Annotated in this window: 55 protein-coding genes, 2 tRNA genes and 1 pseudogene (2 of these 58 only partly in view); 24 read left to right on the forward strand and 34 right to left on the reverse strand. The window is 66.7% G+C overall.

The genetic code is table 11. The features are described 5' to 3' along the window. Together AC5FRZ_RS00625 and AC5FRZ_RS00630 are read right to left on the reverse strand one after the other, a co-directional pair. On the reverse strand, positions 1-770 hold the 5' portion of the coding sequence (locus AC5FRZ_RS00625) for an MATE family efflux transporter (RefSeq protein WP_493563603.1). Its footprint begins 727 nt before the window's first position; the window shows 770 of its 1,497 coding nt (coding positions 1-770); it begins with the start codon at positions 768-770; its stop codon lies beyond the left edge, outside the window. Positions 771-857: 87 nt separating this feature from the next. Further along, positions 858-2,246, reverse strand: a complete 1,389-nt coding sequence (locus tag AC5FRZ_RS00630; RefSeq protein WP_170092945.1) for an FAD-dependent oxidoreductase — start codon at positions 2,244-2,246, stop codon at positions 858-860. 426 nt (positions 2,247-2,672) lie between these two features. Between AC5FRZ_RS00630 and AC5FRZ_RS00635 the strand changes: the two genes are divergently transcribed. Continuing rightward, positions 2,673-3,044: a hypothetical protein gene (locus AC5FRZ_RS00635; protein WP_493563604.1), complete on the forward strand. Its 372-nt coding sequence runs from the start codon at positions 2,673-2,675 to the stop codon at positions 3,042-3,044. A 122-nt stretch (positions 3,045-3,166) separates the two neighbouring features. On the opposite strand, the gene AC5FRZ_RS00640 is transcribed toward AC5FRZ_RS00635, so the two are convergent. Then, positions 3,167-3,412 (reverse strand): ferredoxin, encoded by a 246-nt coding sequence (locus AC5FRZ_RS00640; RefSeq protein WP_170092947.1) that lies wholly within the window; start codon positions 3,410-3,412, stop codon positions 3,167-3,169. 425 nt (positions 3,413-3,837) lie between these two features. Between AC5FRZ_RS00640 and AC5FRZ_RS00645 the strand changes: the two genes are divergently transcribed. The 3 genes from AC5FRZ_RS00645 to AC5FRZ_RS00655 all read left to right on the forward strand — a co-directional run bounded on the left by AC5FRZ_RS00645 (position 3,838) and on the right by AC5FRZ_RS00655 (position 7,781). Next, complete coding sequence (locus AC5FRZ_RS00645; protein WP_493563605.1) at positions 3,838-6,270, forward strand: ATP-dependent DNA helicase; 2,433 nt, start codon at positions 3,838-3,840, stop codon at positions 6,268-6,270. Beyond that, positions 6,270-6,770 carry a KEOPS complex subunit Cgi121 gene (gene cgi121, locus AC5FRZ_RS00650; RefSeq protein WP_493563606.1) on the forward strand — a complete coding sequence of 167 codons (501 nt, stop codon included), beginning with the start codon at positions 6,270-6,272 and terminating at the stop codon, positions 6,768-6,770. Before AC5FRZ_RS00645 ends, cgi121 begins: the two co-directional genes overlap by 1 nt. Positions 6,771-6,890: 120 nt before the next feature. Next, entirely contained in the window at positions 6,891-7,781 is an 891-nt protein-coding gene (locus AC5FRZ_RS00655; RefSeq protein ID WP_493563607.1) for a hypothetical protein, read from the forward strand. 33 nt (positions 7,782-7,814) lie between these two features. Here the strand turns inward: AC5FRZ_RS00655 and AC5FRZ_RS00660 are convergent, their stop codons facing one another. The 3 genes from AC5FRZ_RS00660 to AC5FRZ_RS00670 form a co-directional block, all read right to left on the reverse strand. Beyond that, a complete protein-coding gene (locus tag AC5FRZ_RS00660) occupies positions 7,815-9,218 on the reverse strand; it encodes an adenylosuccinate synthase (RefSeq protein ID WP_493563608.1) in 1,404 nt (467 codons plus the stop codon). Between the two features lie 68 nt (positions 9,219-9,286). Further along, positions 9,287-9,829, reverse strand: coding sequence for a DUF1684 domain-containing protein (locus AC5FRZ_RS00665; protein WP_493563609.1), 543 nt, complete (start codon positions 9,827-9,829; stop codon positions 9,287-9,289). A 90-nt stretch (positions 9,830-9,919) separates the two neighbouring features. Beyond that, positions 9,920-9,990 (reverse strand) — tRNA-Gly (locus AC5FRZ_RS00670). Between the two features lie 252 nt (positions 9,991-10,242). On the opposite strand from AC5FRZ_RS00670, the gene AC5FRZ_RS00675 reads away from it, so the two are divergent. Further along, positions 10,243-10,695 (forward strand): reverse transcriptase-like protein, encoded by a 453-nt coding sequence (locus AC5FRZ_RS00675; protein WP_170092953.1) that lies wholly within the window; start codon positions 10,243-10,245, stop codon positions 10,693-10,695. A 6-nt stretch (positions 10,696-10,701) separates the two neighbouring features. Here AC5FRZ_RS00675 and AC5FRZ_RS00680 read toward each other — a convergent pair whose 3' ends face one another. From AC5FRZ_RS00680 to AC5FRZ_RS00690, 3 genes are all read right to left on the reverse strand, one after another. Further along, positions 10,702-11,370: a cell surface protein gene (locus AC5FRZ_RS00680; RefSeq protein ID WP_493563610.1), complete on the reverse strand. Its 669-nt coding sequence runs from the start codon at positions 11,368-11,370 to the stop codon at positions 10,702-10,704. A 10-nt stretch (positions 11,371-11,380) separates the two neighbouring features. After that, a complete protein-coding gene (locus tag AC5FRZ_RS00685) occupies positions 11,381-14,071 on the reverse strand; it encodes an alkaline phosphatase PhoX (RefSeq protein WP_493563611.1) in 2,691 nt (896 codons plus the stop codon). A 239-nt stretch (positions 14,072-14,310) separates the two neighbouring features. After that, complete coding sequence (locus AC5FRZ_RS00690) at positions 14,311-14,718, reverse strand: hypothetical protein (RefSeq protein WP_153554776.1); 408 nt, start codon at positions 14,716-14,718, stop codon at positions 14,311-14,313. Between the two features lie 206 nt (positions 14,719-14,924). On the opposite strand from AC5FRZ_RS00690, the gene AC5FRZ_RS00695 reads away from it, so the two are divergent. Further along, positions 14,925-15,245 (forward strand): cupin domain-containing protein, encoded by a 321-nt coding sequence (locus AC5FRZ_RS00695; RefSeq protein ID WP_372480007.1) that lies wholly within the window; start codon positions 14,925-14,927, stop codon positions 15,243-15,245. Positions 15,246-15,452: 207 nt separating this feature from the next. Here the strand turns inward: AC5FRZ_RS00695 and thsB are convergent, their stop codons facing one another. From thsB to AC5FRZ_RS00720, 5 genes are all read right to left on the reverse strand, one after another. Continuing rightward, a complete protein-coding gene (gene thsB / locus AC5FRZ_RS00700) occupies positions 15,453-17,126 on the reverse strand; it encodes a thermosome subunit beta (protein ID WP_493563612.1) in 1,674 nt (557 codons plus the stop codon). Between the two features lie 177 nt (positions 17,127-17,303). Beyond that, positions 17,304-17,696, reverse strand: coding sequence for a DUF7383 domain-containing protein (locus tag AC5FRZ_RS00705; RefSeq protein WP_153552214.1), 393 nt, complete (start codon positions 17,694-17,696; stop codon positions 17,304-17,306). A gap of 84 nt (positions 17,697-17,780) precedes the next feature. Beyond that, complete coding sequence (locus tag AC5FRZ_RS00710; protein ID WP_153552215.1) at positions 17,781-18,059, reverse strand: hypothetical protein; 279 nt, start codon at positions 18,057-18,059, stop codon at positions 17,781-17,783. Between the two features lie 75 nt (positions 18,060-18,134). Then, positions 18,135-18,893, reverse strand: coding sequence for a creatininase family protein (locus AC5FRZ_RS00715; RefSeq protein ID WP_170092960.1), 759 nt, complete (start codon positions 18,891-18,893; stop codon positions 18,135-18,137). A gap of 245 nt (positions 18,894-19,138) precedes the next feature. Further along, positions 19,139-20,773 (reverse strand): potassium channel family protein, encoded by a 1,635-nt coding sequence (locus tag AC5FRZ_RS00720; protein WP_170092961.1) that lies wholly within the window; start codon positions 20,771-20,773, stop codon positions 19,139-19,141. A gap of 269 nt (positions 20,774-21,042) precedes the next feature. Here AC5FRZ_RS00720 and ilvA point away from each other — a divergent pair, with 269 nt between their 5' ends. The 4 genes from ilvA to AC5FRZ_RS00740 all read left to right on the forward strand — a co-directional run bounded on the left by ilvA (position 21,043) and on the right by AC5FRZ_RS00740 (position 23,031). Next, positions 21,043-22,254: a threonine ammonia-lyase gene (gene ilvA, locus AC5FRZ_RS00725; RefSeq protein ID WP_208627420.1), complete on the forward strand. Its 1,212-nt coding sequence runs from the start codon at positions 21,043-21,045 to the stop codon at positions 22,252-22,254. 39 nt (positions 22,255-22,293) lie between these two features. Continuing rightward, positions 22,294-22,671, forward strand: a complete 378-nt coding sequence (locus tag AC5FRZ_RS00730; RefSeq protein ID WP_015761814.1) for a Rid family detoxifying hydrolase — start codon at positions 22,294-22,296, stop codon at positions 22,669-22,671. A 25-nt stretch (positions 22,672-22,696) separates the two neighbouring features. After that, positions 22,697-22,921: a DUF7981 family protein gene (locus tag AC5FRZ_RS00735; RefSeq protein WP_153552218.1), complete on the forward strand. Its 225-nt coding sequence runs from the start codon at positions 22,697-22,699 to the stop codon at positions 22,919-22,921. Positions 22,922-22,949: 28 nt separating this feature from the next. Next, positions 22,950-23,031: transfer RNA gene (locus AC5FRZ_RS00740), tRNA-Ser, on the forward strand. Between the two features lie 236 nt (positions 23,032-23,267). Here the strand turns inward: AC5FRZ_RS00740 and citZ are convergent. Continuing rightward, positions 23,268-24,404: a citrate synthase gene (gene citZ / locus AC5FRZ_RS00745; RefSeq protein ID WP_372480004.1), complete on the reverse strand. Its 1,137-nt coding sequence runs from the start codon at positions 24,402-24,404 to the stop codon at positions 23,268-23,270. A gap of 229 nt (positions 24,405-24,633) precedes the next feature. Here citZ and AC5FRZ_RS00750 point away from each other — a divergent pair, with 229 nt between their 5' ends. Next, positions 24,634-25,845: a potassium channel family protein gene (locus AC5FRZ_RS00750; protein ID WP_170092964.1), complete on the forward strand. Its 1,212-nt coding sequence runs from the start codon at positions 24,634-24,636 to the stop codon at positions 25,843-25,845. On the opposite strand, the gene AC5FRZ_RS00755 is transcribed toward AC5FRZ_RS00750, so the two are convergent. Then, positions 25,842-26,099, reverse strand: coding sequence for a DUF7536 family protein (locus AC5FRZ_RS00755; protein WP_153552221.1), 258 nt, complete (start codon positions 26,097-26,099; stop codon positions 25,842-25,844). The two genes, AC5FRZ_RS00750 and AC5FRZ_RS00755, sit on opposite strands and share 4 nt — an antisense overlap. A gap of 122 nt (positions 26,100-26,221) precedes the next feature. Between AC5FRZ_RS00755 and AC5FRZ_RS00760 the strand changes: the two genes are divergently transcribed. Together AC5FRZ_RS00760 and AC5FRZ_RS00765 are read left to right on the forward strand one after the other, a co-directional pair. After that, positions 26,222-27,178, forward strand: a complete 957-nt coding sequence (locus AC5FRZ_RS00760) for a succinylglutamate desuccinylase/aspartoacylase family protein (protein ID WP_493563613.1) — start codon at positions 26,222-26,224, stop codon at positions 27,176-27,178. A gap of 42 nt (positions 27,179-27,220) precedes the next feature. Then, positions 27,221-28,300: a threonine synthase gene (locus tag AC5FRZ_RS00765; protein WP_493563614.1), complete on the forward strand. Its 1,080-nt coding sequence runs from the start codon at positions 27,221-27,223 to the stop codon at positions 28,298-28,300. On the opposite strand, the gene AC5FRZ_RS00770 is transcribed toward AC5FRZ_RS00765, so the two are convergent. Continuing rightward, positions 28,297-28,518 carry a DUF7511 domain-containing protein gene (locus AC5FRZ_RS00770; RefSeq protein WP_170092967.1) on the reverse strand — a complete coding sequence of 74 codons (222 nt, stop codon included), beginning with the start codon at positions 28,516-28,518 and terminating at the stop codon, positions 28,297-28,299. The genes AC5FRZ_RS00765 and AC5FRZ_RS00770 overlap by 4 nt on opposite strands. 218 nt (positions 28,519-28,736) lie before the next feature. Here AC5FRZ_RS00770 and AC5FRZ_RS00775 point away from each other — a divergent pair, with 218 nt between their 5' ends. Further along, on the forward strand, positions 28,737-30,416 hold the full coding sequence (locus AC5FRZ_RS00775; RefSeq protein WP_493563615.1) for a glycoside hydrolase family 9 protein: 1,680 nt from the start codon (positions 28,737-28,739) through the stop codon (positions 30,414-30,416). Positions 30,417-30,502: 86 nt separating this feature from the next. Continuing rightward, entirely contained in the window at positions 30,503-31,285 is a 783-nt protein-coding gene (locus tag AC5FRZ_RS00780; RefSeq protein WP_493563616.1) for a DUF7260 family protein, read from the forward strand. A 36-nt stretch (positions 31,286-31,321) separates the two neighbouring features. On the opposite strand, the gene AC5FRZ_RS00785 is transcribed toward AC5FRZ_RS00780, so the two are convergent. Beyond that, entirely contained in the window at positions 31,322-32,584 is a 1,263-nt protein-coding gene (locus AC5FRZ_RS00785; protein ID WP_493563617.1) for a TiaS agmantine-binding domain-containing protein, read from the reverse strand. 166 nt (positions 32,585-32,750) lie between these two features. Here AC5FRZ_RS00785 and AC5FRZ_RS00790 point away from each other — a divergent pair, with 166 nt between their 5' ends. Next, positions 32,751-33,719 carry a transcriptional regulator gene (locus AC5FRZ_RS00790; protein WP_170092971.1) on the forward strand — a complete coding sequence of 323 codons (969 nt, stop codon included), beginning with the start codon at positions 32,751-32,753 and terminating at the stop codon, positions 33,717-33,719. A 155-nt stretch (positions 33,720-33,874) separates the two neighbouring features. On the opposite strand, the gene AC5FRZ_RS00795 is transcribed toward AC5FRZ_RS00790, so the two are convergent. The 5 genes from AC5FRZ_RS00795 to AC5FRZ_RS00815 form a co-directional block, all read right to left on the reverse strand. Next, positions 33,875-34,129 carry a glutathione S-transferase N-terminal domain-containing protein gene (locus AC5FRZ_RS00795; RefSeq protein WP_153552230.1) on the reverse strand — a complete coding sequence of 85 codons (255 nt, stop codon included), beginning with the start codon at positions 34,127-34,129 and terminating at the stop codon, positions 33,875-33,877. A 103-nt stretch (positions 34,130-34,232) separates the two neighbouring features. After that, a complete protein-coding gene (locus tag AC5FRZ_RS00800; RefSeq protein WP_372479995.1) occupies positions 34,233-35,669 on the reverse strand; it encodes an NCS2 family permease in 1,437 nt (478 codons plus the stop codon). A gap of 78 nt (positions 35,670-35,747) precedes the next feature. Then, positions 35,748-36,308, reverse strand: coding sequence for an orotate phosphoribosyltransferase (gene pyrE / locus AC5FRZ_RS00805; RefSeq protein WP_493563618.1), 561 nt, complete (start codon positions 36,306-36,308; stop codon positions 35,748-35,750). Between the two features lie 157 nt (positions 36,309-36,465). Beyond that, entirely contained in the window at positions 36,466-37,158 is a 693-nt protein-coding gene (locus tag AC5FRZ_RS00810) for a phosphoribosyltransferase (protein WP_170092973.1), read from the reverse strand. 65 nt (positions 37,159-37,223) lie between these two features. Further along, entirely contained in the window at positions 37,224-38,633 is a 1,410-nt protein-coding gene (locus AC5FRZ_RS00815; protein ID WP_493563619.1) for a PAS domain S-box protein, read from the reverse strand. 123 nt (positions 38,634-38,756) lie between these two features. On the opposite strand from AC5FRZ_RS00815, the gene glmM reads away from it, so the two are divergent. Further along, positions 38,757-40,121, forward strand: a complete 1,365-nt coding sequence (gene glmM / locus AC5FRZ_RS00820) for a phosphoglucosamine mutase (RefSeq protein WP_493563620.1) — start codon at positions 38,757-38,759, stop codon at positions 40,119-40,121. A gap of 4 nt (positions 40,122-40,125) precedes the next feature. On the opposite strand, the gene AC5FRZ_RS00825 is transcribed toward glmM, so the two are convergent. From AC5FRZ_RS00825 to AC5FRZ_RS00850, 6 genes are all read right to left on the reverse strand, one after another. Then, positions 40,126-41,244 carry a DUF7118 family protein gene (locus AC5FRZ_RS00825; protein WP_493563621.1) on the reverse strand — a complete coding sequence of 373 codons (1,119 nt, stop codon included), beginning with the start codon at positions 41,242-41,244 and terminating at the stop codon, positions 40,126-40,128. Next, on the reverse strand, positions 41,245-41,610 hold the full coding sequence (gene hisI, locus AC5FRZ_RS00830; protein WP_153552239.1) for a phosphoribosyl-AMP cyclohydrolase: 366 nt from the start codon (positions 41,608-41,610) through the stop codon (positions 41,245-41,247). 37 nt (positions 41,611-41,647) lie between these two features. Further along, on the reverse strand, positions 41,648-42,652 hold the full coding sequence (locus AC5FRZ_RS00835; RefSeq protein WP_372479989.1) for a prepilin peptidase: 1,005 nt from the start codon (positions 42,650-42,652) through the stop codon (positions 41,648-41,650). A gap of 92 nt (positions 42,653-42,744) precedes the next feature. Next, positions 42,745-43,134, reverse strand: coding sequence for a ferredoxin Fer (fer, locus tag AC5FRZ_RS00840; RefSeq protein WP_170092977.1), 390 nt, complete (start codon positions 43,132-43,134; stop codon positions 42,745-42,747). Positions 43,135-43,202: 68 nt separating this feature from the next. Then, positions 43,203-44,405 (reverse strand): inorganic phosphate transporter, encoded by a 1,203-nt coding sequence (locus AC5FRZ_RS00845; RefSeq protein WP_170092978.1) that lies wholly within the window; start codon positions 44,403-44,405, stop codon positions 43,203-43,205. A 78-nt stretch (positions 44,406-44,483) separates the two neighbouring features. Further along, the gene (locus AC5FRZ_RS00850; RefSeq protein ID WP_372479986.1) at positions 44,484-45,188 is read right to left on the reverse strand and encodes a hypothetical protein; all 705 of its coding nucleotides are present in this window, start codon (positions 45,186-45,188) and stop codon (positions 44,484-44,486) included. 93 nt (positions 45,189-45,281) lie between these two features. Between AC5FRZ_RS00850 and hisA the strand changes: the two genes are divergently transcribed. Then, the gene (hisA, locus tag AC5FRZ_RS00855; RefSeq protein ID WP_170092980.1) at positions 45,282-46,004 is read left to right on the forward strand and encodes a 1-(5-phosphoribosyl)-5-[(5-phosphoribosylamino)methylideneamino]imidazole-4-carboxamide isomerase; all 723 of its coding nucleotides are present in this window, start codon (positions 45,282-45,284) and stop codon (positions 46,002-46,004) included. 18 nt (positions 46,005-46,022) lie between these two features. Here the strand turns inward: hisA and AC5FRZ_RS00860 are convergent, their stop codons facing one another. Continuing rightward, positions 46,023-47,096, reverse strand: a complete 1,074-nt coding sequence (locus AC5FRZ_RS00860) for a TrmB family transcriptional regulator (protein WP_170092981.1) — start codon at positions 47,094-47,096, stop codon at positions 46,023-46,025. Between the two features lie 122 nt (positions 47,097-47,218). Between AC5FRZ_RS00860 and AC5FRZ_RS00865 the strand changes: the two genes are divergently transcribed. After that, positions 47,219-48,430, forward strand: coding sequence for an MFS transporter (locus AC5FRZ_RS00865; protein WP_493563622.1), 1,212 nt, complete (start codon positions 47,219-47,221; stop codon positions 48,428-48,430). A 481-nt stretch (positions 48,431-48,911) separates the two neighbouring features. Here the strand turns inward: AC5FRZ_RS00865 and AC5FRZ_RS00870 are convergent, their stop codons facing one another. Further along, a complete protein-coding gene (locus AC5FRZ_RS00870) occupies positions 48,912-49,271 on the reverse strand; it encodes a hypothetical protein (RefSeq protein ID WP_493563623.1) in 360 nt (119 codons plus the stop codon). A gap of 98 nt (positions 49,272-49,369) precedes the next feature. On the opposite strand from AC5FRZ_RS00870, the pseudogene AC5FRZ_RS00875 reads away from it, so the two are divergent. Next, positions 49,370-50,041, forward strand: a pseudogene (locus AC5FRZ_RS00875) (transposase domain-containing protein). A gap of 58 nt (positions 50,042-50,099) precedes the next feature. On the opposite strand, the gene AC5FRZ_RS00880 reads toward AC5FRZ_RS00875, so the two are convergent. Then, the gene (locus AC5FRZ_RS00880; protein WP_372479983.1) at positions 50,100-50,276 is read right to left on the reverse strand and encodes a hypothetical protein; all 177 of its coding nucleotides are present in this window, start codon (positions 50,274-50,276) and stop codon (positions 50,100-50,102) included. A gap of 124 nt (positions 50,277-50,400) precedes the next feature. Between AC5FRZ_RS00880 and hisB the strand changes: the two genes are divergently transcribed. Together hisB and AC5FRZ_RS00890 are read left to right on the forward strand one after the other, a co-directional pair. After that, positions 50,401-50,988 carry an imidazoleglycerol-phosphate dehydratase HisB gene (hisB, locus tag AC5FRZ_RS00885; protein ID WP_170092983.1) on the forward strand — a complete coding sequence of 196 codons (588 nt, stop codon included), beginning with the start codon at positions 50,401-50,403 and terminating at the stop codon, positions 50,986-50,988. Positions 50,989-51,182: 194 nt separating this feature from the next. Continuing rightward, entirely contained in the window at positions 51,183-51,695 is a 513-nt protein-coding gene (locus AC5FRZ_RS00890) for a CNNM domain-containing protein (protein ID WP_372479982.1), read from the forward strand. Between the two features lie 90 nt (positions 51,696-51,785). Here AC5FRZ_RS00890 and AC5FRZ_RS00895 read toward each other — a convergent pair whose 3' ends face one another. Next, the gene (locus tag AC5FRZ_RS00895; protein WP_493563624.1) at positions 51,786-52,049 is read right to left on the reverse strand and encodes a hypothetical protein; all 264 of its coding nucleotides are present in this window, start codon (positions 52,047-52,049) and stop codon (positions 51,786-51,788) included. 157 nt (positions 52,050-52,206) lie between these two features. Then, positions 52,207-53,049: a hypothetical protein gene (locus tag AC5FRZ_RS00900; protein ID WP_170092986.1), complete on the reverse strand. Its 843-nt coding sequence runs from the start codon at positions 53,047-53,049 to the stop codon at positions 52,207-52,209. Positions 53,050-53,399: 350 nt separating this feature from the next. Between AC5FRZ_RS00900 and trpY the strand changes: the two genes are divergently transcribed. Both trpY and AC5FRZ_RS00910 read left to right on the forward strand, forming a co-directional pair. Further along, positions 53,400-53,903 carry a TrpY family transcription regulator gene (trpY, locus tag AC5FRZ_RS00905; protein ID WP_170092987.1) on the forward strand — a complete coding sequence of 168 codons (504 nt, stop codon included), beginning with the start codon at positions 53,400-53,402 and terminating at the stop codon, positions 53,901-53,903. Beyond that, positions 53,904-54,185 carry the 5' portion of a 2Fe-2S iron-sulfur cluster-binding protein gene (locus AC5FRZ_RS00910; RefSeq protein ID WP_153552046.1) on the forward strand. 30 nt of this gene lie beyond the right edge of the window, so the window shows 282 of its 312 coding nt (coding positions 1-282); the start codon lies at positions 53,904-53,906; its stop codon lies off the right edge, out of view.

Consider the following 54,185-nt stretch of genomic DNA (forward strand, 5'->3'; position numbering starts at 1 on the left):
CCGCCGAGTCGGAGCGTCACGACGTAGCGCCCCGAGACCAGCAGCGCGAAGAAGACGGCCGCCGCGAGCGTGTTGGCGACGGCGGTCCCGATGGCGGCCCCGGCGATCCCCAGCCGCGGCGCGGGGCCGAGCCCGAAGATCAGGACCGCGTTGAGGACGATGTTGGTCGGCAGCGTCAACAGCCGGACGTACATCGGCGTCCGGGTGTCCGCGCTGCCCGCAAGCGCCCGCGCCGCGACCATGCTCCAGAACCGGGGGGCCAGCGACAGCATCACGATCGAGAGGTAGACCCCGCCGAAGCGGATCGCGTCGGGGTCGTTCGTGAGAAGCCCAACCAGCGGCTCGGCGTACACCCACGAAACGACGGTCAGCGGTGCCGAGATCAGGAGCGCGAGCCACAGCGACTGCTTGACCGCGAGGTCCGCCCGCGCTTCCTCGCCAGCGCCCTGGAGCCGAGAGACGACGCTGATCGTCCCCGAGGTGACAGCCAGCGACAGCCCGAAGCCGATGAAGTAGTACTGAAAGCCAAGCTCCAGCCCGGCGATGGCGGCGTCGCCAAGCGCCAGTCCGACCATCGCGAAGTCCGCGATCCGCAGGAAGATCCGCAGACCGCCGGTGACCATCACGGGCGCAGCCAGGTCGAGCGCCTCCGTCGACTTGTCGCGATCGACCAGCCCGTACCGGGACAGCAGTGCCGGAAAGCCGTCGATGAACCGGCCGGGGAGTGTGGAGAGCCAGGCGACCAGCTGCGCGAGGCGGCGACGGACCATCGAGACGAAATCTAGACCGAACGGTACTGATAGTTTCGCTGGCGATGTGCAAAGCGTCGGGGACGAATCAGCGAACGGCGACGGCGTTCAGTCGTCCTGTGCGGGCGCTTTCGCCTGCTCGTCGTCCTCGTCGGCGGTCTCGGCGCGCGGGAAGTGCTCGATGGTCGCCGAGCGGAACCCTTCCTTGTCGAACTCGTAGTCGTCGCCCAGCGCCTCGACCAGGTGCTCGGTGTCACGCATGGCGTTTTTCAGGCTCGTGGAGGCACCCGGCGAGGGGGTGATGTTGAAGATCACGTCGTCGTCGGTGATCTTGGCCTCGCCCATGTCCAGGGTCTTGTTCTCGGTGTCGACGATCTGTGGCCGGACGCCGCCGTACCCCTTCGCGCGGTCGATGTCGTCCAGTTCGGCGGTCGGGACGACCTTCTGGACGTGGGGCAGGAAGGCCCGCTTGCCGACCTCGGGCAGGTCGTAGACGAGGTTCTTCAGCACGTATGGCAGCAGGATGCGGTCGGCGAGGATGTTGGCGTAGCTGAGGAACGAGTGGACGTTCAGGCCGAACACGTCGAAGAAGTCACTGACGGTCGAGAGTTCGCCCCGTTCCAGCGCGGGGACGAGCTTGGCCGTCGGTCCGAAGCGCGTGACCGAGTCGTCGTGGACGTCGGCGTCGCCGTGGACCGCCGCGAAGGGCAGCTTCTTCATCTGGAGGGTGTACACCTTGCCGTTGAGGAAGTCGTCGGCCAGGAAGAAGCTCCCGGCGACCGGCAGCAGCGACATCCCCTCGCCGTAGCCCATCTCCTTGGCGATCTGGAGGCTGTGAGAGCCCGCGGCGACGACGGCCGCGTCGGACTCGAACCAGCCGGCGTCGGTCTGGAAGATGTAGCCGTCCTCGGTGTCGTCCATCTGGGTGACCTCGGTGCCGGTGAACACGTCGACGCCGTCGATCTCCTTGGCGTCCTCGACGAACGAGTGGGAGACGTCGCCGTAGTCGACGACGTAGCCGTCCGGGGTCTGGAGCGCGAGCATCTCTTCGGTCGGGTCCCGGCCCTCGACGACCTTCGGCTCGATCTCGGCGATCTCGTCGCGGTCGATGGCGTCGAGTTTGGGGAACAGGTCGCCAAAGCCCTCCTCGTAGTAGCGGTCTTCGAGGCTCTGGACCTCCTCGTCCCCGACGGCCAGCACCATCTTCGAGCGCTTGCTGTGCAGCTCGCGGTCCGGGTCCACGTTTTCGAGATAGCCCGCGAGCATCTCCGCGCCCTCCTTGACCTGCTCGGCTTTTTCGAGCGTGTAGTTGGTCTCGATGTCACCGAAGTGCAAGGTCTGGGAGTTGTTCGTGTGGTGTGAGTTGATCGCCGCGATCTCCGATTCCTTCTCGACGAGCGCGATCTTCTCGATGTCGGTGAAGTTCGCGACCGTGTAGAGAAGCGATGCGCCACTGATCCCACCGCCGACGATAACGAGGTCGTATTGCTCTGTCATGATTAGTACCTAGCCACCGCAGTGCGAACCGCTCACACCCCAAGTGTACGATCTGTGCTATTTAAGCCTCTCTACTCGCCAATCTGTGTGTAAGATAACACGTTCGCGCTGACAGTGTGTCTCCTCGGGAGTACAGCACAGACGGGCAAAATCGAGCCACACCCGACCGGACGACCCCAGTGAGATCGGTGTGTGGATCGTTTCGATCGTCGACAGCGGCGATGTCGAATCTGATCGTCTCGTCTTTTATTCACACCGCGAGTACCGTCTCGGTAACGGAGCATCGTACTGTGGTGTTTTCACACCGCGAGTACCGTCTCGGTAACGGAGCATCGTACTGTGGTGTTTTTACGACGTGGTGCGTTTAATCCAGATGTGCCGTCGAATGCAACGCCATTCGATTGCGGTCCCCGAGGGCTCACTCTCGTGATCGGACTGCTGTACGGGCTTACAGCAGGAATCATCATGACGACCCGAAGTCTCGACAGTCCGCTCACACGCCTCCCGGAGTCACCAGCCGTCGTTCTCGCCCTGTACGGTCTCCTCGTCGGCGTCACAGCGATCCTCGCGTGCATCGTGGCATACGCACTGCTGGGCTACACGCTGGTGACCCCGGCCCTCCTCCTGACAGGTCTCTCTGTCAGAGTTCTCTTTCCGCTGGAAGGCGGTCTCGGAAACCCGTACATCGGTACCCTGTCCGTGTTGCTGCTCGCAATCGTTCTCGCAGTCGTACTCGGCGCGACAGAGTTCCTCCTCCGGCGAATAACCGGTGTCTATCCACCGACGCCACTCCTCTGACTTTTTGTCCCGACGTAAACGAAATCCACGGTTTGTACGTATTCGACCTGATCGAGCAACGGAGCAGTCCCGAATCGAGACACTGACCTCGCCCGAACGGTCCGGTCGTCGTCGCTGACCGCTCAGGGAATCAGTTGCTCGCCGTCGTCGTCGTAGACGACGATCGCGTCGACGGGACAGGAGCGGGCCGCGAACTTCGCGTCGAGTTCCGCGCCGTCGGGCACCTCGCGGACGAAGACGCCGTCGTCGGTCTCCTCGCTGTCGGCCAGCACCGCCTTGCCGGCGTCCTCGTCGCGTTCGAAGGCGTCCCACTCGGCGACGCACTGGAACATCCCGATGCAGGTGTCGCGGTCGTACTCGATTCGCATACCGGCGATTGCGGCCTCTCGGGCAAAGTGCTGTCGCCATCGGCCACGGGGGCGATGCGGGCAGTGTTTCGTGAACAGATTTTGGGTAGCAATGCACCGAAAGCCCTCGCGCCGTTCCGGTCCCGGGACCACTGCTGCGCTCCGGTGGGTGCTTGCAGGGTCCGGGTTCCCGGAACGGCGCTCGCCCTTTCATCCGCCAGGACGTAGCTGGTGGCACTGTCCACGAGCCTGGTGGATGAAAGGGCGAGGCGCGCTTCGCGGCGTCTGCGGCGGCTCTATCCGAGCGGGAGCGAGGATATCCGCCACAGACGCCGCCGAACGTGTCGAGGGCTTTCAGTGCAGCAACGGCCGCCATTCGCTTCACTAAACACGAGCGCGACGCGAGGGCGACAGTTTAAACCACGGCAGGGGCCAATCGGGGCGTAATGGACGTTGCGGACCTGCCAGGTGTTCCGTCGTGGCTGCCAGAGCACCTGCAGTCGGCGGGGATCGAGGCACTGTACCCACCGCAGGCCGAGGCCGTCGAGGCCGGCGTCACGCGTGGCGAGAACCTCGTCGCCAGCATCCCGACCGCCAGCGGCAAGACCCTGATCGCCCAGCTGGCGATGCTGTCGGCGATCACGGACGCCGCCGGAACGAGCGAAGTGAGTCCTGGGGCCGACCCGGAGAACCCATCCGCGGACGGCGACGGCACCGCTCTCGGCGGCACGGCGCTGTACATCGTTCCCCTGCGGGCGCTGGCCAGCGAGAAGCAGGCCGAGTTCGAGCAGTTCGAGCAGTACGGGCTCGACGTGGGCGTCTCGACGGGCAACTACGAATCCGACGGCGGGTGGCTCGCCGATAAGGACATCGTCGTCGCCACCAGCGAGAAGGTCGACTCGCTGGTGCGCAACGACGCGCCGTGGCTCGACGACCTGGCCTGTGTCGTCAGCGACGAGGTCCACCTCGTCGACGACGCCGAACGCGGGCCGACGCTGGAGGTGACCCTCGCGAAGCTGCGACGGATCAACCCCGACATGCAGACGGTCGCGCTGTCGGCGACGATCGGCAACGCCGACGTGCTCGCCGAGTGGCTCGACGCCGCACTCGTCGACTCGGACTGGCGACCGATCTCCCTGAAGAAGGGGGTCCACTTCGGACAGGCGCTGCACCTCGAAGACGGCAGCCAGTCGGAGCTGCCGGTCCGCAACAACGAGAAGCAGACCGCAGCCATCGTCCGGGACACCCTCGACGACGACGGCTCGACGCTGGTGTTCGTCAACTCCCGGCGCAACGCGGAGGCCGCCGCGGGACGGCTGGCCAGCGTCACCCGCGAGGCCCTGACTCCTGAAGAGCGAGAGCAACTCGCGGACGTGGCCGCGGAGATCCGCGACGTGAGCGACACCGAGACGAGCGACGACCTGGCCGACGCCGTCGCCGACGGGGCCGCGTTTCACCACGCCGGATTGGCGTCGGGACACCGCGAACTCGTCGAGGAGGCGTTTCGCGACCGCCTGCTGAAGGTCGTCAGCGCCACGCCGACGCTGGCGGCGGGGGTCAACACGCCCAGCCGCCGGGTCGTCGTCCGGGACTGGCGACGCTACGACGGCACCGCTGGCGGAATGCAGCCCCTCTCGGTACTCGAAGTCCACCAGATGATGGGGCGGGCCGGCCGTCCGGGGCTGGATCCCTACGGGGAGGCGATCATCCCCGCCGCGAGCCACGACGAACTCGACGAGCTGTTCGACCGGTACGTCTGGGCCGATCCCGAGCCGGTCCAGTCGAAGCTGGCCGCCGAGCCGGCGCTGCGGACTCACCTGCTGGCGACGGTCGCGAGTGGGTTCGCCCGCTCTCGGGACGGGCTGCTCGAGTTCCTCGAACGAACGCTCTATGCCACCCAGACCGACGAGAGCGGCCGGCTGGAACGGGTCGTCGACGAGGTGCTGGGCTACCTGCAGCGCAACGACTTTCTGGAGCGTGACGGCGAGGAGCTCTCGGCGACCTCGCTGGGCCACACCGTGTCCCGGCTCTACCTCGATCCGATGAGTGCCGCCGAGATCATCGACGGCCTGCGGTCGGGCGGTGGCTCTGGTGCCAGCGGCGACGACGCGAGCGAGGAACCGGCCGGTTTCACGACCGCGAGCGAGCTCGCCGACGAGGCGGGCGACGGCGAGGCAGTCAACGACCCGACTGCGATGGGACTGTACCACCTCGTCGCGCGCACCCCGGACATGTACGAGCTGTACCTCCGTTCTGGCGACGAGGAGGAGTACAGCCAGATCGCCTTCGAACGTGAGGCAGAGTTCCTCGGGCGGATGCCGTCGGAGTTCGAAGACGACCGGTTCGAGGACTGGCTCGCCGCGCTCAAGACCGCACGCTTGCTGGAAGACTGGGCCAGCGAGGTCGACGAGGACGAGATCACCGACCGCTACGGCGTCGGCCCCGGCGACATCCGCGGCAAGGTCGAGTCCGCCCAGTGGTTGCTTGGGGCCGCCGAGTCGCTGGCGAGCGAACTCGGGCTCGACGCCGCGCCGGCCATCCGGCGCGCCCGGACCCGAGTCGAGCACGGCGTCCGCGAGGAGCTGGTCGACCTGGCGGGCGTCCGCGGCGTCGGGCGCAAGCGGGCACGACGGCTGTTCGACGCCGGCATCGAGAGCCGTGCCGACCTCCGAGACGCCGAGAAGTCGGTCGTGCTGGCGGCGCTGCGCGGCAGGGCCAAGACCGCCGAGAACGTCCTGGAGAGCGCCGGCCACCGCGATCCGTCGATGGACGGCGTCGAGCCCTCCGAGGACGTGTCGTACGAGCGAAGCGACGGCGACGGGCGAGGATCGGACGACGAGGAGACGACAGACGACCAGACCAGCCTGGGTGATTTCTGATGCAGGTGATCGAGGGCACTGCGACCGTCGACGACGTGGACCAGTTCGTCGAGCGACTCGGATCGCTGGGCGACGATCACGGCGTCGTCGTCCAGCCGTTCGACGCCCGCTACGTCGTCGACCGACGGCACCTCGAACGGGCGGTCGAGTTGGCCGATCGCGCGTTCGACCGCGGCGAGTCGATCGCCCGCGACCGGGCCGTCGAGATCCTGCTGTACGCCGCCGGTCGCCGCCAGATCAACCGTGCGCTGGCGATGGGCGTCGGAGAGGGCAGCCAGCCCGCCGTCGTCGTGGTCCACGACCCCACGGGCGAGGGCAGCGAGGCCGCGGCCGCCGACGCCGTCAGCGACCTGCTCGAACCGGGCGAGACGCTCGGTCGGTACGACGAGGTGCTCGTGCGGGAGTTCTTCGACGTGAACGAGGCCGAGCTGGCGGCGACCAGTGGCACGCTCTCGGATCTCGTCGCCGAGCGGGTCGCGCTGTTGACCGTCGAACGCTGACGCCGACGGGAACGTCCGTGTCGCGGGTGCGAGACGTGTCCGTCTCTCGTCACGTATGACGATCACCCCAGAACGGTATTAAGAAGCTATAACACCGCCTGTGGCGGGATTTTGGGTACGATGGTGTACTTCGAGGGAGCCGGACTCTTGATCGGTGCGATCGCACTCGGGGTGATCCACGGCATCGAACCGGGACACGGCTGGCCCGTGGCCGCCTCCTACGCCCTGGACCAGACGAACAAGTGGGCGTACGGCTTCGCCGCGAGCCTGATCCTCGGCGTCGGCCACCTCGTCAGCAGCATCGCGATGGTCGGCGCGTTCTTCTACGCCAAGGAGTATTTCAGCCTCACGCAGGTCAACGAGCCGATGACGGTGTTCGGGGGCCTCCAGATCGGCGGCCCCGTCAGTCTCGTGGCCGGCGTCCTGCTGATCGCGCTCGGGCTCCGTGAGTACCTGTCGGGCCACACACACGGCACCAGTGCCGGCCACGACCACGACGATGGCCACGACCACGGTCACACACACGACACGGACGACGGCCACGAGGGACACCACCACGCGGGCACCGACGATCACGGACACGAGATCGACGGCAGTCACGAGCACCACAGTGAAAGCGACGAGCACGCCCAGTCGCGCGAGCGAGCGGACCGGAGCCTCGTCGATCGACTGAAGACGGTGGCCCCGTTCGTCGGCGGCGGACACGCACACGGAGAGATGGACACCGACCGCGGGCTCCTGGGAATCGCGTGGTTCGCGTTCGTCCTGGGGTTCGCACACGAAGAAGAGTTCGAGATCATCGCGCTCTGTGCCGGTTCGGACGCGTGTCTCGAACTCATGAGTGCGTACGCGATGACGGTCATCGTCGGCATCGTCGGGCTGACGATGCTGTTGATCGCGGGCTACCAGCGCTGTGAGGAACGCGTCGAGCGGTACGCGCCGTATCTCCCCGTGTTCTCCGCGGTCGTCCTCGTCGTCATGGGGATCGGATTCGTCACCGGCATCTTCTGATACGGCCGTCGTCGGTCGGTGAACGAGACCGGGCTACGTCGTCGGGTTCTCCAGTACGATGGTCTGGTCGCGGCCGGGGCCGACGCCGACGGCATAGAGTGGCGTATCGAGTTCGTTCTCGACGAATTCGAGGTAGTCGCGGGCGTTCTCCGGGAGCGCGTCGTAGCCCTCGCTGGCGACGGCGTCCCAGTCGACTTCGGGCCAGCCGTCGAACGTGCGGTAATTCACCGAGCAGCGACCCCACTCCTCGGTCGTCGGCGGGACGGTGTCGATCTCGGTGCCGTCGAGATCGTAGCTGACGCCGACCTGGACCTCGTCGAGGCCGGCCAGTACGTCGATGTGGCCGACGACGACGCCGGTGAACCCGCTGGCCCGCGTCGCGTGGCGAAGCACCGGGAGGTCGAGCCAGCCGACACGGCGCGGTCGGCCGGTGACCGTGCCGTACTCGCCACCCTCGTCGCGGATGTAGGTCGCGAGTTCCTCCTCGCGCTCTCCGGCATCACTCAGCGGCTGCGCCGCTTCGTGGTCCGAGGCGCGCTGCGCCTCGCTGCCCTCGTAGCCCGGCGTGTCGCCCTCGACGCCGGCCAGCTCGGTCGGCAGCGGGCCGCTGCCGACGCGGGTGGCGTAGCCTTTGACGATGCCGACGATCTCGCCCTGCCCGATCTCGGTCGGCCCGAGTCCGGTCCCGGTACAGGCCCCACCGGCGGTCGGGTTCGACGAGGTGACGAACGGGTAGTTCCCGTGGTCGATGTCGATGAGCGTCCCCTGTGCGCCTTCGAGCAGCACTTCGTCGCCGTCGTCGATGCGAGACTGGAGGTAGTCGCCACAGTTGACGGTCATCCCTTCCTCGGCGAGTCGCTCGCCGTAGCCGCTGTAGGTCTCGAAGAGCGTCGCCAGGTCGAGTTCCTCGCCGGCCTGCTTGTCGTAGACCTCCTCGACGACGGCACGCTTCTGGGGAACGACGTACTCCAGTCGCGTCCGCAACACCTCCTCGTCGAGGAGGTCGCCGACCCTGATTCCCCGCCGGCCGGCCTTGTCCTCGTAGGTCGGGCCGATCCCCCGACCCGTCGTCCCGACCTCCTCGTCTTTGTCCTCCTCTTCGATCCCGTCCAGTCGCCGGTGGTACGGGAAGATGACGTGGGCGCGCTCTGCGACGCGCACGTCCGGGTCGAGGCCGCGCTCGCGGAGGGCGTCGAGTTCGTCGAACAGCGTCTCGGGGTTGACGACACAGCCGTTGCCGATGACGCAGGTCTTCCCCCGAACGACGCCGGAGGGCAGCAAGGAGAGTTCGTAGGTCTCGTCGCCGACGACGACGGTGTGGCCGGCGTTGTCGCCGCCCTGATAGCGAACGACGACGTCGGCACCCTCACCGTAGAGATCGACGGTGCCGCCCTTCCCCTCGTCGCCCAGCTGCGAGCCGATGATCGTGACGGTCATACCGCCCCGGTATTTTTACCCTCGCTACAAATCGGTGCCGGTTTGACTGGCCGGTCGGGACCGATCCGTCAGTACTCTCGCTCGCCGGCTTCGATCGTCGTCTCCAGCCAGTTGGCTTCGGGTGGGAGCGGACAGGAGAACGTCTCGCTGTAGGCACAGAACGGCGAGTACGCGAGGTTGAAATCGAGCACGACCTCGTCGCCGTCGGCGAGGGTCTCGTCGGGCTCCAGTTCCATGTAGCGCCCGCCGGAGTAGGTCTGCTGGCCGGTCGTCTTGTCGCGGAAGGGGACGAAGATCGCGTCGTCGGCGTCCTGACGGTAGCCCGCGAGTTCGTACGCCTCGCCGTCGATCTCGAAGTCGAACGTGACGACGCGCCGGTAGCGGACCGTCCGGCCGTCGCTGGTCTCCATCTCGACCGGCTCGGGCGAGTCGGCGACGGTGACCGTCGCAGTCACCCGGTAGGTCGGATCGGGTTCGAAGTAGTCCAGCCCATCGAAGTCCTCGCGGTCCTCTGGGGGGATCGGCGACTGGCGATGTTCGTCGAAGAAGGTATCTTTCTCCTCGCGACTCGCTCGCAGTTCGTCGGCCCATCCGTCGGGTACGTCGCTCATGGGGCGGGGTACGCCACGGGGAGGTTTATACTGCCGGCTGTCGGACGCGAACGAGATACGACGGGCTCGGCGACGAGCGTCACGAGAGAATGCGCCGTCCGGGAATTGAACCCGGGCTATTAGCTTGGGAAGCTAATGTCCTACCACTGGACCAACGGCGCGCTCACTACGTTCGCGCCCCGCGGATCGCGAACTACTCGTTCGCTCACCAACGGCGCTCTTTTCGTTCACCCCGCGGATCGCGAACCGGCACGTTCGCTCACCAACGGCGCTCTTTTCGTTCACCCCGCGGATCGCGAACCGGCACGTTCGCTCACCAACGGCGCTCGTTCACACGTTGTACCTCGGTCGCACTTGAACGTAGCGTTTCGTCGGACGACAGCGACTTGTCGCTACAGGCCCCAGTCGTCGCCGTGACGCCACGGACAGACCCGCTCCCGCCGTCGCTCTTGTTGTACTTCGACGCGAGCGTCCGCTACGGCGAGGACAACGCGACGCCGACCTCCGCAGCGGTGGGGTTCGTCGTCGAAGACGGCACGGAGACGATGATAGAGGGATCGCTCCCGGTTCGGACGTTCGTCTCCAGCGCACACTTGGAGTACCGCGCGCTGTTAGAGGGCGTGCAGGCGGTCGCGGGCCTGGACGGGCGGATCGCATCGTTACACGTCCACGGCGACGCCGACGCGGTGATCGACGCGGTCGACCCGGCGACCGACGCGACGCCGGGCGACCGGATCATGCGCCAGCGCGTCGCGGCCGTCCGGACGGCCGTCGACGAGATCCCGACGGTCACCTACCGCGCCGTCGGGCGGGGGCGCAACGAGCGCGCCCACGAACTCGCACAGTCGGGCCACGCGACCGAGTAGCCGAGGTCAACGTCGTCGGCCCAGCAGGGCCGCGATCGCGAGTGCGAGCGCCGCGGCCAGAGCGTCGAAGCCGGGACCGGAGCCCGTCGTCGTCACCGCACCGCCGCCCGACGCGTCCGTCTCGGGTGGCTCGCCGCCGGACGCGGCGTCGGTGGTCGGCTGCCGGTCCGTCTCCGTCGGGGTCGCCGTCGGCGTGTCGACCGCGATGGTCCCCGCCGCCGTCCCCGGATCGACGCGACCGCCGTCGTCGTCGTCGATCTGGGCAGCCTCGACGGCGAGGGGCGCGGTGCCCGTGCCGTTGGCCTCGACGGTGACCGTCGCGAGGGTCACGTTCGTGGCACCCGGGCCGACTGCGGACTCTAGGTCTGCGGCCTCGATCGTGATTTCCCGGCCGTCGGGACCGACGTCGGGGTCGGTCGTTGGTCGGAACTGGTCGGGATACTCGGCACCGCCGACGGTCGCGACGCCAGAGCGGAGCGCGAGGCGGACCTCGAACCCGGCGAGTCCGTCCGGAGCCGAGTCGAGTGCCACGCGAACCGTCGTCGAGCCGTCCGGTTCCAGCGTCGCGTCGTCGATCGTGAGCGTCGGCTCGCTCTGGACGCCTCCGGCGGGCGCGACCGCCAGACAGGCCGCCAGGACGACGACGCAGGCGAGGACGAGCGGTCGAGTGGTCATCGGTCGACGATCAGATCTCCTCGTAGAGTTCGACGACGTCGTCGAAGTCGATCCGACCGTTGTCGTTGAAGTCGTAGGCCTCCGGATTCAGCCGGACGGCGTCGGAGTCGATCGCCTCGAACAGCAAGACCACGTCGTCGTAGTCGACGCGCCCGTTGCCGTTGACGTCCTCGTAGCGCCCGTCGCTGTCGGGGTCTTCCGGGACAGCGCCGCCGCCGGCAGCGGGGGGGCCGGTGATGACGAGCCCGCGACGGGTCTCGACGCCGATCTCGACGCCCGCCTCGTCGTCGATCCCTTCGACGGACACCGCGAGGTCCGTCGTGCCGGGAGCACTGCCGGTGACTTCGACGCCGGCAAGCGTCACGTCGAGTGAGCCGGGCTGGATCGAGCGCTCGATGTCGCCGACTCGGATCGTCGCGCTCGAGCCGTCGTCGGCGATACTGACCTTCTGCAGGCCGATCGCGTCGGGGAACGTCACGTCGGAGATCGCCGCGACCTCGGGATCGGTGAGCGAGACGGTGAACTCCCCACCGGCGAATCCACCCGGCGCGGCGTTCATCGTGAGATCGACGGTGCCGGTCGCCTCCGGGGAGACGGCGACGGCCGAAGCGTCGAGGATCGCGTCGGGCTGGTAGACGTACAGCCCGTCGTTGGGGTACGAACGAGCGGGGCCGCCGAAGCCGTCCTCACAGCAGAGCACGCGCCCGTCGTCCATCACGTAGACGTTGTCGATGTTGCGCAAGGCGTCGTCGGCGTCGGCGGCCGGATCGGTGAAGTCGGGGCCGACGATCACCGGCTCCAGCGTCGAGACGTTGTAGTCGCGTTCGATCTGGCCACGGTAGACGACGCCGCCGTCGACGCGGTCCATCTGCACGTCGCCCTCGTCGTCCGCGAGGGCGTCGTTGAACTCCGAGATGCCGAAGTAGACGAAGTCGCCGGGGCCGGCGTCGTCCTGGCTGTCGACGCCTTCGGCCTTGTTGAACTCGATGGAGGCTCCGATCTCCTTGGCGGCGGCGCGCGTTTCGAGGAAGGGCACGCGTCGGAGCGCCTCGTCGACGTTCTCCGGGCCGTTCTGTTCGTACTGGGCGGCCCACTCGACGATCTCGTCGTTCGTGATGTAGTTCTGGTTGCCGTCCTCGACGACCGCCTTGTCGGCCTCTTCGAGCGCGGTCGCCAGGTCGTCGGTCCAGTCGGTCTCGGCGTGGGCTTCGAGGTAATCCTCCTGGGTCACGTCGTCGTACTCGGCGATCCAGGACTCGATTTCGGCGTTGCTGGCGTGGCCGAGTGCCAGCCACTCGATCTCCAGAGAGGCGGCTGCCGGAGAGTTGCGCTCGCCGCCGTCGGCGACCGAGGCCGCGTCGTTGGTGATCTTCGGCGCGTACAGAGTCCCCTCGACGTCCATCGGGTCCTCGTAGCTCGGGATCGGTTCGTCGGCGACGAACTTGTAGATGCCCTTGCTGTCGCCGTCCGAGCAGCCATAGACCGTCCGCTCGTCGGGCAACACGTCGGGCGACTCCCAGGCCGCTCGCCCCATCACGTAGTACTTGATCGGCTCTGGGGTCTCAGCGGCCGGCTCGCGGAAGTCGACGTGGTAGCCGTAGCGGTAGGGGTTGGGGTACACGTCGCCGATCGGGTTCGTCGTGTTGTTCTCGTTGTCGCCGGTCTGGTCGACCTGCTCTGCGCCGAGGTAGTACGCGAGGAACTCGACGCCGTCCAGCGCCCAGTACCCCTGGACGAACCACGAGTCGTCGCCGTAGTACTCGTCGATCGCGTCCTGGATACCCACCGGGTTCGGCCGATTCCAGAACTGACAGCTGGCGACGAGCCCCTTGCCGGTGCCGGCCGACTCGATGTCGCCGACCGTGTTGGTCAGCGAAACACGGGGGTGAGCGTAGTTCTCCTCCGAGGAGAGCATCGTGTTCCACGGGCTGCGGTCGCCGTAGCAGTTGATCCGCGTCCCGCCGAGTTCGCGGAGCGGTTCCGTGTTCGCCAGGTTCGTGGCGTTCTCCAGGTCCGCTTCCCACTCGCCCTCGTCGGTCCGACTGACGGGCAGACGAGTGACGTTGCCCGGACTGTTCTCCCAGTTCGTGTAGAGATACCCCTCCGTCCCGTCGTCGTTCGTCGGGATGAACTGGTTGCAGTCGGGGTTGGTCGCGGCCGCGCCGTACTGGGTCCCCGCGAAGTTGTCCTGCGTAATCTCGGTGCCGTCGGGGGTCTGGACGACGCCGAATCGCTCGTCGCCGCCCTGGATCTCTTCCCGAGCGTGCGCCAGGAAGACGTACTCGCCCTCCGAAGAACGGATCCGTCCCTGTTCGTCGACCGTCGAGGGAACCGACAGCTCGGAGAAGTCGTCGTTGTCGCCGTCCAGTTCGAACGTGAAGCCACTGAAGTAGCCCACCCCGGCCCGGTCGAAGGGCGCTTCGTTGGCCTTCACGTCCGAGTTTTCGAAGTCGCCGCCACGGTCGCCCGTCGCGGGGTGTTGGTTGCTGTAGAGGAGACTGCCGTCCTGAAAGACGAACGGGCCAGTCACTTCCGCGCCGAAGGAGGTCGTCGAGAACCGCTTCAACGACCCGTTCACACCGGGCGCACCCGGCGTGTCCGATTCACCCACTTCGTCACCACTCGCGACACCCGCGACGCTCGCACCGAGCGCCGCTGCCACCGAACTCGCCATTAGATTCCGTCGATTGAGATCTACCATCTGCGGGTGGATCCGGGGAACCGCTGGTAAAGCTCGTTTATATGAGGGGTCCGTGCGTCGACGTACCGCTGTGACCGAAATTACTAGGCGATCCTAATCAAAACTATCTCGATACCTATTGAGAAATAATTTCACACAGCGCCGGGAAAATTCCGGGCTTTCGACAGAGTTCGAGGGCGGACTGCCCCGCCGTCGGCTGTGAGACGAGAGGTGTACAGGTACCGGGCCGGTTCAGAGCGTCACTGACGGTCGACGATGCCCTCGCGAATCTCACTGGCGCGCTTGCGGACCCGCGAGACGTAGCGTTCGGCCCGTTCGGGCTTGTGGCCGTAGAAGGAAGCGACCCACTGGGCGTCGACGCCCGGCATCGTCACGAAGTACGCCGCCAGCGTGTCCCGGCCGGCCTGGACGATCTCCGGCGGGATACCCCGACCGCCGGTCCCGACCTCCGCGAAGCCGTTGACGTCGAAGTACACGTCGGCGTACAGCAGCGCGCTCTCCTCGTCCTCGAAGGTCTTCCCACAGTGGTCCGGCGCTTCGAACCGATACTGTGACCCCTCCTCCGCGGGGAGTTCGACGACCGAAACGTCCAGCGGATACGACGCACAGACTCGTTCGCCCTCCTGTCGTTCCCGTGACTGAGACATACACCGGTCGCTCGGAGGGAGACCACATCAACGTATGTAAGAGTCGTACGGAGCGGTCCCACAGCCTCCTGTGAGAACTATTTGCACGACCGAGCGGAGCCACCGCAAACGGATGCGTACCCGATCGACTGCTGTCGTGCGGTCGGTGTGTGGATCGTCCGCCGCCGGGTCAAGGCCTTTGACGCTGGCAGTCGACGTACCGAGTGATGTCCCACACGCTGGTCAACTACGAGGACGTGGAACCGCGCGCCGAGAGCATGCACTTTCTGCGAGACGCCCTCGGAACCGAGCAGTTGGGCGTGACGGTGCTGGACTGCGACCCCGGCTGGAGCGGGATGGAGCACGACCACGCCGACGAGGACCACGAGGAGGTGTACTACCTCGCGGAGGGCGCGGCGACGGTCACCGTCGACGGCGAGGCCGTCGAGATGGACGCCGGCGACGCGCTCCGAGTCTCGCCCGACGCGACCCGCAGTATCCAGAACGGCGACACCGAGAGCACGTTCGTGCTCGTCGGTGCGCCGTGAGAGCTGTTGCTGTCGGGTTGTAGCGAACGAAGATCGGTCGGTGTGCGGTGCGGGCGAGGGAGTAGGGCCGCGAACACCCGGAGGGTGTGAGCGGGCGCGAGGGCGACTACCGCGCGCCGAAGGCGCGCGACTGGAGCCCGACGCGCTTTTTCCCCACGTTTTTGCAAACGAGCGGCCGTCAGGCCGCGAGTGAAGCAAAAAGTGGGTTTACATCATGCCGCCCATGCCGCCGCCCATACCGCCCATTCCGCCGGGCGCGCCGCCGGGGCCGCCTTCCTCGTCGCCGCCACTGGTCGAGAGGTCGCCAGCCGCGATGATGTCGTCGATTTTGAGCACGAGGTTCGCCGCCTCGGCAGCCGAGGAGATCGCCTGTCGCTTCGCGTGGGCGGGCTCGACGACGCCTTCCTCGAGCGTGTTGACCACGTCACCGCTGTACACGTCGAGGCCGGCCTGGACGTCGCCACCCTCGTGGGCGGCGCGCAGGTCGACCAGCGAGTCGATGGAGTCCAGGCCCGCGTTCTCTGCGAGCGTGCGCGGGATGAGCTCCAGCGCGTCGGCGAAGGCCTCGACGGCCAGCTGTTCGCGGCCTTCGACGCCGTCCGCGTAGTCTCGCAGGCGGCTGGCGAGTTCGACTTCGGGTGCGCCGCCACCGGCGAGGATCTGGCCGTCGGCGACCGTCGAGGCGACGACGTCGAGTGCGTCCTGGACGCCGCGTTCGAGTTCGTCGACGACGTGGTCGGTGGAGGCACGCAGGAGGAGCGTGACGCCGTGTGCGTCGTCGCCCTCGCCCTCGACGTAGAAGAGCTCTTCCTCGGTGTCCCGGCGGATGGAGCCGTGGCCGAGGTCGTCGGCGGTGGCGTTGTGTACGTCGGAGACGATGTTCGCGCCGAGCACCTCTCGGAGGAACTCGATGTCGGACTTCTTGGCCCGTCGGACGGCGAGGATGCCCTCCTTTGCGAGGTAGTGCTGGGCCATGTCGTCGATGCCCTTCTGGCAGAAGACGACGTTCGCGCCGGTCGCGGCGATGGCGTCGACCATCTCTTCGAGCTGCTCTTCTTCCTTGTCGAGGAAGTTCTGGAGCTGGCTCGGGTCGTCGACGGAGAGCTGGGCGTCGACTTCGGTCTCGTCGAGCTCGATCGGCGTGTCGAGCAGGAGCACGTCGGCGTCGTCGACGGTGGTCGGCATCTCCTCGTGGACGGGGTCCTTGTCGACGACCGCGCCCTCGATGAGCTCCGAGTCAGAGACCGCACGGCCGGTCTGGGTCTCGATGTTGAGGAACTCGAGGTCGGCGATGACCGAGCCGTCCTCGGCCTCGACGGTGACGGCGTTGACCGCGTCGACGATGAGCTGGGCGAGCAGTTCCTTGTTGAGCTCCGCGCCCTTGCCCGTCATGGAGGTCTCGGCGAGCTTCTTGAGCAGTGCCTCGTCGTCGGGCTCGACGGACGTGGCGATCTCGCCGATCTGGTTCTTGGCTTCCGTCGACGCGAGGTCGAAGCCCTTGATGATCGCCGTCGGGTGAATGTCCTGTTCGAGGAGCTCCTCGGCGTTTTTCAGCAGTTCGCCCGCGATGGAGACGGCGGTCGTCGTGCCGTCGCCGGCCTCGTCTTCCTGGGCCTCGGCGACCTCGACGATCATCTCGGCCGTCGGGTTGTCGATGTCCATCTCCGTGAGGATGGTGACGCCGTCGTTCGTGACGGTCACGTCACCGAGCGAGGAGACGAGCATCTTGTCCATCCCCTTCGGGCCGAGTGTCGATCGGACCGACTCCGCGACCGCGCGGGCCGCCGAGATGTTGTGGCTCTGTGCGTCCTTGTCCTTCATCCGCTGGGAGTCCTCTCCCAGAATGATCATCGGCTGACCCTGCATTTGCCGCTGGCTCATAATCGTTCGATTGATTGAATGTGCTTCTATATAAAAGTGTGGGTTTTACCCCGTCCCCGGGATCGACGGATCGACGGTCAGGAGATCAGAAACCCGGGGACGACGCCCGAACGACGCGAATAGCGTGGGAAGTGTTGCCACGGGAAGGTCCCCGACTCCCCCATCTTTTATACGGCCCTAGTCGACCGGTTCCTTCCAGTTGACGGTGAGCGTCCCGACGACGAAGCTGTCGTCGGTGGTCGTATCGCGCTGGAACTGGAGGGTGTTCTCGCCCTCGCGCAGGCGCGCCGACGTGACGGTGTCCATCCAGTACTGCCAGCCGTGTTCCGTCGGGAGGTCGAAGCCAGACAGCGCCTGGCCGTTGATCAACAGCTCGTGGTCGTAGCTGCCCACGTCGTAGACCTGCATCTGGACGTACGGCTCGACGGGATCGGCCGTCGGCACGTCGAAGGTGTGGACGTCGCTCTCGTCGGCCGAGAACGTCGCCCACGGTACGTCGAGCGCGTTCGGGTCCGGCCCCAGCTGTTCCTGCAAGGACACCATCGCGTAGTTCGCGCGGTAGTCGGTCATAGTCGGTCCCTCGCCCGGCGTGCCCTTAGCTATCGGGGGCAAGTAACGTGCTCGCGAGACGCCCGAGGGGCGCGTCTGGACCGGTCACACACCGAGCGAGAGCGCGATCGACAGCGCCAGCGCCACGAACAGGAACAGGCTCGTACCGATCAGGAGGTACGCTGCGGGGCCGTACTCGGTGACGATCGGGTTCTCCTCGTACCGCACCAGTCCGTAGAGGCTCCCCAGCATGAGCATGGCGGCACCGAGCAACTGGACGACGGTGGGCAGCGTCAGCGCGAACGGAGAGACCACACCGAGCTGTGCGACCAGGAGGAGACTGACTCCCAGGAAACACAGCGAGACCACACGAGAGGGATGCATCTATCGGGAGATACGCGATCAGGGACCGAAAGGGCTGTGAACTGACCGCGGTCGGAGTGGTGAAGTCCTCCCGGTTCAGACCGCGTCGCGTTCGGCTTCGATGTACTCGACGTACGTCTCGACGACGTTCTGGAAGATCGCTTCGCCAGCCTCCGCAGTCGCCGCCGACGGGTCACCGAGGACCCCGTTTTCCGTGATGGACGCGAACCCCTCGCTCAGCAGACGGGCAGCCGAGAAGTCGCCTTCGGGGCCGGGCTCGATGTCGGCTGTCCTGACGAGTCCCTCGTCGATGGCCAGCACCATCGCCGTCTCCGCGGCACCGGCGTGGATAACGTCCTGCTCGTACTCGATCCCGGCCTCGCTCAGCCCCTCGTTCAGCAACGCCATGTGTTCGTCGAGGTCGGCGAGCGTGATCACCGTGGCGTCGATCTCGCGGGCGATGTCGGGTGCGACGGTGGTGACCGGTCCGAAATTCCCGCCGTGAGTGGGAACGAGGACGACGTACTCGAAGCCGTGGGTGTCGAGCGATCGGCAGTACGATCGGATCACGTCCATCAGCGTCTCCGGAGGGACGGTGATCGTGCCGGGAAACTCCATGTGGTGGCCCGAACAGCCGGGTCGAATCGTGGGGGCGGCGAGGGCGTCGCCCAGTTCGGCGGCGATGCGGCGCGAGAGTTCGTCACCGTCCAGCGTATCCATGTTCAACGGGAGGTGTGGCCCGTGCTGTTCGATCGAACCGACGGCAACGATCGCCGTCCGGGCTCCGTCTTCGAGGGCTGTTTCGACTTCCGGCCATACCATCTCCTCAAGACACACTGACCTGCGAGAAGACATGTAACTGTGATTGCCAGGGTGACAATCAAAAATATGTCGGAGTCGAAGGACGACAGAGCGTGCCAGAGTCGTCGTTGCCGACAGTGGGTGTGTACTACGGCAGTCCCGCAATACACGTCGTGGCCGCGGATCGCACGGATCGTGCAGCGGTGACGGCCGACAGTCTCGTACAGGTCATTGGAGACGCTTCCCGGTGATCGTCTCCCCCCTGGCGACGAGCGCCGGGCAACCGCTAACACGCCCGATCAGTCGAAGATCGCGCGGAACCGGTCGACGCTGTCGTCGGTGCCGGCGACGACCAGGTCGTCCCCGTCCGCCACGTGTACGTCCGGGCCAACGTCGGTGATCACGTCGCCGTTGCGTTCGACCGCGACGACGGTACACCCCGTCCGCGCCCGGACGCGGGCCTGTCCGAGCGTCTGCCCGGCGAGTTTGTCGGCCGCGGTACGGACGATCTCGACTTGCTCGTCCATCGAGATCACCTGTTCGTCGGCCAGGATCGTCGAGGCGAGCATCCGACCGCTGATCGTCGCCAGCGAGAGGACGTAGTCGGCTCCCGCGCGGTACATCTTCTGGACGTTCTCGGTCTGTTCGGCACGGGCGATGATCTCCACGTCGGGGTTGAGGTCGCCGATCACGAGCGTGGCGAACTCGGTGTCGGTGTCGTCGGACAGCGCGAGCACAACGGTGCGAGCGTCCGCGATGCCGGCGGCCCGGAGTTCGTCCGGTTCGGTGGCGTCCCCGACCACGTCGACGCCGGGCTTGTCTTCGTGGTCGATGACGGTGTAGTCGATGCCCGCCCGGTCGAGGGCCCGTGCCGTGGTCCGTCCGACTTCGCCGTAGCCGACGACGACGGTCTCGCCGTGGCCGAACTGGCGGACGCTGGACAGCGTCATGTCCTTGAGTCGCTGGAGCTGGTCCTCGCGGCCGGCCACGAGCAACACGGTGCCGTTGTCGAGGGTCGCGTCCGGCGAGGGCGGACTCTCGAACTCGCCCTGGAACCACGCGCCGATGACGTTGACGCCGGACTCCTCGCGGATCTCGCTGTCGGCCAGCGTGCGACCGACGAGATCGCTGCCGCGGTGGATCGGCAGTTCCGCGATGTCGAAGTCCTGTCCGATCTCGATGGTGTCGCCGACGGCCGTCGAGACGCTCGTCGTCACCTTTCCGGCGAGGCTCTCGCCCAGCAGCCGACGCGGCGACACGACGTGGTCTGCTCCGGCGAGGTCGTGGTACCGCTCTCGGTCTGGCTCCTCGACGACGCTGACCGTCGAGACGCTGTCGTCGACCTCGCGAGCCGTGAGGATGATACTGGTGTTGACCTCGTCCGCGGCGTCGGCGACCAGCGCGCGAGCGTCTGCCAGCCCCGCGTTCCGTAGCCCCTCGACCGACTGTGGGTCCGCGTGGATGACGCGGTGGCCGTCCTCGTAGAGCTCGGTCGCCCGCTCGCGGTCGGGCTCGACGACGACGTGGTCGACCCCCCAGGTGTCCAGTTCGCCGACGAGCGTCTCCCCGCGAGGCGTGTAGGTGCAGATGACGACGTGGTCCTCGATGTCGTTCTCGACGGTGGTCGGGACGTTCGTCGAGACGGCCTCCTCGAACAGCGGAAAGAGCAGCGCCGGCAGCGCCAGAAAGATCAGGACGACGCCGGTGATGTCCATCACCGTCACGAGCAGGAGCATCTCGGGGCTCTCCCACTTGGCGTCTGACCCGTACCCCGTCGTGGTGAACGTCTCGACGACGACCTGGAGAGCCTCCAGAAACGTCCGTGGCCGGCCGTCGAACGCGCTCATGCCGTAGTCGTAGACGAGCGTAAAGCCCAGCATGACACCGATCAGCCCGACGACGTACAGCGCAGTCCGTCGCTTCCAGGAGTCCATCTACACCAGTCTTATCGACCTCGGTAAAAACGGTTCTCCCTGCACCGAGCGGCCGGCAGCCACGCGTCAGACGCTCGTTTGCTCCGTCTCACGTCCTGCGGTTACACTTTCACTCCGCTTTCATCGCTTTTAACCCATCTCGTGTCCTTGGATCACTCGCACACCCTCCATCGGTGGTGGGCACCATCCATTTCGTTCCCCTTCCCCGAACGTCGCCCAGCGACGGCTGTCGCGCCAACAGTAACAAGCACCGGGGTGTAACTGCCAGTATGCTCGCTTTCGATGACGTGCTGGCCGCCCGCGATCGCGTCGCCGAAACGGCTCGACACACCCCGCTCGACTACTCGCACACCTTCTCGTCGATGACGGGCGCGGACGTACACCTCAAACTCGAACTGTTCCAGCGGACCGGCTCGTTCAAGATCCGTGGCGCGACCAACCGGATCGCGACACTGTCGGCGTCCGAACGCGAGGCGGGCGTCGTCACCGCCAGCGCGGGCAACCACGCACAGGGCGTGGCGCTGGCTGCGACCCGGATCGGCGTCGATTCGACGATCGTCATGCCCGAACGTGCCCCCGTCTCGAAGGTCCAGGCCACCGAGAACTACGGCGGTCGCGTGGTCCTCCACGGGCGAGACTACGACGCGGCCGCCCAGAAGGCCCACGAGATCGAGCGCGAGTCCGGCCGGACCTACGTCCACGCCTTCGACGACGAGATGGTGATGGCCGGCCAGGGGACGATCGGGCTGGAGATCTACGAGGACCTGCCCGGCGTCGACACCGTCGTCGTCCCCATCGGCGGCGGCGGCCTCGTCAGTGGGATCGCGACGGCGCTGAAGGGCCAGGACGACGACGTGCGCGTGATCGGCGTGCAGGCCGAGGGCGCATCCAGCGTCGCCGAGTCCCTAGAGAAGGGCCACCGGATCGAACGCGATTCGGTCCAGACCATCGCCGACGGGATCGCGACACGGACCGTCGGCGACCGGACCTTCGAGGTGATCGAAGAGCGCGTCGACGAGGTCGTCACCGTCTCCGATCCCGAAATCGCCGTCGCGCTGACGACGCTGCTGGAGCGGTCGAAGACGCTGGCCGAGGGAGCGGGCGCGGTCCCGCTTGCGGCCCTGCTCGAAGGGAAGTTCGACTACGAGGACGACGAGACGATCGTCCCGACGCTCTGTGGGGGCAACATCGACCTGAACACACTGACGAACGTCATCATGCGAGGGCTGGTCGAGACCGGCCGGTACTGCAAGATCAGGACCGTCCTGGAGGACCGGCCGGGCTCGCTGGAGGAACTGGTCGAGGTGCTGTCGGCGGCCCAGGTCAACGTCTACGGCATCGAGCACGACCGGACCTCGCGGGACATCGCCATGAACGACGCCGAGGTCGAACTGGATCTCGAAACGCGGGGACCGGACCACGTCGCGGAGCTGCTCGACCGGCTCGAAGACGCGGGCTTCGAGGTCGAAGTGCTTGTGTAGCGCCCCACATTTATGCCCTCGCCGGTCGCGCGTTGACGTATGAAACGGATTGTCAGTACCGACGCCGCCCCCGCCGCGGTCGGAGCGTACAGTCAGGCCACGACGACCGACGACCTCGTCTTTACGGCCGGACAGATCCCGCTGACCCCCGAGGGCGACCTGCTCGACGAGGCCGCCATCGACGTACAGGCCCAGCAGGCCCTCGAAAACGTCGAGGCCATCCTGGAGTCGTCGGGCACGAGCCTCGACAACGTGCTGAAGGTGACGGTGTACCTCGACGACATCGACGACTTCGAGGCGATGGACGACGCCTACGAGAGCTTCTTCGAGAGCGAGCCGCCGGCCCGCAGCGCCGTCGGCGTCGACGAACTCCCGAAGGGCGTCGGCGTCGAGATCGAGGCGATTGCGACGAAGTAAAGGCTGCCCGACCCACAGCGTCGGTATGGACGATCGGACCAGAGAGAGCCTGCTGTGGGGCGTCGTCGGAGCGCTGTCCTTTCTCGTGCTCGTCCAGGGCTACGAGCTACTCGCCGCCGCTACGGTGACCATTGGCGTCAAGGCCGGCGTCGCCCTGCTGGTCGGCCTCGCCACCACGGCGCTGACGACCGTCGCCCGCGACCGCCTCCTCGACGCCCGGCGTCGGCCAGCCGAGAACGAAAGCCCTTAATCACACGCCCGCCGACGTATCGACGCGTGCCAGGATGGCCGAACGGTAAGGCGCACGCCTGGAAAGCGTGTTCCCTTTCGGGATTCTGGGTTCAAATCCCAGTCCTGGCGTCTTCTGGAGCGAACATCACGCCGAGAACCGTGGAGCGTGTTCTCGGCTTCCGTGAGCGGCGAAGACGGTGATAACTGGGATTTGAGCTCGCGAGTCGCAGCCCCGGAACGGTCGAACAGAGCGAGCGAACTCGCGAGCGGCGATCATGGCGACAGCTGGCGTCTTCTGACGCGAACGGATCGCTGAGAACGGCAGCTGTCTGTTCGGAAACGTGGCCGAAAAACCGGACGGCCGCCTATCGCTCGTCGAGGGGCACGAACGTCTGGTCTGTCGGGCCGACGTAGCGAGCGCGTGGGCGGATCAGCCGATTGTTCTCGTACTGTTCGAGGACGTGGGCCGTCCAGCCGCCGACGCGGGACATCGCGAAGATGGGTGTGTAGATGTCGATGGGGATGCCCATCTGGTAGTACGTCGAGGCCGAGTAGAAGTCGACGTTCGGGGCCAGACCCTTCTCTTCTTTGAGGTAGTCCTCGATGGCGGTGGACATCTCGTACCACTTGAGCGAACCTGCGGCCTCCCCCAGTTCCTTCGAGCGCTGGCTGAGGATCTTCGCTCGCGGGTCCTTGACGTTGTAGACGCGGTGACCGAAGCCGGAGACGCGACGGCCCTCGTCGAGTGCGGTCTTCACCCAGTCGATCGGGTCCTGCTCGGCGTCGTCGACCTCCTTGAGCATCTCCATGACGTCCTGGTTCGCGCCGCCGTGGAGCGATCCCTTCAGCGTGCCGATCGCGGAGGTGATCGCGCTGTGGAGATCCGACAGCGTCGAGGTCGTGACCATGGCCGAGAACGTCGAGGCGTTGATGCCGTGGTCGGCGTGGAGCACGAGCGCCATGTCGAACGTCTCGGCGAGCACCTCGTCCGGTGCCTCGCCGTTGAGCATGTAGAGGAAGTTCGCGGCGTGAGAGAGGTCTTCCCGCGGTTCGACGGCGTCTTTCCCGTCACGGAACCGGGCGAAGGCAGCCAGCACGGTCGGGATCTTGGCGGTGATCCGGCGACCTTTCCGGAGGTTTGCGTCGAGGTCGGTCGGGTCGGCCTCGGCGTCGGGATCGTGCGAGGACAGCATCGAGACCGCCGTTCGGAGTGCGGCCATCGGGTTCTCGTCGGCGTCGGCGAGCTGCTCGACGGTCTGCATGACGTCGTCGTCGACGTGTCGCTCCTCGACCATCGCGTCGGTGAACTCGTCGAGTTCCGCTGCGTTCGGGAGGTGACCGTGCCAGAGGAGATACAGGACCTCCTCGAAGCTTGCGCCGGTCGCCAGGTCCTCGATCGTGTAGCCACGATAGACGAGCTTGCCCGCGTCACCGTCGATCTTGCTGAGCTCCGACTCGGTAACGAGGACACCCTCCAGACCTTGCTTGAGGTCGTCGGACATACGCAGAGAGTTTTTTACCTGCCGGGAAAAACATTGTCTTTCTGTGCGTCGCTTGCCCCGGTCTGTGTGGGAGATTTTTGAACGTTTAGCCATCGATCGGGCCGACAGTGGACGATCGTTCCGACCACCGCACAGAGTTCGACAGAACGGTGATTCGGAGCGGGCGACTCGGCGTCGGCGAGGCCGCCACGGCGAATAGCTTTTGCCCGCCCCCCGCGCAGGTGGAGACATGTCGACCGAGGTGGCCTACGAGCCGGTCAGCGTCAAGGCGGTGCTGGCCGAGATGAAAGACACCGCCGAGCTGTTGATCGATCTCTCGTACTCGGCGGTGTTGCTGGGCAGCGACGAGGTCGCCGCAGAAGTGCTCGAACTCGAAGAGCAGATGGACGTGTTGCAGTTGCGCGCCCGCATGAGTCTGCTCATGGCCGCCCGGAACACGGAAGACGCCGAGGCGCTGGCCCCCGTGCTGGGGATGGTCGGGGCCGCAGAGAAGATCTCCGACGCGGCCGGCGACATCGCCAAGGTCGTGCTCGAAGACATCGGTCTGCCGGAGGCGATGCGGGCCACGCTCCCGGAGGCCGTCGAGACGATCGTCCGTGCGACCGTCGCGCCGGGGTCGCGACTCGCCGACGAGACGCTTGGCGATCTCAACCTCGAAACCGAGACCGGCGTCCGCGCCATCGCGGTCCGGCGGGCCGGCGACTGGCTCCTCAACCCCGACGCCGAGACGACCGTCGCGGCCGGCGACGTGGTGCTCTTTCGGGGCCCGGACGACGGGATCGGCGAGGTGTATCGGGACGCGACCGGCGAGGGCTACGAGCCACCGGCACCGCCCGAGAGCGACATCGAGGACCTAGAGCGGGCCGTCGACTCGATCGTGCTGATGAAAGACATGGGCGAGCTGGCCGTCGATCTGGCCTACGGCGCAGTGCTGTTCGACGACACAGATCTGGCCGAGGAGGTCGTCGAACTCGAAGCCGAGGTCGACGCCCTCCAGTCCCGGTTCGAGGCCTGGACGCTCCAGGCGGCCGGTCGCCACGACGACCCGATCTCGCTGCGCGGGCTCGTCCACCTGGCCCGGGCGACGGAGGTGATCTCCGACGCCGCACTGGAGATCAGCGAGGGCGTCCTGCGGGGCCTCTCGACACACCCCGTCGTCGCCGAAGCGGTCCGGGAGTCCGACGAGGTGATCGTCAGCGTCCCGGTCGCGGCCGACAGTGCCCTCGACGGCACCACCATCGGCCGACGGCAGGTCAAGACGGAGACGGGCATGCGGATCATCGCCGTTCGTCACGCTGGCGCGAGCGATCGGACCGGACGCGAGGGGGGCGACTGGGAGGTGTCGCCGGGGCCGGAGACGACGCTGGCAGCCGGCGACGTACTGATCGCGAAGGGAACGCGCAGTGGTGCCCAGCGGTTCGAGGCGTTGGCCGGCGACTAGAGCGACCGGATCTGGCGGATCGCCGAGCCGGCGACGAACACCGCGGTGATGAGTCCACCCAGTGAGACGAACAGAACGAACGCCAGTCCGGTGTACAGCACCGCCGGCCGCTGGGCTCCGGGGATGACGACGAAGAAGGCAAAGACCGCCGCAGTGAGCAGCGCTGCCAGGAAGAAGCCGCGCTTGGCGTGAGTCGGGACGTTCAGCGCTGCCACGAGCGCGCCGGGGCCGGTGTCGGGCTGACTCTCTGACACGGCAGTCCCTTGGGACGGCCCGAATAAGGAGCCGTCGGTTCCGGCCAGCCCACGACCGCGAGCGGGTTCGCTACGGCGCGAATCCGAACCAGTAAAAGTCCCGGCCACCCAAAGTCGTTCAAATGGTTACCCTCGGGACGGCGACGGCCCAGCCGGGCGAGACGGACACGGGACGGCTGGCAGTCGGCGAAACACGGGACGGAAGCGAGGTCGGGCTGCCGGTCGCCGTCGTCAACGGGGCCGACGACGGCAAGACGCTGTACCTCCAGGCCGCGAGCGACGGCGACGAACTCAACGGCGTCGGCGTCGTCCAGCGGGTCGTCCCACGGCTCGATCCCGCCGAGATCTCCGGAACGATTCTCGTCGTCGGGATCGTCAACTACCACGCCTTCCAGGTGGCAGAGCACCGGAACCCGATCGACGACACGAAGATGAACCGGGCGTACCCGGGCAACGACGAGGGCACGTCCTCGGAGCGGATCGCCGCGGCGACGTTCGACGCCGCCACGCGGGCGGATCTCGTGGTCGATCTCCACCAGGGGTCGACCTCGCAGATGATCGACGAGTGTCGCGTCCGCTGTGGCACGCGCCACCGCCTCCACGACGAGTGTCTCGAACTGGCGAAGGTGTTTGGCTGTGGGTACATCCTCGACCAGAAGGGCCCGGACGGCCAGCTCGCGCGAGCTGCACCGGACGAGGGCGTGCCGACGATCGATCCGGAGCTGGGCGGCTGTGTCGGCTGGGACGAGCAGTCGATCCAGCGTGGCGTCGAGGGCGTGTACAACGTGTTGCGGTACTACGGGTTCCTCGCGGCGTCGCACAGCTTCGAGGCCCAGACCCGCGCTCGGGGGTTCGACCAGTACGGTTCCCCGGCGGGCGGTCTCGTCGACTTCCAGAAGCAACTCGGCGACCGTGTCACACGCGGTGACACGCTGTACACGATCACCGACGTGTTCGGCCAGCAGAAAGACGTGGTTACCGCCCGCTCCAGCGGGATCTTCTGGCGGGCACGACGCCTCCCCCAGGTGGCGACCGGCGAGTACGTCTGTTCGGTCGGGACCGACATCGACTCGGTGTAGCCGGGCGACAGCTTTCCGTACCGGCGACCCGACACCACGACCATGTACCACTGCGAAGCCTGTGGTCGCGAGTACGGACCCGACGGCCCCTGGCGGTGTGCCTGTGGCCACGCCCTGGACTACGCCGAGCGCCCGCTGCCCGACGCCGACGACCCACCGGACCCGGCGACACTCGACCGTGATCGTGGGCTCTGGAGCTTCGAGTCGTTCCTCCCGGTCGACCGGCACGTCTCGCTTGGAGAGGGGTGGACGCCGCTGATCGACGACACGGTATTCGACGCCCAGCTCAAGCTCGACTCCGTCTTTCCGACGGGGAGCTTCAAGGATCGCGGGGCGACGGTCACGCTCTCTCAGGCCGACGCGCTGGGCGTCGAGCGGGTGGTCGAAGACTCCTCTGGCAACGCGGGGCTGGCGATCGCGACCTACGCGGCGCGGGCGGGGATCGACGCCGAGATCTACGTCCCGGCCGACGCCAAGCCGACGAAGCTCCGAAAGATCGAGCGGACCGGCGCGGACGTGGTCCGGATCGAGGGCACTCGCGGGGACGTGACCGACGCCTGCCACGACGCCCTCGACGAGGCGGACGCCTGGTACGCCAGCCACGCCTGGCAGCCCGCCTTCTTCGCCGGGACGGCCACCTGGGCACTGGAGGTGGCGGCCCAGCGAAACTGGTCGGTGCCGGACGCGGTCGTCGTCCCCGTCGGCCACGGGACGCTGTTGCTCGGGGCCTATCGCGGTTTTCGGGCACTGCGAGCGGCCGGCTGGACCGAGCGAGTGCCACGCTTGCTGGGCGCACAGGCCAGTGGCTACGCGCCGATCGCCGCCGGCCGGCAGGCCAGTGACGGCGAGGCCGAGGACGCAAACGAGGTCGCCGACGGCATCCAGATCCACAGACCGGCACGGGGCGATCAGTTGCTCGACGCCCTCGACGCGACCGGCGGCACCGCCGTCGCCGTCGACGCCACGGCTACCGAGCGAGCCCACGACCGCCTCGCACGGGCCGGGTATCAGGTCGAGCCGACCTGCGCGACCGCGCTTGCCGGGCTAGAGCGGTTTCGAGCGGCGGGGACGATCACGGCGGACGAGGACGTGGTGGTCGTCCTGTCCGGACAGAACCACTAGCGGCAGTCGGCGACGTCGACGGCGAACGACGCGTCGACGGCCAGCCAGTGGGTCTCGGCGTCGACCGGATCGATGTCTTCGGGATAGAGGATACACCGCTTTGAGTCGTCGGCACGCTCCTCGACGACGGCAGACAGCTGTTCGCTGGGGAACTCCTCCTGGGGGAGCGGTTCCGGGGCGATCGACGGATTGGCCTCGCCCGACGATGGCTGGCTCATAGCACCGGATTGGGCCCCGAGCGGTATTGTTACAGAGCGACTACCGGCGTGTCGGCGTCTGAAACGACCGGCAGTCGGCGGCTTCCGGGGGCCTCAGACGGCCGGCCGCCGATCAGTGACGTGTGTCGTGACTCGGGGGCGAGACTGTCTCGTGACGGTGACAGCCGACAGTGTAAGCCGACCCTAAAGCTAAGCGGACGGGGGCAAAGATACGGACGATGGAGATTCTGGTCAACCAACTCGGCTACGAGACCGATGGTCCGAAACGAGCGGTCTGTCGCGCGACGGAGCGCCGCGACCTCGATCGCTTCGTGTTGCACGACGGGGACGGCGTCGTCTTCGAGGGGACGCCGGAGTTCGTCGGCGGCGTCGCCGACTGGGGAGAGTGGGTCTTCTGGACGCTCGATTTCTCCTCGCTCTCCGAGCCCGGCGAGTACACGCTCCGGGCCGGCGAGGCCCACTCGCGGCGCTTCGAGATCGGCGAAGACCTCCACAAGGAGACGCTCCTCTCCGATCTGCTGTACTACTGCAAGACCCAGCGTGCCAGCGGCGAGTACGACCGGGCCGACCGGTCGGTGCCGTTCGTGGGCGACCGCGAGGGGACCGTCGACGTACACGGCGGCTGGTACGACGCCTCGGGCGACATGAGCAAGTATCTGAGCCACCTCAGCTACGCCAACTACTTCAACCCACAGCAGGTCCCGATCGTCGCCTGGGGACTCGCCGACGGGCGGGACAGGCTACACGACGGCGACCACAGGCTGGGTGAGGAACTCGACGCGCGACTGCGCGAGGAGATCCACCACGGCGCGGACTTCCTCGTCCGGATGCAAGACGACGCGGGCTACTTCTACATGACCGTCTTCGACCAGTGGTCCAAGGACGTAGACCGGCGGGAGATCTGTGCCTACGAGACCGAGGAGGGACACAAGACGACCGACTACGAGGCCGGATACCGACAGGGCGGGGGCGTCGCGATCGCCGCGCTGGCTCGCGCCAGCCAGGTCGAGGGACCGGGCGCGTTCGACCGAGAGACCTACCGCGAGGCCGCGATCGAGGGGTTCGACCACCTGCAGGCCCACAACACGGCGTACCTCGACGACGGGACCGAGAACGTCATCGACGACTACTGCGCGTTGCTCGCCGCCACGGAACTTGCCGCCGCCACGGACGACGAGCGGTTCCGGACGGCCGCCAGAGAGCGCGCCCAGTCGCTGCTCGACCGCCAGACGAGCGACGATCGCTACGACGGGTGGTGGCGTGCGGACGACGACGACCGCCCCTTCTATCACGCGGCCGACGAGGGACTGCCGATCGTCGCACTGTTGCGCTACCGGGAGGTCGACGCCGACGGACCGCTGGACGACGCCGTCGCGAACGCGATCGAGCGCTTCTGGACGTTCCAGACGACGATCGGCGACGAGGTCACCAACCCCTTCGACTACCCGCGCCAGTACGCCAGACCGGTCGACGAGGACGAACCGCGCGCGTCGTTCTTCATGCCCCACGAGAACGAGACCGGCTACTGGTGGCAGGGCGAGAACGCCCGGATCGCATCGCTGGCGACCGCTGCCGCGCGGTCGCGGGCACAGCTCGACGCGGAGCTTGGCGAGCGCCTCGATCAGTTCGCCCAGGCGCAACTGGACTGGATCCTCGGGTCGAACCCCTTCGGCGTCTGCATGGTCCACGGCGTCGGCGCGCCGGAACCGACCTACCACCGCCAGTTTCGCAACGTCCCCGGCGGCGTCCAGAACGGTATCACCGCCGGCTTCGAGAACGAGGCCGACATCGCCTACTGTCCCGAGCCCTGGGGCGACGACCACGCGCACCGCTGGCGCTGGGCCGAGCAGTGGATTCCCCACTCGGCCTGGCTGTTCCTGGCGGTCAGCTCGCTGTAGCGTCGGGAGCGGTATATAGGACACATAGCAACCGCCTACATCCCCCGTTCCGTCGCCACCGCTACGAGCGAGCGGCCACCCGAACCATGCCAGAGACACGCCAGTCCCGGATCGAGCACGCGCTCGAACTGCTCGACCGGGAAGTGACCTACGCGAGCGACGAACGGTCCGCGTTCGAGCGGTTCCGGTCCCGCGTCCGGACGCTCGATCCGACGAGTCCGAGAGACCCCGGCGTCCGGGCGGGCGGCGGTGGCGTCGTCGCCCTCGAAACGGCCGCGCCGCCGGACGCCGCGGCACGCACGGTCCGACAGGCCTACGACGAGACGGTCCTGTCGGTGCCACACTTCGAGGCCGAGTACGGCGAGACGCTACGGCAGAACTTCGAGGCGGAGCTGGGGACCGAAGTCACCGTCCAGGTGTTCGAGACCGGGCGGGTGACACAGCCGGTCCACGACGCCCTGCTGGCGGCCACCGAGCAGGCGATCGAAGAGCGGACGACGTACCTGGAGACGCTCCGGACCGAACGGGACTCGCTGTGTCGGGCTCGCGACCGGCTCGACGACTGCGAATCGCGGGCTGCCGAGCTCGGGGCACGGCTCACGACGGCGGACAGCCCCGATCGCAGCGGGATCGACGAACAGTTGCAGTCACTCGAAGCGGTCTGTGAGGACGTGGCCCAGACCAGGCAGGAACTGCTCCACGGCCGTTCGACCGCACAGCTGGTCGGCATCTCCGGGGAGACGCTCGTCCAGTTCCTCTACGCGGAGTGTACGGCGACGTGTCCGGTGCTGGCCGACGCCGCCGACTGCATCGAGACGATCCGACACCAGCGTCGGCGGAGTCTCACGCTGCCGACCGTCACGTCCTGACGCGCGTCGCGGCCTGTGCGCGCCGTGGCCGGCGACTCACCGCTCGGGGTGGCACGGGCCGTCGAAGCCGCCCCGGACGAGCGGCTTGGCGACGTGACGCCGCGCCACCGGCGGGACCTCGTACCAGCCGGGCTCGATCGCTCGGGCCAGCGGGCGCTCGACCTTGCCGTCGCGGTGGGTGTCACAGTCTCGACAGCGGTAGCCCTGATCGCGCCCGGCGCTGCTCATCGATCGGCCGCACGCCGGACACTCCGGTGTCACCAGTTCCGTCTGGACGGGATCACGCAGCGCGAACTTCTCCAGTTTGAGCGTGCCGTCGCCGACCTCGCCACAGACCGTCAGCACGTCGCCGGGACGGAGCGCCCGGACCCGGTCCCGGAAGCGCTTGGTCGGCTCGAAGGCCGCACACTCGACCGTCGTGTCCCCGTCGGCCAGTGTGAGGAAGACGTGGCCACCTTCCCGCGTTTCCGGTGGCTCGACCACGGTCCCGTCGGTCCGGTAGGCACTGCCGTCGGTCAGCGCGTCCAGCGGGGCCGACCGGAGGTGAGCGTCGGTCCCCTGATTCGTCACGAAGGTCCGCGTCCGGTCGACCGGTTCGCCGTCGATCGCCGCCGCAACGCTGCGACAGGCCTCTGGATCGTCGCCGCGGATGCCGTAGAGGATCGGACACGGCGTCCGGGGGACACAGACCGGATATCCCGACGCGTGATCGACGGTGTCCCAGACCGTCGGGTAGTGGCGGTCGGCGGCGGCGAAGACGGAGTCGGGGTCGACGGAGCGCTCGGTTCCCCAGCGGTCGCGCTCGCGGTAGGCGATGTGCTCGTACGTCCAGTCCTCGAAGGCTCGCCAGGCACCGACCGCAGCGAGCGCGCCGATCAGACCGCGACCGTTGCCGACGGCCGTCGACTCGAAGCCGGCGTCGGCGATCCGTCGGCGGGCCGTCTCGACGTCGAGTAGCTCGTGGACGGCAGCCTCGGCGTGGTCGGCGACGGGCTCGGGGACGGCCGCCGGATCACAGTCCGCGACGACCAGTCCGGGGTTCGTCCGGGGATCGTCGGCCGCCATGGCGAGTGCGTCGGCCCCGAGATCGAGTGCGCGATCGGCGGACACGTCACAGTGGACCGCCAGCGCGGCGTTGCCGCGGGTCTTGTGCTCGACGGCGGGGTCGAGTCGGACCAGCAGCGTCCGCTGGACCGACCCGCCCGCGGCCTCGATGCGCTCTGCCAGCCGCGTGGCTGCGAACGTCGTACACATCCCCTCGGTGCGGGAGTCGGTGTCGTCGAGGCCGATGACCGTCACGCCGTCGGCTACGCTACGGGACACTTTCGGCGTTTCGACTGTCGGTGAGCCCGCAAGCGCGTCGACCTGTCGTCGAGTAGACGAGAACTGGAGATACAGCCGTCCTATCCCGGCGCAACGCATATATGCAGCGAATATCTTGTGTTATAGAGAGGGACAGAGTACTATGTCACGGTCGGCACTGGTCGAGAACGTCACGGCGATGCTGGAAGACGCTGGCTTCCTCGTCAGCGACCGGTGTGCGATTCGGCCGAAGAGCTTCGACGTTGCAGCGCGGCGCGGGGAGGACGTGTTGCTGGTGAAGATCCTGGGCAACATCGACGCGTTCGACGCCATGACCGGCGCGGAGATGCGACGCCTGGGGACCTACCTGAACGCGACGCCGATGGTCGTCGGCCTCCGGACCCGCGACGAGGAACTCAAACCCGGCGTCGTCTACTTCAGGCACGGCGTCCCGGTGCTGTCGCCGGACACGGCGATGGACCTGTTCGTCGAGGAAGTCCCGCCGCTGATCTACGCCGCGCCGGGCGGGCTGTACGTCAACATCGACAGCGAGGTCCTCGCAGACGCCCGCGAGGAACGGGACTGGTCGCTGGGGCGACTCGCAAAGGAACTGGGCGTCTCCCGCCGGACCGTCTCGAAGTACGAGGACGGAATGGACGCCTCCGTCGACGTGGCCGCCGAGCTCGAAGAGCTGTTCGACGCGCCGCTCACGTCGCCGGTCAGCGTCCTCGAGGGAGCCGAAGCCGTCCGAGAGGAGGACGACACTCCCGACGACCCGGACATCGATCCGGCCGACGAGTCGCTCGTGACGGTCTTTACCCGGATCGGCTTCGAGGTCCACCCGACGGATCGAGCGCCGTTCAAGACCGTCTCCGAGAACGAGCACGAGCGCCAGCAGGTCCTGACCGGTCGCTCGGAGTTCACCAAGACCGCCGAGAAGCGCGCCCGGATCATGTCCTCGGTCGGCGAGGTCACCCGGACCCGCTCGATCTACGTGGTCGACGAACTCAAACGGGAGTCCGTCGACGGCACCGCCATCATCGAGGAGTCGGAGATGGAGGCCATCGACGACGCCGACGACCTGCGAGACCTGATCATGGAACGGGGCGACGATCCGGAAGAAGTGGCCTAGCAGCGAACGTCGGCTGCACTGGATTTGCTGCCACGACCGAAATCTCGGCAGTAGAGACACCGAAAGGGTGAGGATCGCTCCGTTCCCGGACCGCTCGTCGCAAAACGTGGGCGAAAAGACCGTCCACTCGCTTCGCTCGTGGACGAAGGCACTCCTTACGCTGCGCCGCCGTACGTCTCTTCGAGGTACTCGACGATGTCGTCGGACTCGGACATCCCATCGACGCCGTTGTCGGGGTCGACCAGGACTGGGACGCCGGTCTGGCCCGAGACCTCCTCGACCTCGGTGCGCTCGTCGTGGGAGCGCGGGACCATGTGCGACTCGTAGTCGAGGTCGAGTTCGTCGAGTTTGTCGATCACTTTCGCGCAATAGGGGCAGCCTTCCAGTTCGTACAGTTCGAGGTTCGTCATCGAGAGAAGGTAGAAGCTCGCGGTATATCAGGACCACGGTGGTGTGTGGCGTCCGGACACAGCCACGCCGGCAGCGCCGAATCGCCAGCGAGAGCCACGCCGATCAGAGCTGGCCCGCGAGGAGCCCGCTCGTGCGGACGAAGAAGTAGAAGACGAACGCAGCCGCGAGGACCCACTGGCCGGCGTGGACGTCGCTGGCTTCGCCCTGTGCCGCTTTGACGATCGGGTAGGAGATGATGCCAGCGGCGATACCGTAGGAGATCGAGTAGGTGAAGGGCATGATGAACATCGTCAGGCCGGCCGGAACCGACTGGGAGAGGTCCGACCAGTCGATGTCGGTGATGTTGGCGAGCATCAGCACCGCCACGACCACGAGCGCGATGTGGGAGGCGTGCAGCGGCACCGCCGCGGCGAGTGGCACGAGCGCCAGCGAGGCGAGAAAGAGGAGGGCGACGACGAGGGCCGTCAGTCCCGTCCGACCACCCTCCTCGACGCCGGTCGAGGACTCGATGTAGGTCGTCACCGTCGAGGTGCCGATGATCCCGCCGACGGTCGTCCCGACCGCGTCGGCCATCAGCGGCCGGTCGATGTCGGGGAGGTTGCCGTCCTCGTCGAGGAAGCCCGCGATCTGGGAGACGCCGGTCAGCGTCCCGGCGGTGTCGAAGAAGTCCACGAAGAAGAACGTGAACACGATCAGCGAGAAGCCCAGCGCGTCGACGTTCGAGAACCCGCGGAGGAACGCGCCGATCAGCGGCGTGATGTCGTACCCCGCCACCGAGTAGACCACGTCGGTCGTCCCCGTCAGTGAAGTGGGAGTGTAGAGGAAGACGCCCTCCAGCGACGGGACGGTGGGGTCGGCGGGCACGTAGCCCAGTGCGTCGGCGGCGTAGGAGGCGAGCGTCGTGACGACAATCCCGATCACGATCGAGCCGGGCACGTCGGCGGCGTACAGCGCGAACGTCAGGAACAGGCCGACGACGGAGATGATCGCGATGGGGTCGGTGGCGAAGACGGGGTTGAACTGGAGGAAGGTCGCAGGGTCGGAAGCGACGACGTGCATCGCCTCCAGCCCGATGATCGCCAGGAACAGGCCGATCCCCGCTCCGACGGCGAACTTCACCGGTTTGGGGAACAGTCTGATGATGTACTCGCGAGCACCGGCCATCGTCAGGACGATGAACAGCACGCCCTCGACGACGACGGCGGCGAGCGCCGTCTCCCAGGGGACATTGAGCCCGCGGACCACGGTGAACGCGAAGAAGGCGTTCAGGCCGAGCCCCGGTGCCTGCGCGAAGGGACGGTTGGCGTAGAACGCCATCACGAGCGTCGCGACCGCCGCGGCGATGATCGTCACGACGGTGAGCATCTGTCTGGTCTGTGCGTCGGTCCGGCCAGCGACGTCGATCGCTTGTCCCAGAATCGAGGGGTTGACGACGACGATGTAACTCATCGTCAGGAACGTCGTCAGACCGGCGAGCACCTCCGTCCGAACGTCGGTGTCGTGTTCGTCAAGTCCGAAGAATCGTTCGAATACGCCCATCTACCTGTCACTCAGTCTTGTCGCTGTTAAACGTGACGAGAACGGTGGCGACCAGTTAGCGTTTTGAGGAGTGGGCGCTCACTCGGCAGCGTCGTCGGGCTGGTCGGCCAGCAGCTCCGACGCCGTCACGAGCGATGACAGTTCGAGGTCGTGCTCGGCGAGGTTCCCGGCGGCACCCTCCTCGCGGTCGACGACGACGAGGACCCGGGAGACCGTCGCACCCGCCTCACGCAGCGCCTCGGCGGCGTCGACGGCGCTCTGGCCGGTCGTCGCGATGTCTTCGAGGATCACGACCTCCTCGCCCTCGGTGAGGTCGCCCTCGATGAGGTTGGCGGTGCCGTACTCCTTCTGTTGCTTGCGCGCGATGACGTACGGCGTGCCCGTCTCGACGCTTGTGACGGCCACCAGCGGGACCGCACCCAGTGCGACGCCCGCGAGCGTGGTGTCGTCGGCGTACCAGTCGGCCCCCGCGAGCGTCTCGGCGAAGGCCTCGCCGATCAGTGCCAGACACTCCGGGTTCGTCTCGAAGACGTACTTGTCGACGTAGTAGTCGCTGGTCCCACCGTGTGAGAGTTCGAACTCGCCGTACTTGACGGCGTCAGCGTCCCGCAGCGCGGCGATGAGTTCGTCGTTGGCCATACCGCCAGTCTGCGGTGTGGGCGCTAAAAGGCGTTGAAACGGCGTCGCGTCCGGTCGGTAGGGTCGCCCCGTACGGATCGTGTCGCCCGTTCCGGTGAACGACTTCCCCACCCCGAGGTGGGGAAACGATCACCGGACATCGCTCCGACAATCCGTCTCAGTCCGCGAGCCGCCAGCCGCCGTCGGCCCACTCGATCACGTCGCGTCGCTCCATCTCGGTCAGCACCTCGTCGAGGCGGTTGGGCTGGGCGATCTCCATCTGGATGCGTTCGACGCCGTGGTACTCGCGAAACAGCTGTCGCAGGTCGTCCTCGTCGTGGACTCGCTGGTCGCTCTTTGCCATCAGTCCCGAGAGGAGTTCGATCATGTCCTCGACGAAGTTCCAGGGGTAGACGACCCAGGTCCACTCTTCGAGGCGCTCGCCGACGAAGTCCGGTTCGTGCTTGCTGGTGTCGAGCAACTGGAGCGTGGCCGTCCGGACGCTGGCGGGGTCTGCCTCGCGGACGTAGTCGGCGGCGGTCTGGATCGACTCGCCGGTGTCGGCGATGTCGTCGACGACCAGCACGTCCTTGCCGGCGACGGAGTCGTCGGGCATCGGGTACTTGATCTGGGCCTCCTGGCCGGACTGGGCCGTGCCGACGTAGTGTTCGACCTTCAGACTCGTCAGGTCGTCCAGTCCGAGGAAGTCACAGAGACAGCGCCCGCCGAACCAGCCCCCGCGGGCCAGCGCGACGACCACGTCCGGTTCGAAGTCCGCGGCCTTCACGTCGTTGGCGACGTGGCGACACAGGCCGTAGATGTACTCCCAGTTGGTGATGGTACACGAGAACTCCTCGGGGAGATCGCTCATACACGACCTGCGTGTGCGGGCGACCTTAAGCCGATTGCAACGGGTAGCGACCGCGAACGCTGGCGTCACTCCGGCGTCGGAGCGGGCGCGCGCGGCAGGACGACGGTGATCGTGTTGCCCGTCTCGTCGCTGGTGACGAACTCGATCCGACCGTCCGAGAGGTCGACGATCCAGTACACCAGCCACAGCCCCAGCCCGGTGCTGTGGTACACGTCGCTCATCGGTTTGTCGCCGGTCAGTACGCGGTACTCGAACTCGGGCAGGGGCGAGCAGTCGTCGTCGATCCGGATCTCGATCTCGTCGTCGCGAACGCGTCCGGAGATCCGGACGGTCGGGGCGTCGCTCTCGGCGTGTTTGACGGCGTTCTCGATCAGTTCCGAGAACGCGACCTCGACCTCCGAGAGCGCGCTCGCGACCAGTCCGTCAGCGAGTGTCGTCTCGATCGTGGCCGCCGGGTAGCGAACGCGGACGCTCGCGAGCGCGGCGTCGACGGCGTCTGCCACGTCGACGGTCGTCGGACAGGCGGGCGACCGAAAGAGGTGCAGCGTCTCGCGTTGCTTTTCGGTCGTCTGGAGGAGCGCCTCGCCGACCCGCCGGATGACGGCGGCCCGCTCCGGGGCGTCGACCTCGGGGTCGTCCGCGATCAGCTCCGCCTGCCCGAGGATGGTCGTCATGTCGTTGCGAATGTTGTGTCGCAGGAGGTTGTCGACGACGGCGAGCTGGCGCTCCCGGCGGTTGCGATCGGTCACGTCCCGAGTGAAGCCGACGATGCGGACGACCGCCCCGTCCTCGACGATCGGCTCCGCCTGGACCCACACCCAGCGATTGTAGTTCTCTGCCGGGTTGACCCGATACTCCATGTCGACCGATTCGCCCCGAGAGAGGGCCGCCATCGAACGGCGAACCGCCGGCACGTCCTCGGGGTAGACACGATCGATGAAGGCGTCGACATCCGCCTCGACGGCGTCGATCGAGCCGCCGTAGACGGACTCGTATGCAGGGTTGAGAAAGAGCAGCTCCGACCAGTCGCCGCTGAACATCCAGAGGACGTCGTCGGTGTTTGCCGCCAGCTCCCGCAGTCGAGTCTCGGTCTGGTCGCGCTCCCGTTCGGCCGCGATCCGGTCGGAGATGTCCCGCGTGCTGACGACGTAGCCGCCCAGTTCCGAGTCCGTCAGGTTCGACATCCGACTCTCCAGCCACACCCAGCCCTCGTCGCGCTGACGGTGGCGGTACTCGACGGTCACGTCGACGAACTCGTCGTCGACGGCGATCGTCTCCTCGAAGCGGGTCCGAACGTAGTCCCGATCGGACGGGTGCATGTACTCGAAGGCGTTCTCGCCGACCAGATCGTCTGGATCGTACCCCAGGATCGACTTCGCCGCTCGATTGAGGTACTGGTAGGTCCCGTGCCGGTCGACGACGGCGATCTTGTCCTGCGCGTAGTCGAGGAGCACCCGATCGACCGGAGGGTTCATATCAGCGTGTATACACTGCGTGCGGGCAAAAGGGTGGTGGTCGTTCACATGCATCGAGATCCAGTCGTCGAAAGCGACGGAGGCGGTAGCCCTAAGCCGGTCGGCACACGAGTGCCCAGCGAGATGCACGTCTTCGGGTCCAGCGGCGTCAGAGGTGTGGCAAACGAGGAGGTGACACCAGCGTACGTCCTACAGATCGCACAGGCGACCGGCTCGGTGTGGGACGGCGACCGAATCGCGCTGGCACGAGACACGCGGACCAGCGGGGAGATGCTCGCAGACGCCGCGGCCAGCGGGCTGGCCAGCACCGGCCACGCCGTCGACCTGCTCGGCGAAGCGCCGACGCCCGCCCTCCAGGCCTACTGTGCCCGTCACGGCGTCCCCGGCATGATGATCACCGCCTCGCACAACCCGCCAGCGTACAACGGCGTCAAGCTGATCGGCGCGGACGGGGTCGAACTCGACAGGGCCGTCCTCGACGACATCGAGGATCGCCTCGAAGCCACGGAGTTCGACACCGTCCAGTGGGACGGGCTGGGCCGGACGAGGGCGGTCGACGGAGCCGGCGAAGACTACGTCACCGAAGTCCTCGACGCCGTCGATCGGACGGCGATCGCGGCGGCGGAGCTGACCGTGGTCGTGGACCCCGGCCACGGAGCCGGCTGCCACACCAGCCCGACGTTCCTGCGAGAGCTTGGCTGTACCGTCCACACCGTCAACGCCCAGCCCGACGGCCACTTCCCAGGCCGCGATCCGGAACCGATCGATCCACACCTCGCCGACCTGCGAGAGTACGTCCGCACGACCGACGCCGACCTCGGCATCGCCCACGACGGCGACGCCGACCGTGCGGTGTTCGTCGACGAGACCGGGACGACGATCAACGGCGACGCCGCACTCGCGGCACTCGTCGAGGCGACCGTCGAGCCCGGCGACCACGTCGTCTCGGCGGTCAACGCCTCACAGCGCCTCGTCGACGTTGTCGAGGCCGCCGACGCCGAGCTGACGCTGACCCGGATCGGCTCGACGTACCTCATCACGCAGATCCAGCAGCTCCGAGCGGCGGGCGAGACCGTCAGCGTCGCGGGCGAGGGCAACGGCGGCATCATCTTCCCGGGCTACCGGATCGCCCGCGACGGGGCCTACACCGCCGGGAAGTTCCTCGAACTCGTCGCAGAGGAACCCGCCAGCGAGATCGCCGCCCGCTTCGACGACTACGTCAACGTCCGCGCGGCCGTCGAGTACGAAGACGAGACAGAGCGCGCGGCGATGCTCGAGGCCGTCGAAGCGGCCGCCACCGAGGCCGTCGCGGACCTCGATACGACCGACGGCTACCGGCTGAAGTACGGCGACGGGTGGGTGCTTGCCCGCCCGTCCGGGACCGAGCCCGTCGTCCGGATCTACGCCGAGGCCCACACCCAGGGGCGGGCAGACGAACTGCTGTCGACCTTCGCCGACCCGATCGATCGAGTCCGCGAAGACGGGTGAGCGATCACGCCAGCGGCGACAGCTCGTCGAGCGCGTCACGGAGCGCGTCGCGCTCGGCCCGCAGGTCGGCGAGTTCGTCCGCGACCGCGCCCGTCCGGAGCCGTTCTCGCTCCGCGTCGGTCAGACGCTCGCGAGCGACGGCACTGTCTCGCAGCCGATCGTAGTCCGACCGGCGAGTGAGCGCCCGGACGGCCCGCAGGTCGCTCACCACGTCCGGGGCGAACCGGGCGACGACCGAGATCCGTTCGTTGCACTGCCAGCGCAGCGTGTCGGCGGCGGGCGGGGGCCAGCCGACGGTCAGGGGGTCGGCGTCGAGCCGTTCGAGGTAGGTCTGGCGGGTCGCGACGGATCGCTTGAGGGCGTCGGCGTCCGCGACGTAGTGGTCCAGCTTCGACTGCGAGTACGCCGCGTACGCGAGCAGCTGCGGGATCGGCTCGGTGCCCGCCTCGTGGCCGTGGACGTACGCCAGCAGGTCCTCGGGCGGTTCGCGAAACGGGACCAGCGGGTACAGCGCCGTCGTCTCGACGAAGTCGAGTACCTCGCGGGCCGACGCGTTCGATCGGAAGGCGTCGAACGCGTCGGTGACGGCCTCGTCGTAGCGCTCGATGGGCTCGCGGAGCCGCTCGGTCGGCGCGTCGAGGTCGGCCTCGCCAAGTTCGACCAGGCGCTCGCGGTCGTCGATCTGGTCCCCGACGGTGTCGAGGCGACGCCGCGCGGCGCGTCTGGCCTCCCGGTAGCGCTCGCGGGCGTCCTCCCACTCGACGAGGGGTTCGACCGTCTCCTCGGCGGCGTCGATGCGCTCGCGGACGGCCGCGAAGTCGTCCTCGGTGAGTCGGCGCTGCTGGAGGCGCTCGTCGATCTCCTCGAAGACGGTCCGCTCTGGCAGTTCCTCGTCGAGGTCGTTCGTGAAGTGGGCGATCCGGTCCTGGAACTCGATGAAGGCCGCGAAGTCGCCGTCGCCGGTCGCCCGACCCTCGTACTCCGTCAGCAGCGCACGAAGCTCCTCGCAGGCCGTCCGGAGGGCCCGGAGCGCGTCCTCGCCGACCGCATCCACGCGCTCGCGGGCCGCCCGCCGGTCGGCGTCGGCCCGCCGGAGTCGCGTGACCGCGTCAGCGTCGGTCATCTACTCGTAGACGTCGTCGGGATCGAACACCTGCTCACCGACGACCTCGCCGTCGACCGTACGGTGGAAACAGGAGCGGTAGCCGGTGTGACAGGCACCGCCCTCCTGGTCGACCAGGTAGAGGATCGCGTCGCCGTCACAGTCCATCCGGATCTCCTCGATTCGCTGCGTGTGGCCGCTGGACCCGCCCTTCTTCCAGAGTTCGTCGCGGCTGCGCGAGTAGTAGTGAGCGTAGCCGGTCTCGCGAGAGCGTTCCAGGGCCGCCTCGGAGACGTACGCGAGCATCACGACCTCGCCGGTGTCGGCGTCCTGTGCGACCGCCGGCAGGAGGTCCTGTTCGTCGAAGGCGAGTTCGCCGTCGCTCATGAGCGGGCGAACGCGTGTCCGCCGCATAGGTCTTCTGCTAGCCCAGCCCCAGCGTCCTGAGCAACGACACCAGCACGTCGCCGTAGGTAACCGAGAGGAGGAGTCCGGCGAAAGTCGGCACGAGGAACGGGATACCCGGCGAGATCCACACCTCGTCCTCGGCGGCGATCACGTCGAGACCGTCACGCAGCCCCGCGGGCGTGGTACCGTACGCTCCGTCGACGTCGTCGAGGAACGCCTCGGCCCCCCAGGGATCGTCGTGGTCGGTGGGCGAGGGGTCGGGTGCCGTGCCGCCGTCGGTCCGAATGTTCCCGTCCCCGACCTCGCCGGGGACCGCCGGCAGGCTGTCGGGGTCCCGGTGGGCCGCCGGATCGGCGCGCAGATCGGCCAGCGTACAGTCTCGCCAGCGCAGATACATCCGGAGGGCGTCGAGGTCGAGCCCGCGGCGGGTGAAGCCGTCGGGCGTCTCCAGCAGGAGGCCGTACTCCTCGATCAACGCCGGCGTCGCGACGGGCTTGCCGATCACCATCGGGAGCCCGACGCGACCGCGAGCGAGGTTCGAGACGGCGACGCCGACTGGATACAGCGCCCCCGCGACGACCGTATTCGAGAGGATCGTCAGCGAGAACACGCCGATCGCGGGCTGGAAGGTCGGCAGCGTCGTCGTCGGCAGGTAGTAGATCGGGTAGGCGGGAAAGAGCAGTGCCAGCACGTAGAACGCCTTCGTGTCGGCCCCGCCGAAGCTGCCCATGTACCAGAACGCCGTCACCAGCGGGACGATGAACCCGAGGCTGATCGCCGCCTGCAAGAAGAACAGTCGGTCGCCGCCGACGTACGCACCGTACCCGTCCCAGACGAGCAACACGACCGCGAGCGCCGCGAGCGGGAGCCATGCCCTGGTCGGGACCCGCCGTGTCTTGACGTCGCGATAGGCCGCCCACCCGAACACGGGGATCGCGACGAGTCGGAGGAGATCCGAGGCCGGTGCCGCCACCCCGATTCCGGGGACGGTAACGAGACTGTCGAACGTCGAGGATAACACGAGCGGTGGATATCGGCCCACAAAGATATCACTTGCGGGGAGAAAGCGGGGTCGTTACCCCCAGGCCATCCGTGGCCGAGAACAGCAGGTCCTCAGATGACGCGGTTCTGCAGGTAGTCGAGGTGCTTCGCGTTGTACACGATCTTGACCTCGTCGGCGTCGGGGCTGCCGATGCAGGTCAGACGGACGTTCTTCTCCTCGACTTCCTCGTCGGAGAGGATCTGCTGCATGTCCATGTCGATCTCGCCTTCGACGACGATGGCTGCGCAGTTGGCACAGGCACCGGCGCGACACGAGAAGGGCCAGTCGTAGCCCTGGGCTTCAGCGGCTTCGAGGATGTACTCGCCCTCGTTGACTTCGAGCGTGCCGTAGTCCTCGTCCGAGAGGTCGGCGTCGGCGGCGTCTTCGAAGACGCTGTCGTCGTACATGTCCCAGCCTTTGTCGTCCACTACTTCGTAGTTGAGGTACTCAACTGTGGGCATCACCTGTTCGGTTGGCCCCCCGCACTGTTAGACTTTGCTGTTCCGCCCGAGCGGCCGCCGGAATTCGGTCAAAAAATCGGGACGAACTTGAACACCAGATAGGCGGCGAGCGTCGCGACTGCGGGAACGAAGTTTTGTGTGAGGATCACTCTCGCGGTCGTCTCCGGTTCGAACAGGTCCGCGGCTTTCGGGAGGTCCTCGGGTTCGCCGATGGGCTGGGTGCGCTTCTCGCTCGGCGTGCCGGCCTGTCCGCCGACGGTCGGCGCGTCGGGGGCGTCGGCGGTGAGTGCGCCGACCGACACCTCCGGGGTCTCGCCTTTGCCCGTGACGGTGTCCGAGATCGTCGTCGTGCGAGTCGCCCGTCCCCATCCCAGGCCGACGATGCTCATCGTCGCGATGATGACGAAACTCGCCGGCACGCCAAGTGCCGAGAGGAAGGTGACGATCGTCGAACTGACGGTCGCGACCAGCAGCGCCGCCAGCAGCGGCAGGTCGGTGAGGTCGTTGCCGACGGTGTCCATCGTTCGACGGGCGATGGTGAACGCCCCGAGTCCGATGGCTCCGCCGCCCAGCAGGATGGCGGGCGTCATCTCCAGCGAGCCGTTGCCCACCAGCGGCGCGACGGCGTTGGCGACGTTCGACGCGCCCGCCGAGAAGGCCATGTAACAGCCGATGCCGACCACCAGGAGCGTTCCGACCAGCTCCCGCAGCGTCGTGTTCTCGCCCATCGTCGGCCGTGGGATCGCGCCGGACCGATCGAGCGCGAGCAGCGAGCCGTCTGTCTGTGGGATCGCGAAACGCTCGACCAGAGCCGGGTAGAAGTACCGGCCGATGACGCCGCTGATCCAGAACGCGATCACCGGCGAGACGAGCCACCAGGAGACGATCTCGCCCATCGCCTCCCAGTCGAGCGTCCCCTGAGCGATCCCCAGTCCCGCCATCGCACCGACGGCCGTCATCGAAGTCGAGGCAGGGACCCCGACCACGTTCGAGAGGAAGAGCGCGAAGCCGATGAAGAACAGGACGACGATGCTGACGGTCATCGTGAACTCAGACTCGACGAGGCCACTCCCCAAGGTCTTGACGACCTCGCGACCGACGAAGTGACCGCCGGCCAGCGCGAAGATCGTCATCAGAGCGGCGGCACCGAGCTTCGAGACTGTCCCCGCGCCGACGGCCGGACCGAACGCGACACCCGTCGAGGACCCACCGATGTTGAACCCGACGAAGATCGCGACGAGAATACCGATCAAAAACAGTACTTCGACCATATCCGTGGCACGTCCCAGGGCCGTTAAAGGGTACCGACACCCGCTTTCGCGGGTGTCCAGTACTCACGTGTCACACGCTCACGTCTCGCTGTCGTTCGCGTCGTCGGCGTCCCGGCCGTCGTCATCGCCGGACTCGTTCTCCGGCAGGACCTCGCGTTCGCGCTCGACGGTCTCTTTGACCTCGTCTGCGACCTCCTTGGCCGTCCCGGTCTTCTCGCGGGCCTCGTCGGCCTTCTCGGTGGCTTCGTCGGCTTTCGCCGTGGCCTCGTCGACGCGTTCGGTCGCTTCACCGACCCGCTCGGCGGCGTCTTCGGCGGTATCGGGGTCGGTATCGGCGACCGTGTCGGTGACCTCGTCGACCTGTTCCGTGGCTTCGTCGACCTCCTTGGCCGCTGTCTCGACGTCGGTGGCGGCGTCCTCGACGGTCGCGGCCGTCTCGTCGAGTTCGTCGGCGACGGTCTCGACTTCCTCGGCGGCCTGTTCGAGTTGCTCGGCGGTCTCGGCGACCGTCTCGGTGCCGTACTCGTAGGCTCGCGCGATGACGACGAACTGGACGATCCCCATGAGGACGAACAGCGTGACCGCGATGCCGACGGCGATCTCGAACGTCGAGACGACGGCGGCACCGAGGTCGACGACCCCGAAGACGAGCAGGGCGTAGGCCCCGGCCAGTCCGGCGGTCGCGACGCCGGTCGCGCGGACGAACTGTCGGTACGCCGACGACTCGTCGAGGACGGCCGCCTGAAACCGAGCGAGCAGCCCGGGACCGGAAGATCGTGACATGTCTCCCTATCGAGTGGACGTGCGCATAAGGGTTCGGGACGCGGCGGCCGGGACACCGATACCCTTTCAGCGATCGGCGGCACACTGACGCGTATGTTTCCGGAGTTTGCGGTGATCCCGGCGGTGGACATGCAGGACGGGCAGGTCGTCCAGCTGGTGGGTGGGGAACGCGGGACCGGCAAGCGCTACGGCGAGCCCGTCGCGGCCGCTCGACGGTGGAGAGCGGCCGGCGCGACGACGCTGCACCTGGTCGACCTCGACGGTGCCTTCGAGGGCGAACGAGCCAACGCCGACGCGATCGACGCCGTCCTCGACGCGGTCGACGCGGACGTGCAACTGGGCGGAGGGATCCGGACCGCCGACGACGCGATCGACCTGCTCGACCGGGGCGTCGACCGGGTCATCCTCGGCACCGCGGCCGTCGAGAACCCCGAGATCGTCGCCGAGATCAGCGAGACACACCCCGGCAGCGTCCTCGTGAGCCTCGACGCCAAGGACGGCGAAGTTGTCGTCTCGGGGTGGACCGAGGGGACCGGGCTGGACCCGGCCGAGGCCGCGAGCCGCTACGCGGAGCTGGGTGCCGGCGGGATTCTCTTCACCGACGTGGACGTGGAGGGACAGCTGGCGGGGGTCCGCACGGAGCCGGTCCGGCGCGTCGTCGACGCCGTGGAGATACCCGTGATCGCCAGCGGCGGCGTCGCGACCGTCGCGGACGTGCGAGCGCTTCGGGACGCGGGCGCGGCCGCCGTCGTCGTCGGCAGCGCGCTCTACGAGGGCGCGTTCACGCTCGAAGAAGCGATGGCAGCGGTCGAGTGACGGTCGCTGGTACCGCCGTCAGGCGTCTCTGATCGTCACTTCGCGGGCGGCGTACTCCTCGTAGTACGGTCCCAGGCCGCAGGCCTGGCCGCCGACGCTGACCAGTCCGTCGTCGGTCTCGACGACCAGCGAGTTCTCGATCGGGAACGCGTTGTTCACCGGTTCGACGAGGTTCTGGCGCACCTCGCGGATCGGGACGCCCTCGAACTGACGGACCGTCTCGTCGGTGGTCGCGACCACGTCGAGGTCGGCGACGACGTCGTGGCCCGCCGTCGTGTGGAGGGCCGCAGTCGTCACACCCGAGCGAAACAGCTCGAAGGTCGCCGGTAGCGCCGGTGGTTCGGCGACGAAGCGCTGTTCGCCCATGGGCCAGACGTTGCTGACGTAGTTGCCGAAAAAGCCAGAGGCGACCTCGTTCTGGTTGAACGCGAGCGCGTAGCCCCGGCCGTGGCGGCTGGTGAGCATGCCGTGTGAAGCCAGCACGCCCCCCAGCGCATCCCGGACGACGAACAGCGGCGGGCGGCCGTCCCAGCTCCGGACGACGTGTGCGTACCGGCCGGGGTCGTCCATCTCGGCGACGTGTGACTCCGCGGACTCGCCGGCCAGCAGACAGTAGACGGTCAGTCCCCGCTCCCGGGCGTCGGCGAGCGCGTCGGCGACGGCGGGAAAGGCGTTCGACGGGACGATCGCGAAGACCTCTCGCTCCGCACGCGCCAGTTGGCGTTCGAGGCGGCGCTCGACGGTCTGACTGGCGTGGACGACCTCGAACCCCGCCGCCGTCTCGGCCGGCTGATCGTACACGCTCTCGACGGCGGTCTCGAACTCCGAGAGGTGCATCGACAGCGCGTCGACGGCCTCTTGGGGTGGCCGAGCGCGGAGCTTCGTCGGCGTCGCGCTCTCGTCGACGATGACCAGTCCGCGTTCGGCCAGTGCGGTCGCGATCTCGTAGACGTAGCTCTGTGAGACGCCCGCGGCCTCCGAGACGGCCCGGGTCGTCGCTTCCCCCCGCTGTAGAATTGCCAGGTAGGCGTCGACCTCCTTCGTCGAGAGTCCGAAGGCCGACAGCGTCTCCCTGATCTGGCTTTCACCCATACGAGGACTTTTCTTATACTATTAGAAAAACTTTTCTCGTCGGATCACCACGCTTCGACTATGACTGCAGGTGTCGCACGTCCTGACGTTCTGGCCCCGGACCACCGGACGGCAGGTGAAGCGTGACCGGCTCGAACCGCCGGCTCTGGACGGCGGCCCTGTTCGCGACGATGGCGCTGACCGGCGCGATCATGATGATCCGTGGCCCGGTGATCCCGGAGCTGCGGACCACCTTCGACGCGCCCGCGTGGCAGGTCGGTCTGATCAGCACCGCCGGCACCGCCGGCTACCTGGTCGTCGTCTCGATCGTCGGTTTCGGGGCTGGCCACCTGAAACCCCACCGGTTGATCGTGGGCGGACTGTTGGGCAGCGCGCTCTCACTGCTGGCGATGGGCGCGGCCCCGCTCCTCGGGGTGTTTCTCGTCGGCACGCTCGTGCGCGGAACGATGAACGGCGTCCTCAGAGGGCTGAATCGGCCGATACTCAGCCACTTCTACCCGGACAGCCGCGGCCGGATGTACAGCTACTACGACATGACCTGGGCCGCCGGTGCGATGGTCGGACCGATCGGGGTCGTCGCCGTCCTCGCAGTGGCCGACTGGCGACTGGCCTACTACGGGCTGGCCGTCGGGATGGCGCTGCTGGCCGTCGTCGTCTGGCGGCTCGACGCCCCCGCGGTGACGGGAACCGAGGAACCCTTCGACCGCCGGGAACTGCTGGCGCTGCTTCGCAGGCCCGAGATCGCCGCGATGATCGTGGTGATGTTTCTGGGGACCGGCGTCGAGGGCGGGCTCTTCCTCTGGTTGCCGACCTACGTGGACAGCGTCGTGCCGACCGGCGTCGCCGGCCTCGGCCTCTCGGCGGCGGCGCTGTCGTCGCTGTCGCTGTCGGTGATGATCGCCGGCTACGTCCCCGGTCGCCTCCTCTATGGCCGCCTCTCGGAGCGAGTGGGCTACCTCAAGATCCTCATCGGGATCCTCGCGCTCCTGATCCCGACCTTCTACGCGACGTTCGTCCTCGCGACGGGACTGTGGCTCCTCCCCGGCGTCGTCGTCATCGGCGCGCTCATCTCCGGCATCTTCCCGATGCTCGTCTCCTACGCCACCGACGCCGTCCCCCGCCACAGCGGCCCCGTCACCGCCGTCGCCGCCATCTCCTCGTCGCTGGGCGTCGGCATCGCGCCCGCCGTGATGGGGTGGATCATCAGCGGCTCGGACCCCAGCGCGGCCATGCAACTGCTGCTCGTGCCCCTCGTGGCCGCCCTCGCCGTGGTGCTCGTCGCGCGAGTGGCCGAACGAAAACGGGAGCAGGCGGCAGTCTCGATTGCCGATTGAGCAGGCAGCCCGAACGGTTACAGCAAGCACGCCGAAGACACTGCCATCGTCCGGACCTCGTATCGGACGTGCCACGTGTACTTGTCCGGCCGGGACGGATAGGAGCGTAGTTCGTCAACGGTGGACGCCTAGACGTGTGACTTCGTGCTGACGAAATACCGCCCGTCAGAGCCGGTCCGGTCGTCGCGTACGGCCACTGCGAGCGTCCTGAAAATTGGATTGTCGATCGCTTCTCTGTCGATGACTGGTCCGAGGACGGGAGCGTCGTCTGGCCCCCTGACAGAGATGGTACACCCCCATATCATACATGTGACGGGCAGACCAGCCGACGTGGACCGTCGAGACGAGGAGGACAGTCAGCAAGAGCGCTCGGATGTCCAGATTCCGACGCATCGATCGGCGATAGACGAAGAGTCGTGTTACTACTCCACCATGTACAGCTGGCGATGTTCGATACAAAAGATGTCGAGAGCAGATGCTTTCAAAGGCCACAGAGGAGACCGAACTGCAGGATCTGACCCTCGTAGCGCGTGTAGAAATCGTAGCCGTCGTCTGACGAGTGCGATTTGAGTTCCGCCTGAACAGCGTCGAGTTCGCGCTCGTTCAGGCTGATCGCGTAGCGCTCTCTGGTCTCGTTATGGTAGGCGTCCTTGATTGCCTGTCGGACGATCCGGTTCTCGATCTCAGACATATCGATGAGTGGCACGCCAACGGGAGTCTCATCTGTCCGCTCGACTTCCAGCGCACAGTCATCAAGTCCGTCGTCTTCGAAGGCAGCGCAGCCTGCAAGTGTGGCAGACACGAGGAGAACGCTTAGCAGCAGGGCCCTGACAGAGATCATGTAGTCAGATTAAACTATCACATTGTAGCCGTTTTCGATATATCGGCACTGTCTAGTTGAGGAATTGAGGAACGAGCAGGCCGTAGCGAGAACTGCCTATAGAACTCGCAGACCTGCTCAGAGAAACGTTAGAAACGGACGATCAAGACGTTCCGGAGAACGAGCGCACTGCGATACCCGTCCGGCGGTTTGGAGTGCGTCTCCACACGGCGGGGCTGTCGATCAGGGAGACGGTGGAGCTCTTAGAGTTACTGGGTGTCGATTGTTCTCATGGTGCGGTCTGGAATTGGGTGCCGACGCTGTCTGAAGCACAGAGCGACCCGCCGACGTTCACGAGACCGAGTCTCGTGCAGCCCATCAGAAATCTCCGAGCTCTGAGGACGGCGTTTCTGCATCGGCTCACCGAGAAACACGATCTCGCCGACACAGAGTTTCTCGTCGATGCTGGTGGCTATTTGACTGCCCTCGCCCGTCACGAATTGAGCGGTCGCCTCGGCTATCGAACGCGGAACCACATCGAAAAATGGTTCCAGACCGTCACCATGCGAATCGACCGCTTTCACACGTACTGGCGGGGCAGTCAATCGAGCGCCAGACAGTGGGTACGACGCTTTATACTACCGGCTGTAAATCTGTGACCAATTTCGCCACCCCGGGGTGGCGAAGATCTTCACGAAGTGACAGCCGGCAGTATTAGACACCACTACAACCACGAACGACCCAACCAAGCGCTCGACGGACGAACACCGGCTCAGGAGGTCCAGAACTAGGCAGTGCCAAGACAAGTATCGTGTCGCAGATATGACACTCGCCGACACACAGCCAGTCCTACCGCGAGGACCGCGCCGCCGGCCCCTCGGACTGGACGAACTTCGGGAGGATCAGCGCGTAGGCCCCGCCAGCGACAAGCAGTGCGCCGACGATGTCCGTCGCCATCGTGTAAAAGAGGAGCGCGCCCGCCAGCATGACCGCCGACGCGGCGACCTGTCCTTTCGCGTCGTCCATACGTATCACTCGTCGAATATCGGCATAAGCACCCGGCAGACAGTCGTCTGACGCCCGTTCCGTGCGTGTGGTCCGCTATCGGCGGGGCGCAACCGCCAAATAGCCGGCCCGACACTACTGGCGTATGACCGACCGCACCGCGGCCGTCACGCGGGAAACGGCCGAGACCGACATCGAGGTGACGCTGGACGTCGACGGCGACGGCGAGTCGACGATCGACACCGGCGTCGGCTTCTTCGATCACATGCTGGATTCGTTTTCGACCCACGGCCTGTTCGACCTGACCGTCCACTGTGACGGCGATCTGGAGATCGACGACCATCACACCGTCGAGGACGTGGCGATCACGCTGGGCGAGGCCCTCGCGGAAGCGCTGGGCGAGAAACGCGGCATCCGGCGCTTCGCCGACCGCCGGGTCCCGCTGGACGAGGCCGTCGCCAGCGTCGTCGTCGACGTGTCCGGCCGGCCCTACTTCGCGTTCGACGGCGAGTTCTCACAGGGACAGGTCGGCGGGCTGACCAGCCACATGGCCAAGCACTTCTGTCGGTCGCTCGCGACCAACGCCGGGCTGACGCTGCACGTCGACGTGAGCGGTGAGAACGCCCACCACGAGATCGAGGCGCTGTTCAAGGGACTGGCGCGGGCGCTGGACGACGCCACCCGGATCGACGAGCGCCGGTCGGACGTGGCGAGCACGAAAGGCGAACTGTAGCGACCGAGTTCGGGTACACGGCGGCGTTCGGTGCCGCCGGAGCCGTCATCTTCGCCGGGGCCGCCGTCGTGCTGTCGCTGCGTCACATCTCCGAGAAGACGACCACGGCCGGCGCTGCCGGGACGGCCCTGGAGGGGTGACGGCGTGTCCGGTAGTATGAGAGATCCTTTCCGGCCGCCCGTGCAGGGTGTGATATGGCTCCAGCCACGTTCACCGCAATCGGTCTGCTCGCGATCGTCGGGCTCGTCGCCCTGAGCGCCTTCTTCTCCAGCAGCGAGAGCGCGATCTTCACGCTCCCCGAGGACTGGGACGCGGAAAGCGACGACCGACGGGCAGCGACGCTGCATGCGCTGGAAGACGACCCCCACCGACTACTGGTGACGATCCTCGTCGGGAACAACGTCGTCAACATGGCGATCGCCAGTATCACGACTGCGCTGCTGTCTGGCGTCCTGCCGGCCGGCGGGGCCGTCACCGCCTCGACCATCGCGGCCAGTTTCGTCGTGCTGGTGTTCGGTGAGATCGTTCCCAAGTCCTACGGGCTCGCAAACGCCCGCGAGTGGGCGCTCACCATCGCCGGGCCACTCGCCGTGATCGGTCGGATCATCTCCCCGCTCGTGGTCGTCTTCGACGTGTTGACGGGATACATGAACCGCCTGATCGGCGGCGACGCCGGAATCGAGAAGCCGTATCTCGACGATCAGTAGCCTCTATGCCGACCAGGATGGACACGCTGGGACCGAATTTTGTTCACGCGGCCCCCTCGTGGCGTGACGAGAGAGCGGAACCAGAACGAACTACACCAGCGGTTTGGGTGGATACACCTGTAACAGCGTACGAGCCCCGTATTCGAGGACTGCGGCGACGACGATCGGAACGAGGAACGTGAACCACCAGCCGAGATAGAGCACAGAGAACTCGGGACCGCTGATCACGTGGTCACTGAGAGCCAGGATCGTGAACAAGAGAACGAACGCACCGGGCGAAACGAGCCCACACCAGAGTGCGAATGCGATCGCGACGCCTGCGAGGAGAAAGAGTCCGACAGCGTGATACGCCACACCCATCGTCGTCGAAACGAGGTCGGTTCCAGGTGGCCCGATCGGCTGGAACAGATACGTGTTCGCGAGCAGTAGTGCTGCGTAGGTCGTCCCGACGAGTGCCGTAGTGACAGGGCGACTCGGAAGGTTCATGAGTTGGTCGTTGTATAAGTGCCGTTCACGAGAGGAGTGCGATCTTCCCGTCGTGAGTATCGAAATCCTGCTCACTGTAGTCCAATGAGTGGATCCAACTGCTGTGTTCCTGGCCGTCTGTCCAACAGTCCTTCGTGGCAGTTCGCGCGGCGTTGAATTGCCAGTCCTGACAACCAACACCAATGAACTTGCAGTCCTGATTGTGATCCCAGGGATCGATGTGTGCCTGCCCGAGGACTGGATACGGTTCCTCGCCGTAGTTGTAGACCCGGATGTCGATCTGTTCGTAGATGTCTGTCGGGATCGGAATCGGACCGAGCCAGATTATGTCACCGCCTCCGAGCGTCTTCTGGATCCGGGTGTCGTTGCTCTTGACGCCGTCATCAGTGACAATGTATCGTTTCACATCTGGCTGCGGTGCGGAGACCCAGTTGCACTCGTCGTCGTAGTGATCTTCCGCGTCGGAGGCCGTGGAAACATCCCAAGCGACGTTGATCGGAGCCTTACGCTCGCCGGATGTGTCAGCCGATTCGTAGTGGTACAACGGGATCTCGTCGTCGAGGTGGTGCTGTGCAGAGACAGTATCTGACGACGCGTCCCAGATTTCTTTCTCTGCGGTCCGGTGTTCCTCGAAGGTCCCGATCACCCGTGTGGCTGTGACACTGGTTTTACCGCCGTCTTGGAGAGAGTCAGGGACACGCTCTCTGGGAAGTCGCTCTGGTTCGAACTCAATGACGGGATCTCCGTACCGCTCTGCCAGGGCGTCGCTCTCGAACCGGTGTCGGTGGATTATCTGTTCCCCATCGGGTTCAAAAGTATGTGTACTCGTGCCACTGGCGACAATTGGCAATTGCTGTTCGTTGTCCACACTACCCGTCCCAGGGTGCCCACCGTCGTGTCCGCCAGTTTTGTGTCCTCCTGACCGATCGCCGGCAGCGGTCCCAGTGGCTCCGAGTGCACTCGTCGCAGCTATCGTCTCGAGCAGTGTTCGCCTGTTTAGTCCACCAGTCATGTACATCAGTTTATCATACTTCAGATTATAACAGTTTATATTAGATTTTGTTTTTAATATATAATTCTATCTATACCAACGACCGAACCGATTCACACACCGATCGCACTTCCGTCGTGCGGTCGGGTGTGCATTGATTTTCAATGGCTACTATAACTCGTCACCGGATCCCAAGACCGAAGCAGCCTGCTTGCAATGGCTTCTCCATGTTCGACGAGATCATGGAGAAGTTCTCCGACTCCCCCGGCCAACAGCAGGTGATCCGCCTGCTGCTCGAACGGGGCTTCTCCGTCAACGACGACGGCCGGGTCGTCTCCGGCGGCATCGAGATTCCGAACACGGAGGTCGCCCGCGAGGTCGACGTGGACCGCCGGGTCGTCAACGCCACGACGAGCGCGATCCTCGAAGACGAACAGCTCACGCGCATCTTCCAGAACATCTCGGCGATCCCGAGCCTGATGGATCTGGCACCGGTGCTCGATTTGACCGTGCTGACCGTCGCTGTCAGCAACGCCGAGGAGAGCGGCATCGTCGCGGCCGTCACCGACGCCATCGCGGACCACGACATCACGATCCGGCAGGTGATCTCCGAAGATCCAGAGTTCACCGACGACCCCCGCCTGTACGTCATCACCGACGAGGCCTTCCCCGGAGACCTGATCACCGACATCAACGCGCTGCCCTTCGTCCACCGGATCGAGTTGCAGTAGATGGCCACGATCACCGTCGAGACGCCCGACGGCGCAGTCCGAGAGATCGACTGCGAGGCCGGGCGCGTGTTGCGGGACGTGCTGATAGAACACGGGCTGTCGCCCCACAGCCGCCTCGCCGTCGCCAACTGCGGCGGCCGGGGACTCTGTGCGACCTGTGGCGTTCGACTCGAAACGCCGCCCGACGCGGAGCACTGGCACGATCGGCTGGCCGATCGCTTCGGCTACCCGCGGCTGTCCTGCCAGATCGAGATCGTCGACGGCATGTGCGTGCGGATTCCC

It is taken from the genome of Halomicrobium sp. HArcht1-1 (assembly GCF_058933285.1).

Excerpts from the sequence above, each read along its gene's own strand:
- AC5FRZ_RS00890 (WP_372479982.1), top strand. The coding sequence starts at position 51,183 with ATGGCTCCAGCCACGTTCACCGCAATCGGTCTGCTCGCGATCGTCGGG.
- AC5FRZ_RS00870 (WP_493563623.1), bottom strand. The coding sequence starts at position 49,271 with ATGATCTCTGTCAGGGCCCTGCTGCTAAGCGTTCTCCTCGTGTCTGCC.
- AC5FRZ_RS00690 (WP_153554776.1), bottom strand. The coding sequence starts at position 14,718 with ATGTCTCAGTCACGGGAACGACAGGAGGGCGAACGAGTCTGTGCGTCG.
- hisI (WP_153552239.1), bottom strand. The coding sequence starts at position 41,610 with ATGAGCGACGGCGAACTCGCCTTCGACGAACAGGACCTCCTGCCGGCG.
- ilvA (WP_208627420.1), top strand. The coding sequence starts at position 21,043 with ATGCTCGCTTTCGATGACGTGCTGGCCGCCCGCGATCGCGTCGCCGAA.
- AC5FRZ_RS00765 (WP_493563614.1), top strand. The coding sequence starts at position 27,221 with ATGTACCACTGCGAAGCCTGTGGTCGCGAGTACGGACCCGACGGCCCC.
- AC5FRZ_RS00770 (WP_170092967.1), bottom strand. The coding sequence starts at position 28,518 with ATGAGCCAGCCATCGTCGGGCGAGGCCAATCCGTCGATCGCCCCGGAA.
- glmM (WP_493563620.1), top strand. The coding sequence starts at position 38,757 with ATGCACGTCTTCGGGTCCAGCGGCGTCAGAGGTGTGGCAAACGAGGAG.
- AC5FRZ_RS00815 (WP_493563619.1), bottom strand. The coding sequence starts at position 38,633 with ATGAACCCTCCGGTCGATCGGGTGCTCCTCGACTACGCGCAGGACAAG.
- hisB (WP_170092983.1), top strand. The coding sequence starts at position 50,401 with ATGACCGACCGCACCGCGGCCGTCACGCGGGAAACGGCCGAGACCGAC.
- AC5FRZ_RS00760 (WP_493563613.1), top strand. The coding sequence starts at position 26,222 with ATGGTTACCCTCGGGACGGCGACGGCCCAGCCGGGCGAGACGGACACG.
- AC5FRZ_RS00735 (WP_153552218.1), top strand. The coding sequence starts at position 22,697 with ATGGACGATCGGACCAGAGAGAGCCTGCTGTGGGGCGTCGTCGGAGCG.
- pyrE (WP_493563618.1), bottom strand. The coding sequence starts at position 36,308 with ATGGCCAACGACGAACTCATCGCCGCGCTGCGGGACGCTGACGCCGTC.
- AC5FRZ_RS00795 (WP_153552230.1), bottom strand. The coding sequence starts at position 34,129 with ATGACGAACCTCGAACTGTACGAACTGGAAGGCTGCCCCTATTGCGCG.
- cgi121 (WP_493563606.1), top strand. The coding sequence starts at position 6,270 with ATGCAGGTGATCGAGGGCACTGCGACCGTCGACGACGTGGACCAGTTC.
- citZ (WP_372480004.1), bottom strand. The coding sequence starts at position 24,404 with ATGTCCGACGACCTCAAGCAAGGTCTGGAGGGTGTCCTCGTTACCGAG.
- AC5FRZ_RS00780 (WP_493563616.1), top strand. The coding sequence starts at position 30,503 with ATGCCAGAGACACGCCAGTCCCGGATCGAGCACGCGCTCGAACTGCTC.
- AC5FRZ_RS00860 (WP_170092981.1), bottom strand. The coding sequence starts at position 47,096 with ATGGGTGAAAGCCAGATCAGGGAGACGCTGTCGGCCTTCGGACTCTCG.
- AC5FRZ_RS00660 (WP_493563608.1), bottom strand. The coding sequence starts at position 9,218 with ATGACCGTCACGATCATCGGCTCGCAGCTGGGCGACGAGGGGAAGGGC.
- AC5FRZ_RS00720 (WP_170092961.1), bottom strand. The coding sequence starts at position 20,773 with ATGGACTCCTGGAAGCGACGGACTGCGCTGTACGTCGTCGGGCTGATC.
- AC5FRZ_RS00715 (WP_170092960.1), bottom strand. The coding sequence starts at position 18,893 with ATGTCTTCTCGCAGGTCAGTGTGTCTTGAGGAGATGGTATGGCCGGAA.
- AC5FRZ_RS00685 (WP_493563611.1), bottom strand. The coding sequence starts at position 14,071 with ATGGTAGATCTCAATCGACGGAATCTAATGGCGAGTTCGGTGGCAGCG.
- AC5FRZ_RS00645 (WP_493563605.1), top strand. The coding sequence starts at position 3,838 with ATGGACGTTGCGGACCTGCCAGGTGTTCCGTCGTGGCTGCCAGAGCAC.
- AC5FRZ_RS00640 (WP_170092947.1), bottom strand. The coding sequence starts at position 3,412 with ATGCGAATCGAGTACGACCGCGACACCTGCATCGGGATGTTCCAGTGC.
- fer (WP_170092977.1), bottom strand. The coding sequence starts at position 43,134 with ATGCCCACAGTTGAGTACCTCAACTACGAAGTAGTGGACGACAAAGGC.
- AC5FRZ_RS00775 (WP_493563615.1), top strand. The coding sequence starts at position 28,737 with ATGGAGATTCTGGTCAACCAACTCGGCTACGAGACCGATGGTCCGAAA.
- AC5FRZ_RS00730 (WP_015761814.1), top strand. The coding sequence starts at position 22,294 with ATGAAACGGATTGTCAGTACCGACGCCGCCCCCGCCGCGGTCGGAGCG.
- AC5FRZ_RS00790 (WP_170092971.1), top strand. The coding sequence starts at position 32,751 with ATGTCACGGTCGGCACTGGTCGAGAACGTCACGGCGATGCTGGAAGAC.
- AC5FRZ_RS00665 (WP_493563609.1), bottom strand. The coding sequence starts at position 9,829 with ATGAGCGACGTACCCGACGGATGGGCCGACGAACTGCGAGCGAGTCGC.
- trpY (WP_170092987.1), top strand. The coding sequence starts at position 53,400 with ATGTTCGACGAGATCATGGAGAAGTTCTCCGACTCCCCCGGCCAACAG.
- AC5FRZ_RS00845 (WP_170092978.1), bottom strand. The coding sequence starts at position 44,405 with ATGGTCGAAGTACTGTTTTTGATCGGTATTCTCGTCGCGATCTTCGTC.
- AC5FRZ_RS00705 (WP_153552214.1), bottom strand. The coding sequence starts at position 17,696 with ATGACCGACTACCGCGCGAACTACGCGATGGTGTCCTTGCAGGAACAG.
- AC5FRZ_RS00810 (WP_170092973.1), bottom strand. The coding sequence starts at position 37,158 with ATGAGCGATCTCCCCGAGGAGTTCTCGTGTACCATCACCAACTGGGAG.
- AC5FRZ_RS00630 (WP_170092945.1), bottom strand. The coding sequence starts at position 2,246 with ATGACAGAGCAATACGACCTCGTTATCGTCGGCGGTGGGATCAGTGGC.
- AC5FRZ_RS00800 (WP_372479995.1), bottom strand. The coding sequence starts at position 35,669 with ATGGGCGTATTCGAACGATTCTTCGGACTTGACGAACACGACACCGAC.
- AC5FRZ_RS00880 (WP_372479983.1), bottom strand. The coding sequence starts at position 50,276 with ATGGACGACGCGAAAGGACAGGTCGCCGCGTCGGCGGTCATGCTGGCG.
- AC5FRZ_RS00680 (WP_493563610.1), bottom strand. The coding sequence starts at position 11,370 with ATGACCACTCGACCGCTCGTCCTCGCCTGCGTCGTCGTCCTGGCGGCC.
- AC5FRZ_RS00655 (WP_493563607.1), top strand. The coding sequence starts at position 6,891 with ATGGTGTACTTCGAGGGAGCCGGACTCTTGATCGGTGCGATCGCACTC.
- hisA (WP_170092980.1), top strand. The coding sequence starts at position 45,282 with ATGTTTCCGGAGTTTGCGGTGATCCCGGCGGTGGACATGCAGGACGGG.
- AC5FRZ_RS00710 (WP_153552215.1), bottom strand. The coding sequence starts at position 18,059 with ATGCATCCCTCTCGTGTGGTCTCGCTGTGTTTCCTGGGAGTCAGTCTC.
- AC5FRZ_RS00825 (WP_493563621.1), bottom strand. The coding sequence starts at position 41,244 with ATGACCGACGCTGACGCGGTCACGCGACTCCGGCGGGCCGACGCCGAC.
- thsB (WP_493563612.1), bottom strand. The coding sequence starts at position 17,126 with ATGAGCCAGCGGCAAATGCAGGGTCAGCCGATGATCATTCTGGGAGAG.
- AC5FRZ_RS00850 (WP_372479986.1), bottom strand. The coding sequence starts at position 45,188 with ATGTCACGATCTTCCGGTCCCGGGCTGCTCGCTCGGTTTCAGGCGGCC.
- AC5FRZ_RS00750 (WP_170092964.1), top strand. The coding sequence starts at position 24,634 with ATGTCGACCGAGGTGGCCTACGAGCCGGTCAGCGTCAAGGCGGTGCTG.
- AC5FRZ_RS00695 (WP_372480007.1), top strand. The coding sequence starts at position 14,925 with ATGTCCCACACGCTGGTCAACTACGAGGACGTGGAACCGCGCGCCGAG.